This window comes from Halomonas bluephagenesis, from assembly GCF_054790765.1.
Genome location: NZ_CP133631.1, coordinates 2,478,757 through 2,536,427 on the forward strand (window position 1 = coordinate 2,478,757; position 57,671 = coordinate 2,536,427).

Consider the following 57,671-nt stretch of genomic DNA (forward strand, 5'->3'; position numbering starts at 1 on the left):
AAGATAATGCTCAAGCGTTGCTAGAAAATCGTCTATGGCGGGTGGCTCATCGCTTAGATTGATAAAGATGAAGCCGCCAGCCGTTTGGACGTTGACTGGCTTGAGGCCAAACTGGTTGAGGTCGAAGTCAGTGCCCATGTCGCTACCGGCAAACAGCAATCGGCCATCAAGCTCGTAAGTCCACTGATGATACGGGCAGACGAGTTTTGCCACCTTGCCCTTATCTTTTACGCATAGACGCGAACCGCGATGGCGGCACACATTGTGAAACGCATGAATAACGCCTTCACTACCGCGCACAATAACGATGGGGTTGTCGCCAATATCCAAGGTGATGAAGTTACCCTTGGTGGGGATCTCGCATGTCATACCTGCGAACAACCATTCTTTTTCGAAAACCTCCTGCATATCAAGAGCAAACAGGCGGGCATCGTTATAAAACGGTTGCGGAAGTGAAAAGGTGCGCGCCCTTTCCTGCAGCATTTGGGCCGTTGACTCACGAGCCGCAGCCAGTGGGTCATCCATCCTATTAGAAACACTTTTTTCCATACCAGTATCCTCGTAAACCTCCGCTTTCCCCTCAAGGACTGCGTGGCGGCCGTTAGTCAAGATTGCTTATCTTGTTGTTCTGTTGCGTAACCTGGCGTTTTATTCGAGCGGGCCTGATGTCAGTGTCCGATTGTGTTGCAGGCACATCCTTGCCAGTTATCTGCCCGCGACATCAGGTGGCGTAGCGGCGACTAAAGAAGAGGTTTCTAAGCAATAAAGAGTGGCACGAGGTAAGTGCGCGTCGTTGTCAGGTAAGTCAGTTAATAAGAGCGTCCCCAAAATGCACATCAACGGTGCTGGGCTGTATAGCGCATACGGTTCGGTGATGCATAGCGATGAAGGCTGGTCAGGCAGAGGCGATAATGACAACTAATTTCTTTAACCCGGTCACGACCCAAACCTGGACTAACGGCCGCCACCAGGTACGTTGCGTTAAGGTGATCCAAGAAACCCAAGATGTACGCACGTTCTGTTTTATGGCGGAGCAACCCGTACTGTTCTTCTTCAAGCCTGGCCAGTTTGTGACCCTTGAGCTTGAGATCGATAATCAGCCGATCATGCGCTCCTATACAATCTCAAGCTCACCCTCTATTCCTTACAGCTTTTCGATCACTGTTAAGCAGGTGCCGGGAGGCAAGGTGTCCAATTGGCTGCATGCCAATTTAAAAGTGGGCGATGAGCTGGTGGTGCATGGGCCGGTCGGTAACTTTAACTCGATCGACTTTCCCGCCGAGAAAGTGCTGTTTCTTTCTGGCGGTGTTGGTATTACCCCTTTAATGTCCATGACACGTTGGCTTTTTGATACTAACGCCGCTGTTGATGTTGAATTTATACATAGTGCTAGAGCTCCTCGCGATGTCATTTATCATCGTGAATTGGTGCATATGTTTTCGCGTATCCCCGAATTCAAACTGCATATTATCTGTGAGAGTAAAGAAGATATTGGAGAGGCGTGGGCTGGTTATCGGGGTTATCTCACGGAGCCGTTATTCGAATTAATGGTGCCGGACTTTATGGAGAGGGAGATCTTTTGTTGCGGCCCGACTCCCTATATGAACGCCATTAAGCGTATTTTGCAGCACCATAACTTTGATATGAGTCATTATCACGAAGAGTCGTTTGGTGCCACGCCTGTCGACGTTCGTGATGATGTGCGTGAGCTGGCCGAGCAAGCAGAAGTCGATGCTGAAAATATTGATAGCAATGACTTGCACAGCATTGAGTTCGCATCGACCGGCAAAAGTGTGCGAATTCAGCCTAGCGAAACGGTGCATGCAGCCGCGGCGAAGTTGGGTCTGCATATCCCCAAAGCATGTGGTATGGGGATATGCGGTACTTGCCGCGTAGAGCTCAAGTCGGGAGAGGTGGATATGGAGCATAACGGGGGCATTACGGATGAGGATGTCGCAGAGGGCTACATTCTATCTTGCTGTAGTCGTCCTAAAGGGGATCTCGTCGTCGATTTTTAGCACAGTCATTTTTTAATACTTCAGTAAAGCGCCCTTTATGGCTTTTGCCGTTTAGGGCGCTTTTTTATGAGTCATCATCAAGGGGCTATTTGCGAAGCCTGGCTAATTGATGTCGATGTCGCAAATACATCGAGTGGTGACGTCAACAAGTATCTTGGGCTAGGAAACCAACGATAGTATCGCGGTAAGAAAACGTTGATAGGAACCTTGGATTATCAGCGTTAAAGAGAATGCCCAGCACTTAATAAAAAAGTCACTCATCAGGAGGCGATAATGCTTCAAAATAATTTTTCCCCCAAAGCACGTTTGGCCAGTTACGACAGTTTGCTTGCAGAAGCAATTGCTGAAGAAACGGTACGCCAAGAAGCGCATATTGAACTGATCGCCTCCGAAAATTACACCAGTCAACTTGTTATGGAAGCGCAGGGTACCCAACTGACTAACAAGTATGCGGAAGGCTACCCAGGCCGTCGCTACTACGGTGGCTGTGAGTTCGTCGACAAGGTTGAAGCCTTAGCCATTGAGCGCGCTTGCAACTTATTTAGTGCCAATTATGCCAATGTGCAGCCGCATTCCGGTGCCCAGGCAAATGCCGCTGTGTTTATGGCACTGGTCAAACCTGGCGATACGATTCTAGGTATGAGCCTTGCCCACGGCGGCCATTTAACCCACGGCGCCGCTCCTAACTTCTCGGGCAAACACTACAATGCCGTTCAATACGGTCTCACGCCGGAAACCGGTGAGATCGATTACGAAGAAGTTGAGCGTTTGGCCCGCGAGCATCAGCCGAAAATGATCATCGCCGGTTTCTCTGCCTACTCTCGCGTGGTGGATTGGCGTCGTTTCCGCACTATTGCTGATGAAGTGGGTGCTTACTTAATGGTCGACATGGCCCACGTTGCAGGTTTGGTGGCAGCTAACCTTTATCCAAGCCCGCTGCCTCATGCCCACGTCGTCACCACCACCACCCATAAAACGCTGCGTGGCCCCCGCGGCGGCCTGATTCTGTCTGCGGATGGCGACGAGGCGCTCTACAAAAAGCTTAATGGTGCAGTCTTCCCAGGCCAGCAAGGTGGCCCATTGATGCATGTTATCGCGGCGAAAGCGGTGGCGTTCAAGGAAGCCATGAGCCAGGAGTTTGTGCGTTACCAGCAGCAGGTGATTGACAACGCCCAAGCCATGGCCAGCGTATTCATGGAGCGCGGCTATGATGTCGTGTCGGGTGGTACCGAAGATCATCTTTTCTTGGTCTCGCTTATCCAGCAGGGCGTCACGGGTAAGGATGCGGATGCCGCATTGGGCCGCGCGCATATCACCGTTAATAAGAATACGGTGCCCAACGACCCCCAGAGCCCCTTCGTGACATCGGGTCTACGTATTGGTACCCCCGCGGTTACCACGCGTGGCTTCAATGCCCAAGAGTGTGGCGAACTAGCTGGCTGGATTTGCGACATCCTAGACGTATTAGCTGCTGGGAGTGATACCGCTGCCATCGAGGCTGAGGTGCTGGCTAAAGTGAGTGACGTGTGTGCCCGGCACCCTGTCTATGCTGAAGCTGTCGCTGAAGCCGTCGAATCTATTGCTTGAATCGGCTTGCCGGCAAGGCCCGGCGCGGCTGAACTAAGGAGACCATTATGCAACGCTATTCCGGCTTCGGCCTGGTCAAGCACGCGCTGAGCCACCATGAAAACTGGGAGCGCCAATGGCGCAATCCCACGCCTAAGAAGCAGTACGATGTGATCATCGTCGGTGGTGGTGGCCACGGTTTGGCCACGGCTTATTACTTGGCCAAAGAGTTCGGTGTCAAGAATGTCGCGGTGATCGAGAAGGGCTGGTTGGGCGGTGGTAATACCGCCCGTAATACGACCATTGTGCGTTCGAACTACTTATGGGACGAATCGGCTGCCCTTTACGAACATGCCATGAAGCTGTGGGAAGGACTTTCTCAAGACCTTAACTACAACGTCATGTTCTCCCAGCGTGGGGTGCTCAACCTGGGGCATACCTTGCAGGATATGCGCGATATCCAGCGCCGTGTTAATGCGAATCGCCTAAACGGCATTGACGGCGAAGTGCTGGACACCAAGGGTGTGCAGGCACTGGTGCCGATCATGGACTGCTCCAAGAACGCTCGCTACCCGGTGATGGGCGCTTCCTGGCAGCCGCGTGCTGGGGTGGCGCGTCACGACGCTGTGGCCTGGGGCTATGCGCGCGGTGCTGATGCTCACGGGGTGGATATTCTCCAGCAGACCGAAGTTACTGGCTTCAAAATCCGTGACGGTAGGATCTACGGTGTGCACACCAACCGTGGCGATATCGAGGCTAAGACAGTGGGCTGTGTGGCTGCCGGTAATTCTGGCGTGTTGGCCAGCATGGGCGGCTTTCAGTTGCCCCTGGAATCCCACCCGCTACAAGCCCTGGTCTCCGAGCCGATTAAACCGATTCTCGATACCGTGGTGATGTCTAATCACGTGCATGGCTATATCAGTCAGTCTGATAAAGGCGACCTAGTCATCGGTGCTGGCATTGACGGCTATAACGGCTATGGCCAGCGGGGTAGCTATCCTACCGTGGAACACACCCTTCAGGCGATCGTCGAGATGTTCCCGATCTTCTCTCGGGTGCGTATGAACCGTCAGTGGGGCGGTATTGTAGATACCTGTCCGGATGCCTGTCCGATTATCTCTAAAACACCGGTGAAGGGGTTGTTCTTCAACTGTGGTTGGGGCACGGGTGGCTTCAAAGCTACCCCAGGATCGGGTCACGTGTTCGCCGCCAGCTTGGCTAAGGGTGAGATGCACCCCATCGCTGAGCCGTTCTCCATGTTCCGCTTCCATAGCGGTGCGCTGATTGATGAGCACGGCGCTGCCGGCGTGGCCCACTAGGGTAAATACGAGAGGAGTATCCGTCATGTTTTATATCTACTGCCCCTACTGCGGCGAGCACCGTGAGGAAGAGGAGTTTCACCCCAAGGGCCAAGCGCATATTGAGCGTCCCAAAGAGCCCGAGGCGTGTAGTGATGAAGAGTGGGGTAACTATCTTTTCTTCCGCAACAATCCCAGAGGTGTGCATCACGAAATGTGGGTGCATGCGGTGGGTTGCCGTAAGTTCTTCAACGTGACGCGCCACACGGTGAGCTACGAAATTCTCGAGACCTACAAAATAGGCGAGCAGCCGACGATTACCGCCGACAGCCAAAGGCAGCCTCGCGAGGCTGCAGCGGTAAGCCATCAAGAAGGAGTGCGGGCATGAGCCAGTCCAAGCAACAAGTGTTCCGCCTAAAGACAGGCGGCCGAATCGATCGCTCTCGCACGTTGAGCTTTACCTTTAACGGTCAGCGTTACCAAGGGCACTCTGGAGATACCCTGGCTTCGGCGCTGCTGGCTAACGGTGTGGATATCGTTAACCGCAGCTTTAAGTATTCCCGCCCCAGAGGCATCGTCGCCGCAGGCGCTGAAGAGCCCAATGCCATTGTTCAATTAGGCAGTACCGAAGCGGCACAGGTGCCCAATGTTCGCGCTACCCAGCAAGCGCTGTTTGACGGATTAGCCGCCTGTAGCACCAACGGTTGGCCTAATGTACAGCGTGACTTGATGGGCTTGATAGGCAAGTTAGGTGGGCAATTTATGCCGCCGGGCTTCTACTACAAGACGTTTATGGCACCGGCATCGATGTGGCTGACCTACGAAAAGTACATTCGTAAGGCGGCAGGTCTGGGCCGCAGCCCTATGGAAGCCGATCCAGACAGCTATGACCACCTTCATCAACACTGCGATGTGCTGGTCGTTGGCGCTGGCGCTGCTGGCTTGTCTGCAGCATTGGCTGCTGCCCGTGGCGGTGCGCGGGTGATCGTTGCCGATGAGCAAGAAGAGATGGGCGGCTCACTGTTGGGTAGCCGCGAAACTCTGGATGGCAAGTCGGCAGACCAGTGGGTTGCTCGAGTGCTTGAAGAGCTAGCCGGATGTGAGAACGTCACACTGCTGCCACGCACCACGGCTAACGGCTATCACGATCACAATTTTGTGACACTGCACGAGCGGCGTACTGAGCATCTGGGCGAAACGGCGCCTGTCGTCAATGGCCGCCGACCGGTACGTTCCCGTATGCATCGAGTTCGCGCTGGTCAGGTGATCCTAGCCACAGGCGCTCACGAGCGACCATTGGTGTATGCGGGAAATGACGTTCCAGGCAACCTATTGGCAAGCGCTGTTTCTACCTACATTCGACGCTATGGTGTCGTGCCAGGTCGCCAACTGGTGCTCTCCACCAGCAACGACGATGGCTATCGCGCCGCCTTAGACTGGAAGGAAGCAGGCTGCGAGGTGGTGGCGGTTGTTGATGCCCGCGAAGCGCCTGCAGGGGATTGGGTCGATGCCGCCCGCGCCCAAGGTATCAAGATCATCACCGGCAGTGCCGTTATCGAGGCGAAAGGCAGCAACCGAGTCACTGCCGCACGGGTGGCCAAGATCGATATTGGCGCTTACCGAGTGAGTGGCCCGATTCAGGAGTTGGCCTGCGACACTATTGCTAGCTCAGGTGGTTATAGCCCGGTCATTCACTTGGCTTCTCATACCGGCGCGCGGCCTACTTGGCGTGACGATATCCTCGGCTTTGTGCCAGGGCTAGTGAAGGGCGTTCATGCCTGCGGTGGCGCTAATGGTACCTATGCGTTGGGAGACGTACTTGCCGAGGGTGTTGAGGCTGGCATTAAAGCAGCCGCAGCCACAGGCCACGCGGCTCAGCCGGTTAACCTGCCTAGCGTCGAACGTCTCCAGCAGGGACCAGCGGTGGCACTTTTCCAGGTTCCCCATGAGAAGCCCACGCTGCGCGGGCCAAAGCAATTCGTCGACCTGCAGAACGACGTCACCGCAGCGGGCATCGAACTGGCTACCCGGGAAGGCTTTGAGTCCATCGAGCATATTAAGCGCTATACCGCGATGGGTTTCGGTACCGACCAAGGCAAGTTGGGCAATATTAATGGTATGGCCATTGCAGCTCGCTGCCTGAATCGCTCCATCCCCGAGGTGGGCACCACGGTGTTTCGGCCTAATTATACGCCGGTGACTTTTGGCGCCATCGTCGGTCGTCACTGCCGTGATCTGTTCGATCCTGAGCGCTATACCGCTCTTCATCAGTGGCACGTTGAGCGCGGCGCCGAGTTTGAGGATGTCGGCCAGTGGAAGCGTCCCTGGTACTACCCACAGAAGGTGAATGGCACGACCGAGACTATGCACGAGGCGGTAGCCCGCGAATGTTTAGCGGTGCGCGAGAAAGTGGGTATTCTCGATGCTTCGACGCTTGGCAAGATCGACATTCAAGGGCCGGATGCGCGTGAATTCTTGGCGCGTATCTATACCAATAAGTGGGAGAAGTTGGCAGTTGGTAAGTGCCGTTATGGCTTTATGTGCAAAGATGATGGCATGGTCACTGATGACGGTGTGACCAGCTGTCTTGCTGAAAATCACTTTTTGATGACCACCACCACCGGTGGCGCAGCAGCGATATTGGAATGGTTGGAGTTATGGCATCAGACCGAGTGGCCAGAACTGGATGTCTACTTCTCTTCAGTGACTGACCACTGGGCCACCATGACGATCACTGGCCCCGAAGCGCGCAAGCTGCTGGCTGAGATGACAGATATCGATCTCGACCGCGATAGCTTTAAGTTTATGGAGTGGCGTGCGGGGAAAGTGGCCGGGGTGCCTGCGCGAGTCTATCGAATCTCCTTTACAGGTGAGTTGACCTTTGAGATTAACGTTCAAGCCAACTACGCCATGCACGTGTGGCAGACCCTTTTCAAGCATGGCGAGAAGTATGGCTTAACGCCCTATGGCACAGAGACCATGCACGTCCTGCGTGCTGAAAAAGGCTTTATTATCGTTGGCCAGGAAACCGACGGCTCCGTGACGCCGGAAGACCTGGGCATGCAGTGGTGCGTAGGTTACGACAAGCCTTTCTCATGGATTGGCAAGCGAGCCCTGACGCGAACGGATACCAAGCGTGAAAACCGCAAGCAGCTGGTAGGTCTGAGGCCCAAAGATCCAACGGTGGTGCTGGAGGAGGGGGCCCAGATTGTGTTTGATCCTAAGCATGCGATCCCGATGCCCATGGTGGGGCATGTGACCTCAAGCTACTACAGCCCAATTCTGGACTCTGGATTTGCTTTAGCGGTGGTGAAAGGCGGCCTCAAGAAAATGGGCGAAACCGTCTATCTGCCCATGGCAGACGGCCAAGTTCACGAAGCGGAAATCGTCAGCACCATTTTTTATGATCCCAAGGGAGAGCGCCAAAATGTCTAATGCGGCCACTTTCGATACCCGTACTGATACCGCTATCCCGGTAGAGTCTCCGTTAGCCTTTAGCTACCGTCATAGTGGCGCTCCTCGTGCTGGTAGTTCAAGTCGGGTTCAGCTACGCGAGCGGGCAATGCTTGGGCATCTGATCTTACGAGGCGGTGCCATCGTTCTCGACGAAGCGGTGCGCGACGTGCTGGGGATTAACTTGCCTGGCAAGCCCCAGGCTCTTGTGCAAGATGCCAGCGGCGAACGTTCTATTCAGTGGCTTTCCCCTGACGAGTGGCTGGTGATTGTGCCTGGCGGTGAGGAGTTCCCGCTAGAGACGCAGCTGCGGGAGCGTTTGGGGGATTCCCATTACGCCATCAGCGATGTCAGCGGTGGGCAGACGGTGTTAGAGATTACCGGTGAGGCGGCCCGCGAGCTGTTAATGAAAGCGGTGATCTACGACGTGCATCCCCGCCACTTTCCCGTGGGCAAAGGCGTTACTACCGTTTTCGCCAAGGCCACGACCATCCTTCGTCGACCCAGTGAAGAGCGTTGGGAGTTAGTCGTGCGGCGCAGTTTTGCCGACTACTGCTACCGCTGGCTACTGGATGCAGCAGCAGAGTATGGCGTGAACGTAGAACAATAAGCAGGCAGGCCGAAACGCTGTTTTGGCCGCTATCTTCTGCCGCTAACAGAGATACATGCATTATGAGCCGAATGAGTGATACCTGGATACTTGCCGCCCAATGCCAAAGCCTTTTGGGAACGGTGGACGTCGTCACGCGCTTTTTAAAAGAGCAGCAGTGCTATATCACTGAACTTAACTCTTTCGATGATCGGCTTGGTGGGCGCTTTTTTATTCGCGCTGAGTTTCGACCAGAGCGAGATGAGTTCCATGAAGAGCGCTTTCACGCTGATTTTGCAGCGCGAGCAAGCGAATTCGACATGCAGTTTGAGCTGACGCCTCCCGGAAAGCGAACGGGAACGGTGATCCTCGTATCGAAAGCTGATCACTGCTTAAATGATCTTCTCTATCGTTATCGCACTGGGCAACTGCCCATTGATATTAAGGCAGTGATTTCAAACCACCCTGACTTGGAGTCGTTGGCGACATGGCACGGCTTGCCATATCACTACCTACCCATCAGCCCTGAGACTAAGTTGGAGCAGGAAGCGCAGGTGCGCAAAATCATTGCGGATACTGACGCTGAGCTGGTGGTGCTGGCAAGGTATATGCAGGTACTTTCCCCCTCAATGTGTGAACTATTAGCCGGAGGAGCCATCAACATTCATCACTCTCTCCTACCCGGTTTTAAAGGCGCTAAGCCTTACCATCAGGCGTACGAAAAAGGGGTCAAGCTGGTGGGTGCAACGGCGCATTATATTAATAATGACCTTGATGAAGGGCCAATTATTGCTCAAGGGGTCGAGCCCGTCGACCATGCTCATTACCCTGAGGATCTGGTTGCTAAAGGACGTGATATTGAGTGTCTCACCCTGGCTAGGGCGATTAGTTACCACTTAGAACGTCGTGTGTTCTTTTATTCAGGCCGCACGGTGGTTTTTGGTAACTAATGTTTTTTAACTGATTCTGCTGTTAATAAACGCAAATAGTTTGAGCGCGTTTTTATAGTTGGGTTGCTGTCGCTGCTAAGCTTTTGCCAGAGTGATATGTAACCCCTTGTTATGCGTGAAAAGTTATGCGTGAGAAGTCGTGATTAAAAGTATTGTTTATAAATATAAAAATATCTTCAATAAAAGATAGATTGGTTTTGTTTGTTATCACATAAATAACTTATTGAAATTTTCAGGCGTCGCCTGATTTTCCCCTGTTTATACGTCAAGAGGTGCTCCAATGCCTATCAGTGTTTTCGACCTTTTTAAGATTGGAGTAGGCCCCTCCAGTTCCCATACCGTCGGGCCCATGCAGGCCGCTTTTAAGTATGTTACATCACTACGCGAAGTCGACCTTCTTGATGAAGTGGCCCATCTAGACGTTCATCTTTATGGCTCACTTTCAGCGACGGGTGTAGGGCACGCAACGGATCACGCGATTATTATGGGGCTGATGGGCGAGCGCCCCGACACGATTGACCCTTTGATTATTGGGCCATCTATTGCGTCGCTTAAAGAGAGTCAGTTATTAGAACTTGGACGCCAAAAAACAATCATTTTTGATTGGAATCGCGATATTTATTTCCATGAAGAGAGTCTGCCTCACCATCCTAATGCCATGCGGCTTGCCGCTTTTACATCTCAAGGCCAATTACTGCATGAAAATACCTATTACTCGGTAGGGGGCGGTTTTGTTGTTGAACAAGCCCAGGTGGATTTGCCATTAGAGGATTTGGATGGGGCAACAATTCCCTACAACTTCGATACTGCCGAAGAACTGCTGGCATTATGTAAAAAAGAGCAGCTGAGTATCAGCCGCTTGATGCTGGAAAATGAGAAAGTATGGCGGACGGAGGATGAGGTTAGAAATGAGCTGTGGCGAATCTGGCAAGTCATGTGTGAATGCATCGACAATGGATTAACCCATGAAGGGATATTGCCGGGCGGATTGAAAGTAAAACGCAGAGCTAAGCTGCTTCACCAACGGCTTCAAGCGGCTGAGCAGAATGATTGCCTAATCGCATCGACGTTTTCAGCGATGGAGTGGGTGAATATTTTTGCCCTCGCGGTTAATGAAGAGAATGCCGCAGGAGGGCGGATGGTCACGGCGCCCACCAACGGTGCTGCGGGCATTATTCCTGCCGTCTTGCACTACTACATGAAATTTCAGCCCAACGCCTGCGAGAAAAACGTCGTGGATTTTCTGCTAGCGGCAGGTGCCATTGGCATCCTTTGCAAGAAGAATGCTTCTATATCAGGAGCAGAAGTGGGCTGCCAAGGGGAGGTAGGGTCGGCGTGCGCCATGGCGGCAGCTGGCTTAGCTGATGTAATGGGAGGAACGCCCGAACAAGTAGAGCATGCGGCAGAAATCGGCTTGGAGCACAACTTAGGATTAACCTGTGACCCTGTGGGTGGGCTGGTTCAGATCCCCTGTATTGAACGCAACGCCATTGCCACCGTAAAAGCCATTAATGCAGCGCAAATGGCGTTGCACGGTGATGGTACTCACTTTATATCGTTGGATAAGGTGATTCGTACCATGCGCGATACGGGGAGAGATATGCTTGATAAATATAAAGAAACATCTAAAGGGGGATTGGCCGTTAATGCTATTGAATGTTAATCGCTATTGTATCCGGCAGGGTAGTTAAACCATCAGTCGTTTGGGGACGTTGTTTTAACGCCACTGAATGCTTAAAAGCGAACTGCTTCGTTTAGGCACAACGAAGGCTGTTAGCGATGTTGTCTTGCATTGTTACGTCAAGGCTAGCTAACAGCCTCCTACTTCTAGCTAGTGACAAAGCGCCGCAGGTAGCTCTGCATCTTTCCAGCTATATTAAGTCCATAAAGTTATTTCTTTAGAGGATTTTGTTATGTCTGGAGTTGCAAGCTATTTTGCTGAGCTTCCGTACCGTAATTCTGCCCTTGCTGCCTTGATGACACTGAGCATGAGTGTCATCACCATCGCTCAAGCTGAAGACGTGCCCTCTTATCGAGAAACGCAGTTGGGCTTGTATGTGTCCGCTCGTGAAGCCTATGACCTGCTACAGCAAGAAGAAGATGCATTGTTGATTGATGTGCGTGATCCCGTCGAAATTAAATTCACCGGTTTTGCAGAACCCACTGATATCCATGTGCCATGGGTACTAACGGACACGACTCAGTTCGATGCTGATAGCAAAACATGGCCAACGGTTCGTAACGCCAATTTTGCCGAACAAATCCGTGCCGCGCTCGAGGCGCATCAAGCAAATGACGATACTCCGATCATCGTAATGTGCCGCTCTGGAGCAACCCGCAGCGCACCCGCTGCAGATCTGATCGCAGAGATGGGATTTTCGCAGGTGTATTCGGTTAGCGATGGCTTTGAAGGGGGCACGCTTGCTGAAGGTGACTCAAAAGGTGTGAGGGCGCGTGATGGGTGGCGTAATTCGGGATTGCCCTGGAGTTATGACGTTAATCCTGACACCGCTTGGTATGAGTCGAAGTAGCGCAGAAAGGCATTTAAAGCAACGAATCGCACAGATTGATAAGGAGATAACGATGCATAAAACATTAGTAATGGCCGGTGTGTTGGCTTTAGTACCGATGGGGGCTAACGCAGATAACCACGATGCCGAAAGCGATAAAGCGTTAATGATTCTGACCAGCGACGCAGTACAGACGCAATCAATGGCAATGATATTAGGCAATGCGATGCGTCAGCAGGGCACGGATCTACATATCTTGCTGTGTGACGCCGCGGGTGATCTTGCGGTAGATGGCTATGAAAGTGAAGCAGCGGTCAATACCCCGCCTAGTAACCCAGCAGGTCAGGTCAAACCTGAAGGTATGTTGAAAATGTTGATGGGTGAGGGCGTCAGTGTCGATGTGTGTGCCATCTACTTACCTAACACCGATTACACCCAAGAAGGTCTACTTGATGGCGTCGGTGTTGCGGCGCCAGGACCAATGGCAGAGATGATGCGCGACCCGGCCATTGCGGTATTCAGCTTCTAAAACGTTAGTGCCATGCTGGCAGTATGAAGCCGCTACTTTTTAGTAGCGGCTTTTCTGTGGATTGGAGCGCCGCATCATGAGCTTTTCTTCTTGCCGTTAGTAGGGTGTACTTACGGTTATCCACTTTTGGAGTGGTTGCTCCATGGAAACGTGACTGGTTCTAACGCTGGCAGCGCTGTTCTGCACTACATGACCTATTCCATGGAGTTTTGCTCACCTAAAGATTGCCAACCACTCGGTATGTCATAAAGCCATGAAATACACAGATTCCTCTATTACACGTAAGTTGAAATTTCATCAGCTAATGGTCTTTGAGCAGGTGGTTTTAAGCGGTTCAATGCTACGAGCTTCCCAGATGCTCAATTTGACACAGCCAGCCGTTAGCAAAGTGATACATGACTTAGAAGTATATTTTGACAGCCCGCTACTCGTCAGGGGGAACCGTGGGGTCGTTCCCACTGAGTTAGGTGAGCTTGTTTTGAAACGTGCAAAGCTGCTGATGGCAGAGCTGCGCAGCTTGACAGACGAAGTGAATGCTTTTCAGGAGGGGACCAGTGGTCATGTCGTCGTCGGCACGTTGATTTCGGCGTCAGTTTCCTTGCTTCCAAAAGCAATCCGATTGCTTAAGCAAAGAGCACCCAACGTCATGGTGTCTTTACGTGTCGGCCAGATGGATCAACTGTTTCCTGCAGTGGAAGTGGGCGACGTTGACTTGGTGGTTGGACGTGTTCCTGATGACTGGCGTTGGCGAGATGAGGCTAATAGTCTTACGGTGGAAACCCTCTACAGTGAAGAGTTATGCATTGTTGCCGGTGCGAAACATCCCCTACACGAAAGCCAATCGTTAACCCTTGAGAAGTTACATCACTTTCCATGGGTCCTGCCTACTCGAGAGTCATTACTAAGACGTACTGCCGATAAACTTTTTGCCGAAGAGGGTTTGACCGTTCCCTCCAATGTTGTCGAGTCTTTATCCATTCTGACGAATTTAACCTTGATGCAAGATCAAGAAACCGTTGCTTTGATGCCTTACGAGGCGGCTTCACCTTTCGCAGAGGCGGGGCTACTCAAGGTTTTTAAGCTCGGAAAGTCGCTGGCTTTTGGCGATATCGGTTGCTTTTCCGCTTCTGGTCGAGAGCTAGGCCCTGCCGCAAAGCTGTTTCGTGAATGCCTTAAGGAGGCGTGACTTCAGTGATTTTTGCGAACAGCATTCTACGGCTATGAATTTACAACGCTTATATAATCAGGTGCCTTTTTTGGATTAGCGGTTTGATGGGGAGTAGGGCGCTGATAGTGCCAGGTATTCCTTTTTTAAATATCTGATGGGTTTTTATTGATTATGAAATGATATCTGGCCTGCCTACACTCTTTCCGAAATGAATTAAAACAACGTTTCGGAGATAACCGTGTCGACCACAGCTCCCCAGCTTCTCAATTATGTCGGCGGTGAATTTCTTGCCACCGAACAGACTTTCCCCAATATCTCGCCTATTGATGGCCGTTTGCTGAGTCAGGTCTGCGAAGCCGACGAAGCTTTGGTGGGGCGCGCCGTTAGTGCCGCAAAAACCGCCCAATCTGGCCCTTGGGCCCGCACCAGTGCCAGTGAACGAGCCGATGTGCTGATGCGTATCGCCGCGGGTATCGAGCGCCGTTTTGAAGAATTTGTGGCCGCAGAGGTGGCCGACACCGGTCGCCCGGTGGAGCAGGCTCGCCGTCTGGATATCGCGCGTGGTGTGCACAACTTCCGCACCTTTGCCGAGCTTATCCGCCAGTCTGGCGGCGATTACTTCGAGATGCGTGCTCCCGATGGCAGTGATGTGTTCAGCTACTCGGTGCGTAAACCCCATGGTGTGGTCGCGATTATCTCCCCCTGGAACCTACCGATGCTGTTGCTTACCTGGAAGGTGGCACCCGCCCTGGCTTGCGGTAACTCGGTAGTGGTTAAGCCCTCTGAAGAATCTCCCTCCACCGCTACTCTTTTGGCCGAAGTGATTCATGACGCGGGTCTGCCTGAAGGCGTATTCAACCTGATCCACGGCTTCGGTCCAGGCTCTGCCGGTGAGTTTTTGACCAAACACCCCGACGTAGACGCTATCACCTTTACCGGTGAATCTCGCACCGGCAGTGAAATCATGAAGGTGGCCGCCGAGGGTGTTCGTGACGTTTCCTTCGAATTGGGCGGCAAGAACGCCGCCGTGGTCTTTGCTGACTGTGATTTTGAGGCGGCGGTGGCTGGCGTGGCCCGCTCCAGTTTCACCAATGCCGGTCAGGTGTGCCTCTGCTCCGAGCGAGTCTATGTAGAGCGTCCTATTTTTGAGCGTTTCGTGGCCGCCCTTAAGGAGAAAGCCGAAGGGCTCAAAATCGGCTATCCGGATGAGCCCGGCGTTGATATGGGGTCAATGATCTCTCGCCAGCATCGCGAGAAGGTGCTCAGCTATTTTGAATTAGCTCGGGAAGAGGGAGCCACGGTGGTGACTGGCGGCGAAGTGCCAACGTTTGGCGATGCTCGCGATCAGGGGGCTTATGTACGGCCAACTATCTGGACCGGCTTAGCCGACGATGCTCGCTGTGTCCAGGAGGAGGTCTTTGGGCCTGTCTGCCATATCGCCCCCTTCGACCGTGAGGATGAGGTGATCGAGCGGGTTAACAATACCGTTTATGGCCTGGCAACAGCGCTTTGGACCCAGGATCTGGGCCGTGCCCACCGAGTTTCCCGTCAGTTCCATGTGGGCATGGTATGGGTCAATACCTGGTTCCTGCGCGACTTACGCACGCCCTTCGGAGGAGCGCGGCTTTCTGGTCTTGGGCGCGAGGGCGGCCGCCACTCCCTCGATTTTTATTCCGAACTGACCACCATCTGCGTTAATCCGTGAGCGAGGAGATTGTTATGCATACCGCCCTGATCGAGGCCGCAGAGCGCCTCAGTCAAGCCCAGGCGACGGGACAGCCCTGTAAGCCGGTGCGTGAGCTGATTGTCCGTGCCCAGGTAGAGGAGAACGCCGCGGACCCGGTGGCCTTAGCCTACGCCGTCCAACAGCACAACACTCGCCTCGCCCGGGAGCAGGGGCGTCGCCAAGTGGGCTTTAAGGTAGGGCTTACTTCCCGCTCCGTGCAGCAGCAGTTAGGGGTTAATCAGCCTGATTTCGGAGTGCTTTTCGCCGATATGGCGGTGGGTGACGGTCAGCCTATCGCAGTAGGTGCCGTGCTTCAGCCCAAAGTGGAAGCGGAGATCGCTCTGGTGCTGGCGCATGACCTGGATCACGAGCGCCATACCTTAGCGGATCTGATTCGGGCTACCGCCTTCGCTTTACCTGCCATTGAGGTGGTGGGGAGTCGCATCGCTAACTGGGATATCCGCCTTGAGGACACCATCGCCGACAACGCCTCATCAGGCTGCTTTGTACTCGGCAGCCGTCCAGTGAAGCTGGAAGCCCTCGACTTAGTGCGTTGCGGTATGAAGATGACCTTGCGCGGTGAGCCAGTGTCAGTGGGTGCGGGTGCCGCCTGTCTCGACAATCCCTTGAATGCCGCCGTATGGCTGGCCGATACCATGGCCCGCTTCGGGGAGCCGTTGCGCGCTGGTGACATTCTGCTCACCGGTGCTCTTGGCCCCATGGTGCCCGCAGCAGCAGGCGATATCTTTCACGCCGAAATACAAGGCCTGGGTGGTGTGCCCGCTGCTTTCGCCAAGCCACAATGAGAGAAAAGATCATGAGCAAAAAAGTCAAAGTGGCCATCATTGGCTCCGGCAATATCGGCACCGATCTGATGATTAAAATTCTGCGGCACGGCCAGTACCTTGAAATGGGAGCCATGGTGGGAATTGATCCGGCCTCAGACGGTTTGGCGCGCGCCCAGCGCTTCGGCGTCCCTACGACTGCCGAGGGAATTGATGGTTTGCTGGCGATGGAGAATGTTGACGACATCAAAATCGTCTTTGACGCCACTTCTGCAGGCGCTCATAAGCGCCACAACAAGATGCTGCAAGATCGCGGTATCAACGTCATTGACCTGACCCCGGCGGCCATTGGTCCCTATGTGATCCCGTCGATCAATATGGATGAGCATCTGGACGCCCCGAATATCAATATGGTCACGTGTGGCGGTCAGGCCACCATCCCTATGGTAGCGGCAGTTGCTCAGGTTGCCAGGGTGCACTACGGCGAGATTGTCGCCTCTATTTCCAGCAAGTCTGCTGGCCCGGGTACCCGCGCCAATATTGATGAATTTACCGAGACCACCTCCCAGGCCATCGAATCCTGTGGCGGTGCTGCCAAGGGTAAGGCAATCATCGTACTCAATCCTGCCGAGCCTCCATTGATCATGCGCGATAGCGTTTTCGTACTCTCTGAGGAGGCAGACCGAAACGCCATTGAAGCCTCTATCAATGCAATGGTGGCTGCGGTGCAAGCCTATGTGCCGGGCTATCGCCTTAAACAGCAGGTGCAGTTCGAGTCAGTGCCCGTGGAGTGTCCGGTTAACTTACCCGGCCTTGGCCTGACTCACGGTCTCAAAACCTCGATCTTTCTGGAGGTCGAAGGGGCTGCCCACTATTTACCCGCCTATGCCGGCAACCTGGACATTATGACCTCCGCTGCGAAGAGCTGTGCTGAGCGCCTCGCTGAAACCCGCTTACTGGCCGTCACTGCCTGAGGAGCTTCAGTATGAACAAGAAACTTTATATCTCCGATGTGACCTTGCGTGATGGCAGTCATGCGGTACGTCACCAGTACAGCATTGAGGATGTCCAGCGCATTGCCCGAGCGCTCGACGCGGCTAAGGTGGACTCTATTGAAGTCGCCCATGGTGACGGCTTGCAGGGGTCCAGCTTCAACTATGGCTTTGGAGCCCACAGTGACCTGGAGTGGATTGCCGCAGCGGCCGAGGTGGTCGAGCATGCCATGATCACTACCCTGTTGTTGCCCGGTATTGGCACCGTGCATGACCTGGACGCCGCCTATGCTGCTGGTGCCCGGGGCGCACGGATCGCCACCCACTGCACTAAAGCCGATGTCTCCCGCCAGCACATCGAGCATGCCCGCAAGCTGGGTATGGACACCGTGGGCTTTTTAATGATGAGCCACATGCAGACCCCCGAGGGGCTGGCCGAGCAGGGGAGGCTGATGGAGTCCTTCGGTGCCCAGACCATTTACGTGGTGGATTCTGGCGGTGCCCTGACCATGGATGGTGTGCGCGATCGCGTAAGCGCTATGAAAACAGTACTCAATCCAGTTACTCAGCTAGGCATCCATGCCCATCATAACCTGAGCCTCGGCGTGGCTAACTCTATGGCTGCAGTGGAAGCAGGCTGTGACCGAGTCGACGCCAGCCTTGCAGGCATGGGGGCCGGCGCTGGCAATGCTCCCTTGGAAGTCTTCATTGCCGCTGCCGAGCGCATGGGCTGGAATCACGGCACTGACCTCTACACCTTGATAGACGCCGCCGACGATATAGTGCGACCGCTGCAGGACCGTCCAGTGCGGGTAGATCGCGAGACTCTGGCGTTAGGTTATGCAGGCGTTTATTCAAGTTTTCTGCGCCACGCAGAGGCTGCCGCCGAGCGTTATGGTTTGAAAACGATTGATATTTTGGTGGAGCTGGGCCGCCGCAAGATGGTGGGCGGCCAGGAGGATATGATCGTCGACGTGGCGCTGGATCTTCTGGCCAAACAGGGAGAGTCCGCATGAGCATCAATATTTCCACCATCGCCACGGCACTGGATCAGGCTGCTCGCCACGCCGAGCCGCTGGCTCAGTTCAGCACCCATTCGCCTTTTTCCCTGGCGCAGGCCTACGAGATCCAGCGCGTCTCTATGCAGCGCCGCTATGCAGACGGCGAGCGCAGCATTGGTATCAAGCTGGGCTTCACTAGCCGCGCCAAAATGCAGCAAATGGGCGTAGACAGCCTGATTTGGGGCTGGCTTACCGACGCCATGCTGGAAGAGGAGGGTGGCGAAGTGGCGCTGTCACGCTATATCCATCCCCGCGCCGAACCAGAAGTGTGCTTCTTGGTGGGGCGCACTATCGACCGCCCGCTGACCCTGTTGGAGGCTGCCGAGTATATCGAGGCAGTTGCCCCGGCCATCGAGATTATCGACTCCCGCTATGAGGCGTTCAAATTTAGTCTTGAAGACGTGGTGGCAGACAACTGCTCCTCCTCTGGCTTGGTGGTGGGGCCCTGGTCCCGGAACCTCTCGGGCCTGGACAACGCCGGAGTGCTGATGCGCCTGGATGGTCAACTGGCGCAGGTCGGCTCCACCGCCGCGATTCTCGGTAATCCGCTGCGCAGCGTGGCTGAGGCCTCCAAGTTGGTTAGCGAGGCGGGACTCAGCCTGCCCGCTGGCAGCCTGATCATGGCCGGAGCCGCCACCGCTGCTGAAGCGTTGCGCCCAGGCGTCCACGTCAGTGTAGAAGTTGCCGGTTTCGGTGAATCCGCGTTCACCTGCCGCTAATCCAATAGCAAGGAGCATGTCATGCATACCAGCCGTGCCACCCTGGTTCAGGGCAAGGCCAAACCCCGGGGCGCTTTTCCTCATATCAAACGCGCCGGAGACTTTTTGTTTGTCTCTGGTACCAGCTCGCGTCGCCCAGATAACAGTTTCGAAGGCGTCGACGTCGATGAGATGGGGACTACTCAGCTTGATATTCGCGCTCAGACGCGGGCAGTGATTGAGAATATTCGCGACATCCTTGCTAGCGAAGGAGCGAGCTTGGCTAACGTGGTGGAGATCAGCACCTTCCTGGTCGATATGAACGATTTTGGCAGCTACAACGCCGTTTATGCCGAATATTTTGACGAGCAGGGCCCGACCCGGACGACGGTGGCAGTGCATCAGCTCCCCCACCCCCACCTGCGTATCGAGATCAAAGCGATCGCTTACGCACCAACTCAGTGAGGTGACTTCCATGGATAAGCATCACTACAGCGCACCGCTCAATTTCAATCGCTGGATTGAGGAACATGCCCATCTGCTCAACCCGCCTGTAGGCAACCAGCAGGTCTGGAAAGACAGCGATTACATGATCACCGTGGTGGGCGGCCCCAACCAGCGAACCGACTTCCACGATGACCCGGTGGAAGAGTTCTTCTACCAGTTCAAGGGCAATGCCTACCTGAACATTTGGAACGGTGGTCGCTATGAGCGAATTGATCTCAAGGAGGGGGATATCTACCTGATGGCCCCTCATGTGATTCATTCTCCCCAGCGTCCAGAGCCCGGCAGTCTCTGCATGGTTATCGAAAAGACTCGGCCCCAGGGGCTGCATGACGCGCTGCAATGGTCCTGCGCGCGCTGTGGCAACCTCATCAAGCGCTACGAAATGCAGCTGGAGAGCATCGTCACGGACTTGCCGCCGGTTTACGAGCGATTCTATGCCACGAGCGAAGAGGAGCGTCGTTGCAGCAATTGTGGCGAAATTCATCCCGGACGTGACTGGGAAACCTGGCATCGCATGCTCAGCGAGGTGCACGGTCAATGAAAATTGATATTCACTCTCATTTCATGCCGCGGATCAGTAAGGCCGAAGCGGCACAGCTTGATCCCGAGCGAGCGCCTTGGCTGAAAACCGAGGGGCGTAGTGGCCAGATCATGGTCGGTGATAAGCCTTTCCGGCCGGTCAACGATCTCCTCTGGGATGCTGAGCAGCGTCTGGCCTATCTGGACGAACAGGGCCTCGACGTGCAGGTCATGTGTGCCACGCCGGTGATGTTCGGCTACGACCAACCGGTGAGTCGAGCGATGCCCTGGGCTCGGCTAATGAATGATAAAGCCCTTGAGATGACAGCCACGGCACCGGATCGCCTCAAGGTTCTCGCCCAGGTTCCGTTGCAGGACATTGATGCTGCCTGCCGGGAAGCGAGCCGCGCCAAGAAGGATGGCCACTTAGGTGTGCAGATTGGCAACCATGTCGGCCCTAAAGATCTGGACGAGGAGGGCTTGGTTACCTTTCTGCAGCACTGTGCCGCGGAGGATATACCGCTGCTCGTGCATCCTTGGGACATGATGACCGATGGGCGCATGAAGAAGTGGATGCTGCCCTGGCTGGTGGCAATGCCGGCGGAGACCCAGCTGGGGATTCTGTCACTGATCCTGTCCGGCGCCTTCGAGCGTATCCCTACATCGCTAAAACTCTGCTTTGCCCATGGGGGTGGAGGCTTTGCTTATTTGCTGGGACGGGCCGACAACGCCTGGCGCCATCGCGACATCGTACGCGAAGACTGCCCTAATCTGCCTTCCAGCTATGTAAAGCGTTTCTATGTGGATTCGGCGGTTTTCGACGATGGCGCGCTGAGTTTGCTAGTCGACGTGATGGGCAGTGATCGGGTGATGCTCGGTTCGGATGCTCCTTTCCCACTGGGAGAGCAGTTTATTGGAGCAGGCGTGAGTGAACACCCAACGCTAGCGGCAGAGGATAAGTCGCGAATCCTGGCCGGTAATGCTCGCGAGTTTTTTGGAATTTAGCGCCGATACATAAAGCGCATACGCCGCCAGGTATTCCATAAAGAAATATCTGAGGCGACATGATTTATTTATAAATAATAGCTGCCCCAGCTAGACTTTTTAAGCATCCATCTGCCACGTTTGGGATAGATCCAGGCGTCATTTTAATAACATAAAAAAGCTGAGATATCCTCATGAATAACATCAAAAAACTCGCTTCTACTACCTTAGCTATTGGCCTAGTCATGGCTTCCTGGAACGCACAGGCACGGGATTTTCGCCTGGGCATGATTACGCCGCCTTCCCATCTTTGGACGCAAGCAGCCGAAGCCTTTGGCGATGACCTGGCCGCTGCTAGTGACGGTGAGCATAGTGTTAGCGTCTTTCCTTCTCAGCAGTTGGGAAACGAGGCACAAATGGTGCAGCAGCTGCAAGCGGGATCGCTGGATATGGCCTTTCTAACCATTGCCGAAATGTCTAACCGAGCGCCTGACTTTGGCGCTCTCTATGCACCCTACCTGGTAGAGGATGTGGCACATGCCGCGCGCCTGCTTCGCTCCGATACCGCAACCGACCTGCTTGAACTACTGCCAGCCCAGACGGGATTAGTCGGCATTGGCTATGGCATGTCCGGCATGCGTCAAATCCTCAGCCGTAATAGCATCGAGTCGCCTGAGAATCTCGAGGGACTGCGACTGCGCATCACCCCCTTCGAGCCGATTCGTGACTTCTACTTAGCGGCCGGAACAGCGCCAACACCGCTGCCCTTACCGGATGTTTACGACGCTTTGGCAAACGGTCAAGTGGATGCCATCGATATGGATTTCGAGGCTATCGAGGCACTTAAATTCTATGATCAGGCGGAGTATCTGCTGATCTCCAACCACATGATGTTCCCGATGGTAGGAGTGGTGTCTGGGCGCGTCTGGCGCGAGCTTGAAGAAGCCGATCGGGAACTGATCAGAACCACCATGCAAGAGCACCTGAGCGGCGTCATTGACAGCGTGTTAGAGCGTGAGCCAGCACAGGAAGCCTCGCTACGCGAGCAAGACATCCGCGTGGTCGAGGTTGACCAAAGCTTCTTCCAGGAGGCTGTTGAGCGCTGGGAGGGTATCTGGGCTGATAAGGCTCCGGTCCTATTGGAGCTGCGTGAAACGGCTGCTCAGCTGAAGGCTGAGTAATTCCTCTTGACGTGTTAGAAAGTTCCCCGGGGCTGCCCGGGGGTGGAGCCATCTATGCTCAAGCAAATCTCCCATGGACTGGCTCGGCTCGAGGTCGCTGTCGCGGCGCTGCTAGCGGCAGCTGTCACCGGATTGATTCTGCTCAATATCGTGACCCGGGCGCTAGGTAGCCCGCTCTACTGGGTCGATGAACTGGCCATTCATGCCATGGTATGGATGACTTTTTTGACCACCTCGGTAGTGCTCAAGCGCCGCGAAGGCATCGCGGTGACGCTGTTCACCGATTCGCTTCCGCCCCGGTTCCAGGTGTTTTCCCGGTTCATGGTAGATGCACTGGTGCTGTTTTTTGCAGGGCTGATGCTATGGCTGTGCTGGTGCTGGTATGACCCACTAACGTTATGGGCGGTAGGGGTCGATGTCAGTGCCTTCCAAGCGGAAAGCTTCAATTTTATCTACTCCGAGCGAACCAGCACCCTTGGGCTGCCTAAATATCTGTCCTGGCTCTGTCTGCCGATTTTCTCGGTCTCGTTGGGGCTGCACGGGCTGGTTAATGTGGTCGACAGTCTGAAGGGGCTGTTGACTGGAAATAGGAGGCTGGCATGACGCTTGCCGTATTTACCTTACTGCTACTGGGAGCGGTGCCGATTGCCCTGGTGTTGGCGTTAACCGCTGCCTGGTATATCGTCGCTTCCGGCAATACCCTGCTGTTCGCTTCTTATCCACAACAGTTATTTGGTGCCATCGAACACTATGGCCTGCTAGCGATTCCGCTCTTTATGCTGGCAGGCGAGCTGATGAACGAAGGGGGGCTGACTAGGCGGCTGATCGATTTAGCGCGAATCCTTGTCGGTGGCTTCCGTGGTGGGCTGGTGTACATCAACCTGGTGGCCAACATGATGATGGCGGCCATTGTTGGCTCGGCGGCTTCACAGATCGCTATCATGTCCCGGGCCATGGTGCCCGCCATGGAGCAGGAGGGTTACGACAAGCCCTTTAGCGCTGCGATTACCGCCGCGGGTGGGCTAATGTCGCCAATTATTCCGCCATCAATGCTCTTCGTGCTATATGGGGTGATCGCCCAGGTGCCCATCGCCGATATGTTCGTCGCTGGCATTTTGCCTGGTTTGTTGATGGGGCTGTTGTTCTTTATCGCTATCACTGTCATCGGCTTAGTGAAGCAGTATCCCAAAGGTGACTGGCCAAGTCGTGCCCAGGCGCGCCACTACCTGCTGATGGGAGTGCCAGCGATGTTGATTCCGCTGATCATCATCGGCGGTATTCTCAGTGGGCTAGCCACACCTACCGAGTCGGCGGCTCTCGCTTCCCTGGCCGCGCTGTTAATCGGCCGCTTTGTCTACCGCGACCTAACTTTCGCGCGCTTGCCCGATATTCTCCAACGCACGGCTTTTAACGCTGGCTTGGTGATCATGCTGATCGCTGCCGCAGGTGTCTTCGGCTGGGTGATCATCTATGAGCAACTACCGCAGATGGCCGCTGCCTGGATCGCCTCGCTGACCGCTGATCCCTTTATTTTCATGCTGCTGGTAATCGGTGTGTTGCTATTAGTGGGAATGATCATCGACGGTATCGCTGCGCTCATACTGGTAGTGCCGATTCTGTTACCTATCGCCACCCAGCAGTTTGGTATCACCCCCTACCAGTTCGGCGTGGTGGTTTCCTTGACCCTGGTGCTGGGGCTGTTGACGCCGCCGGTAGGCGCGGGGCTGTTTATCAGTTCCTCCATGACCGGCGTGCCACCGATGCAGATTTTTCGTGCGCTGTTACCGTTCTTGGCGATGAGCTTAATCGCGCTGGTACTCCTGGCCTGGCAACCCTGGCTGACCCTCGCTCTGCTCTGAAATCCGCTAGCACTCATTGCCAACGCCTACTAAAAACACAACGGCTTCTTCAGGGGAGAACTTTGAGGGGGCCGTTGACCTTAAGGGTATTCATGGCCACCTGAGTGGCAATGTCACGTATCCCGGGCAGACTGGTTACTGCGGTGGAGAGAAAGCGCGATAGCTCGCTCAAATCTTCCACCATGACTTTGAGAATAAAGTCGTGGTTGCCGGTAATCGCGTGGCAGTCGATAACTTCATCCCTTGTTAATAACTCTGCCACAGCGTCGCTAGGTGAAGCCATGCGCGCTTTATCCATCGAGAGAAAAATAAACGCGGTGACTTTAAGTCCTAGTGCTTCAGGAACGAGGCGCAAATCACGCCCCTGAATGACGCCGCTCTCTTCCAAACGCGTTACCCGTCGTGAGCACTGGCTGGGAGAGAGGTTTACCGTCTCGGCCAGAGCGGTCAGGGTCAGGCGTGCATCACGCTGTAGAGCGTGAAGAATTCGTCGATCAAAGCGATCTAGGCTTTCCAATGTGCTTTTCCCTTTTTTAATGCAAAATTTTTGCACATGTTGACGCTTTTGCGATGAATTACGCAAGCCTTTCCCCATCTATTCCTTTTAGAATTTTGAACAGGTATCCAACTCAATGACCTGGAGCACACGATGACACCAACCCTTGATAACGTGCGTGAAATGGATCGCCATGACCCTTTGGCTGGTTTCAAGGCCCGCTTTGCACTTCCTGAGAGCATGATCTACCTGGACGGTAATTCTCTAGGTGCCCAACCCGTCGTTGCCAGAGATGCGTTGGCGGCCACTTTGGACCAGTGGCGTGATGAGCTGATTAAAGGCTGGAACCAAGGCTGGTTTGATGCGCCGGAGCGCTTAGGGGATCTACTAGGGCCGCTGATAGGTGCTCAGGCTGGAGAGGTAATCGTCAATGACAACATCTCGATTAATATATTTAAGTTATTAGGCTATATCACTGATTCTCAAAAACGTTCACGGCCAGTGATTTTAAGCGAGGGTGGCAACTTCCCGACGGATGGCTATATCGCACAGGGGTTATGCCGTCTGGCCGGTTTCGAGCATCGGGTTCTTCCCGAGGGTGCAGCGCTGTCGGACTATGTGGATGAGCAGGTGGCCGCCGTGGTGCTGAGCCAAGTCAATTACCGCACCGGGCGTCAGCGCGATATGGCTGCGATTACCGCTGAAGTGCATAAGCAGGGCGCCGAAGTCATCTGGGATCTGGCTCACTCCGCTGGAGCCATGCCAGTTGATCTGAACGGTTGTGGCGTCCGCTACGCAGTTGGTTGCACCTACAAATACCTCAACGGAGGGCCTGGAGCGCCTGCCTTTATCTATGTGCACCGGGATCATCAGGATGGCGGTTGGCAGCCACTCTCTGGCTGGCATGGCCACGCTGCTCCGTTCGCCTTCGATGGTGACTATGTGCCGGCTCAGGGCATTACTCGATTTCGCAGTGGCACCCACTCAGCACTTATTTATGCCCCTCTAGAAGCCTCACTGCGGCTTTGGCAGGAGGTCGATATGAACGCCCTGCGGCAAAAAAGCTTAGCCATGGGGGATTTGTTCCGCGACTGTCTAGCCGACCTCATTAAGGTCGAGGGTATCGAAGACATTACTCCGCCTCATGCTGAGCGCGGTAGTCAGGTGGCGTTGATTCACCCTGAGCATGGTTATGCCATCGTCCAGGCGCTAATTGCTCGGGGGGTGGTCGGTGACTACCGAGAACCTGGGTTAATGCGCTTTGGCTTTACTCCTCTCTATCTCAGCTATGAAGACGTTTGGCAGGCAGCACGCCATTTCCGTGAGGTGGTGGAGCAGCGCGAATATTTAGAACCCCGCTTTCAAGTGCGCTCAGAGGTCACCTGAGATGAGTTCCTACGAAGATCGTGCTGCACGAGGACGGGCCTATTCGCCGAGCCTTTGGGCACGGGACTTCGAGGCGACTCTGGCTCGCCAAGCTGAGCGTGGGGCTTGTCTAAGGGCGTGCCATCCGCCGAGGCGTTTGGCTTATGGAGCCCGCGCATTGGAGGGGCTTAATCTTTTCCTCCCAGAAAAACAGGGCCCCTGGCCGTTGATGGTCTTTTTGCATGGTGGCTATTGGCAGCAGTTGGACGCGATGGCGACTGATTTCATGGCTGCGCCATGGCTGTCGCGTGGATGGGCTTTCGCCTCACTGGATTACCCTCTGGCCCCAGAGGTCAATATCGAGACTATGGTGGCGGCTTGTCAGCAGGGGGTGAGGCATTTGCAACGCGAAGCTAGTGCCCTTGGATTAAATGGCCGTATCTGCCTGGGAGGCCATAGCGCCGGCGCCCAACTGGTCATCATGAGCTGCTTGGGAGATGGGCGTCTGACGGAGGTTGATGCTCTTTGGTTGATCAGCGGTATTTATGATCTCCGCCCATTGGCAGGCACCTATATCGATGAGCCTCTTCAGCTGGATGGCGCGCAGGCTGAACGGCTTAGCCCTCTTTGCCATGACTTGCATGGCCTGCCGCCGCTGACGCTTGTGCATGGTGAGTTTGATCCACCTCGCTTTCGTAGCCAGGGAGAGACGTTATATGAGCATGCTTTAGCAACGGGTGTGGCGGCAGAACTATGTCTGCTGCCCAATTGTGATCATTTCGACATTCTCGAACGGCTCGAGGCGCTACCTTTTTGAGCTGATTTCTTAACGTGATGAGATAATTCCAATGACAAAATCTCAAACTGAAAATGCAGATAATAAAGCTGCTCCTAGTGGTCGTGCCCAGTTCAAAAGCCGTTTCGGCTTTTTAATGGCTGCTGCGGGTGCGGCGGTGGGCCTTGGCAATGTATGGAGCTTTCCCTCAATGGCCGCCAATAACGGTGGTGGCGCTTTTCTATTGATCTATGTCGGGATGGCTTTTGTCCTCGCTTACCCCGCGTTGATGGCGGAGCTGACTCTAGGGCGTTATGCCCAAAGTGGCGTTATAAATGCCATGGGGCAGCTGGGAGGAACGGGAGCGCCGCGACGAGCGGGGCAACTGATTGGTCTGGGAGCCATCTGTGTGGCTACGCTAGGCCTGACCTTCTATGCCATTGTGACGGGATGGTTAATTAGCCAAGCATTAGGGCCTGTGGCACATGTGCTTGGGATGAACACGGTGGAGAGCTGGTTGGCTGAGAGTAGCGTCGGACGCGATTGGTGGTTGGCATTAGTGGCCATGGCAATAACGGTCTTTGTAGTGCTGCTGGGGGTTAATCGCGGTATCGAACGTTGGACCAAACGTCTGATGCCTCTACTAATCGTTACCATGCTGGTGTTGATTTTAACCATTCTCACCTTCGACGGGGCGATGGAAGGGCTAGTTGTTTATCTGTTGCCTGACTTTTCACAGGTGAATACCGAGCTGTTACTTGATGCCATGGGGCAGGCTTTCTTCTCACTTTCCATCGGTATTGGTGCCATGGTGGTTTATGGTTCTTATCTGAGTCGCAAGGCGAACTTACCCCGAGTAGGTGCCCAGGTGATGTTTATCGATATGGGCGTGGCGTTCATAGCCGGTCTTTTGATTATTCCGTCGCTCTATGTGGCCAAGGCTGTTGGTGTTGAGATCATGAATGAGCAGGGTGAGTTGACCAGCTCAGCGACGTTACTGTTCGATGTGATGCCCGCGATGTTTGCTCGGCTGGGCGTCATGGGAGGGGTGATGGAAGTGCTGTTTTTTGGTCTGTTAGCGGTTGCAGCACTGACGTCAATGTTTCCTGCGCTAGAAGTTCCTGTATCGACGCTGGAGGAAACCGGCAGTCTGTCACGCCGTTTTTCAACATTTCTGATTGGCGGAACTGCGTTTATAGGGTCGACGCTCATTCTGCTTAATTTTGACCAGCTGTTTGGTTTGGTGATCGGCCTCACCATTAATAGCATGCCGGTGATTGGCGCTTTAGTCTGTCTCTATGTTGGCTGGCTAATGTCTCGAAACGCCAAGCTACAGGAGTTGCGTCAGGGCGCTCCAGAGATCGAGCGCACTCTATTTTGGCGTCTGTGGCCATGGTATATCCGTGTGGTCTGCCCGTTAATGATCCTGGTGGTTATGGTGCGAAGCCTCACCTGATATCCATTGTGGTCTCAATAAAACGGCCGCTTTTCTGACTACCTGGGGTGGTGAGGAACTGAGTCGATGTTTTTGTGAGCTTTCTTCAAAAAATTCAGCCACAAAAAAGCCGTTACCTTTCGGTAACGGCTTTCTCTATGTTGGGTAGCGGGGACCGCCGATGTTAAAACAAAAGCGAACCGATGACCTTCCTAGGGTGGTGAAGAACTGAGTCGATGTTTTTTGTGAGCTTTCTTCACAAAATTTAGACACAAAAAACCGCTACCTTTCGGTAACGGCTTTTTCTATGTTTGGTAGCGGGGACCGCCGATGTTAAAACAAAAGCGAACCGATGACCTTGCTAGGGGGGTGAAGAACTGAGTCGATGTTTTTTGTGAGCTTTCTTCACAAAATTCAGACACAAAAAAACCGCTACCTTTCGGTAACGGCTTTCTCTATGTTTGGTAGCGGGGACCGGCGATGTTAAAACAAAAGCGAACCGATGACCTTGCTAGGGGGGTGAAGAACTGAGTCGATGTTTTTTGTGAGCTTTCTTCACAAAATTCAGACACAAAAAAACCGCTACCTTTCGGTAACGGCTTTCTCTATGTTTGGTAGCGGGGACCGCCGATGTTAAAACAAAAGCGAACCGATGACCTTGCTAGGGGGGTGAAGAACTGAGTCGATATTTTTTTGTGAGCTTTCTTCACAAAATTCAGACACAAAAAAACCGCTACCTTTCGGTAACGGCTTTCTCTATGTTTGGTAGCGGGGACCGGATTTGAACCGATGACCTTCGGGTTATGAGCCCGACGAGCTACCAGACTGCTCCACCCCGCATCAACGTGTGGCGTATTCTACGCATTTTTTACGCTATGTCAACCCTGTCTAGAAAACGTTTTAAAGGTAAGTTGCGACTTTCATCTTGCTGCAACATTGGAAGAGTAAAGCTATGCTTCCAATAGGCATAACAAAAAGCTTACTGTCAGTACGTCGTTCAACTAACAATACGACGTGCTGTGAATGCTAAAGCGCTACGGCGCTTATTTAGAATGGCTTTCGACATCATAATAGTGCTTAGCGTCCAAGCCATTTGTCATATCAGGGAGGTAGTCAATGGCCAATCAAGCCCCCGTCGCCTGGGTAACTGGTGGAACTGGTGGAATCGGAACGTCAATTTGTCATTCATTGGCGGATGCGGGGTATTTGGTAGTCGCGGGGTATCATAATCCTGAGAAAGCCAAAACCTGGCTGGAAACTCAGCAAGCCGCCGGTTATGACAACATCGCGTTATCGGGTGTTGATCTTTCCGACCACAATGCCTGCCTAGAAGGTGCTCGCGAAATCCAAGAAAAATATGGGCCTGTCAGCGTGTTGGTTAACTGCGCTGGCATCACTCGTGATGGCACTATGAAGAAGATGTCCTATGAGCAGTGGCATCAAGTGATCGATACCAACCTTAATAGCGTCTTCAACCCCTGCCGCAGTGTAATTGAAATGATGCTGGAGCAGGGTTACGGTCGCATCATCAATATTTCTTCTATCAACGGTCGCAAAGGCCAGTTTGGGCAGGTGAACTATGCGGCTGCCAAAGCAGGTATGCATGGGTTGACCATGTCGCTGGCGCAAGAAACGGCAACCAAAGGCATTACGGTGAATACCGTATCGCCAGGCTACATTGCCACCGATATGATCATGAAAATTCCCGAACAGGTGCGTGAAGCCATTCGTGAAACCATTCCAGTGAAGCGTTACGGTACACCGGAGGAGATTGGTCGTCTGGTCACGTTCTTAGCAGATAAAGAGTCAGGTTTTATTACTGGCGCCAATATTGATATTAACGGCGGTCAGTTTATGGGCTAATCGCCCAAAACGATAAGTTGCTTTATTCATTAAGGTAAAGCGTTAACGGGAGGCTAATCGCCTCCCGTTGCCATTGGTGGGGTGTGAAGTGCTTAAGGATGCGGTACTCGCGCCAGACGACTAAAGAGATTGTCAAACTCTTCCGCTTCCTTGCGCCACAGCTGGTTAGGCATGGGGCCAAGCGCCATGAGCGCTGCTAATATGTCGATAATTTCATCTGGTCGGCTGCGTTCGTTGTTTATCCCTTCATTCAGCCGTTCTACCTGAATCGCCAGCCGGAGAGGTTCATCACGCTGTTTGACGCTACCTAGCGCTAGCAAAGACAGGTGCACTCTTAGGCGAGCCAGCCCATCTTCCAGCTCTGTAAGTTTTTCGGCTGGGAGAGGTATCGAGGCGGTTAGCCGCGCATGATTACGCTGCTGATGAGCCTCTGTAAAAATAGCAGGAAGCCTTTCACTCAGTATCTCTTTCGCATCAACCGCGTGTGGCTCTTCGCCCGCCAGCGCCTGTTGATCTGCAGCGATGTGCGCGTTTACCAGCGGTAACGCGGTATGCCATTGTTGCACTGTATGGGCAATTTCCAGGCGGCTTAAACGCTCGCGTTTGGCTCTTACTATGCCGCTTAGGCGTCGCTGCATGCCGTCACTTCGTCGATTACGAGGCAAAGGCTCAAGTTGGCTAATGCTTTCTAGGTAGGACTCAAGGGTGGCAGACTCGTTGGCATGGGTCGGTTGCCAGCTATCCATTTCGTCAATCAATGTTTGCAGTTGATCGAGTGTTTGTTGCTGGCGTGTTGCCTGCTCATGCTTGTGAGCGTCACGCTGAGCAAAGAGCTGATCGCAGGTATGGCGGAAGGCTTTCCATAGTGCCTGTTCTTCGCCTTTTGGGGCGCGGCCCAGTGCTCGCCACTGCTGCTGTAGCTGCTTTGTACGTGTGATGCGCGCGGCTAAGGGTTGCTCGGCGTCATCCTGTAAGCTTTTTGCTTGTTCGATAAGCATGCGCTTTTGGCTAGCGATCTGTTCTGCGCGCTGGTCTATGAGCGCTTGAAGGCGATGACGGATAGCTCCAAAGCGACGGCCAACGGTTTCTGACTGATCCCGAGGAACCGGAGAGTAGTGGCGCCATTGGTGGCGAGCCTTATCGCGAATCTCGCGCAGCACATCGGGGTCGGAGTCCTCGGCGGGCTGATCAAGCAATGTTTCAAGCTGTTCGCAGAGTGCTTCACGGCCCTTGAGGTTGGCATCACGCTCTTGATTGAGCTGTTCTCGCCAGGGGGCCAAACGCTCGTGAATACGATCAGAGGCTGCGCGAAAGCGTGCCGACTGTTCGCGGTTCGCAGCAGCATCGCCCAGCGATTTCCACTCTTTGACTAGCTGGCGATGATGGCGGTCTAACGCAACGTCTGCCATGTGTTGATCGTCAGCCAGCGCTTCGATGCTAGCGCACAGTTGCTCGCGTTTAGGGCCGGCCACAAAGCCGCGCCAATCGCGTAGTTCCGCTAATCGTGCGCCTAGCTGTTTGACGCGCGCTTTTAGTGGCTTAGCTCCTTCGCCTGACAGCTCGTCGACGGACGGCCTAAGCCGTTGATAGAGACGGCTGGCGCTTTTAAAAGCACCACGCTCTAGCAGGTGCTCAAAGTTATCCACGTCGGCGCTAAGCGCGTTAAGAGACGCAGTAGGGGTGGGCTTAGCAGAGACGTCAGCTTCTCTTAACGCCATTGCTTGTTTGAGTAGTTCTGGAGGCGTTATATGCCTGGGCCAAGCGCACTGCTTAACGTACTTGGCAATGGCCGCGCTATCCTGGTTGGTAATGGCCGTTTCTATATCTGGGCTGACGGCTTGCCAGCGCTGCCAGGCTTCCATGCATGCTTCATAACGTTTCAGTGCTTGGCTATAGCGTTGTTGGGTGCTGTCGCCAGGTGGGTGTTGATCTGACAGAGATTGCCAGCGCTGGCCTAGCAGTTGGCGCTGTGCCCGCAGGCTGTCGATATCCTGAACTGTCAGCTGCTCTGCATGTGTCAGACCTTCTAACGTTTCTTCAAGGCCTTCAAGTAGTTGGTCACGAGTACGTTCAATCTCTTCACGCTGAGCAATGCTCTGCAGGCGCGCTTGTTCTTGAGTCTCATGATGATGCAGTGTTTTTCGGCAGCTAAGCGCCGCTTGGTGGAAGCGCTGCTCTTGCGTCACGCTGGGGGGGTGAGAAAGGCTTTGCCACTCTCGTTCCAAATGACGGAAGCGTCCGCCGTAAAGCGGCTCCCAAGGAGCTTTGGCGTGCTGTTCTAGCTGTTTGAGTAAGTGCTCTCGCTGTGCTTGCTGTTCTGCTAGCCACTCAGCATCATTTCGCAGCTGGGTGAGCTTTTCTCGCGCCTGACGGATGACCTGGCGATCACGCCGCGCTTCTTTTAACAGTTTTTTGAGACTCTCTTCGCTTTCAATCCGCTGAGCTGCTTGATGGCGCACTGCCGCCACACCGTTATGGCAGGCTTGGTGAACGAGGTCGCTTTCATCGGTTAACTGCTCTAACGCGGTGAGTCGCAGGTTTAGATTGTCGCCCTGAAGCGCAATGGCGTTGAGCAGCCGAGGCTCCGCTAGCTCCGCGACAATAGCCTGTCGCTGCTGCAGGGCGGTGTGTCCCTGTGTGCCACATAAACGCTGACAAACCGCGTTAAACCAAGCCTCGTTTTGACGATGCTCTGGAAGCGCGTTGACAAGCCCCGTTAAATCATCAAGGGCCTGCAAGGCAGCAAGCTGGATGTTACTTTCGTTATCCTGTGCTAATTGCTTTAGCGCTTGTTGCTGTTCTGGTTGTTGAGGGTCAAGCTGGTCGAGTGCCTTGAGACGCACCTCGGGATCAGGGTGCTGCCACCGAGGAGCGAACAGGCGTCTTAACAGTCCGTGCATGGATCATCCTGCAGAGAGGTGCGTAGCGTGAAAAAAATCAACTACCGACGACAGATAGTTGCAGTCATCGGCGCTGTCGCTTAGCTTTGCTGTAGGTACTGTGATGATTAATACTTCTTCACAACACCCGGCGCGAGATTGCGTTACCTTTATCTTACCTGAACATGACATGGAGTTCGGCCATGAGCCTCAACGCCAATAGTGCCGACATTGCCTTCACCTTCAAAGGTGGCATGCTGCCAATGACCGTCATGGAATTGAGCAGCGCTGACCCGGAACATATACGAAGTCAGCTAGCTGGCAAGTTGTCGCAATCCCCCGCGTTCTTTCAGCATACACCGGTTGTGCTGAGCGTGGAAAAACTCGATGAACCTCACTTGGCGCTTGAGCGCATTTGCGCGGTCTGTCGCGATCATAAATTATTCCCGGTAGCCGTACGTGGCGGAGCTGAACCTGTACGCCAATCTGCCTGGGCATTAGGGCTAGGCTGGGTTGCGCCTGTTGAAGAAGGGCGGACTAGGCTGTTAGAGAGCGTTGGTCCTGCCGCGATCTCTGATGACGCCATAGAGGAGGTGGAACCTGCCGAGCAGGAAGTGGTGGCGGTGGCAACACGCTTATTTCGCGGTACGGTTCGCTCTGGCCAACAGGTGAGCGCATCAGAAGGCGATCTAGTGGTGATTGGGGCAGTAAATGCGGGCGCTGAAGTGTTGGCGGCCGGTAGTATCCATGTATACGGAGCACTCCGTGGACGAGCGTTAGCGGGTATTCATGGAAATACTCAGGCGGGTATTTACTGTCGGGAATTAGAAGCAGAGCTTCTCTCCGTGGCAGGGAATTACAAACGCTTAGAAGATATTGATTCTCAGTTGCTTGGTCGCGCTACAGAGGTGCATTTCGCTCAAGAGCAGCTGGAAATTAAGCCGCTGGGATAATTCAAACGCATGAGCGTGTATTGGTGTTTAATGCCTAGCGACGTCGCAAGCGCTATACGTTACAGTGTGTCATGTTGTTGACATTGATGTTCCCGTTATGCGCGGTGCGACCCTGTAAACGCGCTCGCGATGAACGACTTCAAGAAGGAAGTAACTCTTGGCCAAAATTATTGTAGTGACCTCCGGTAAAGGGGGGGTTGGTAAGACCACTAGCGCTGCCGCCATTTCAACAGGCCTCGCCCTGCGTGGTAAAAAAACAGTCGTCATTGATTTCGATGTTGGTCTACGTAACCTCGACTTGATCATGGGCTGTGAGCGCCGCGTTGTTTATGACTTGGTAAACGTTATCCAAGGGGAAGCAGGGCTTAATCAGGCGCTGATTCGCGATAAACGCGTTGAAACCCTATTTATTCTCCCAGCCTCTCAAACGCGTGATAAAGATGCACTAACGCAGGAAGGCGTAGAGCGAATACTCGAGCAGCTCAAACAAGATTTTGATTTTATCTTGTGTGACTCCCCCGCAGGCATTGAGCGAGGTGCCCAGCTCGCTATGTACTTCGCTGATGAGGCGATTGTTGTCACGAATCCTGAAGTTTCCTCAGTGCGTGACTCTGACCGCATTTTGGGGCTACTTGGTTCCAAGACGCGGCGCGCTGAACAAAGCCTGGATCCGGTTAAAGAGCATTTGCTGATTACGCGCTATAACCCTTCTCGCGTAACGTCTGGGGATATGCTGACCCTGGATGACATTCGTGAAATCTTGTCTATTGATCTGCTTGGCCTCATCCCTGAATCCGAAGCGGTGCTACGTGCATCTAACCAAGGCGTTCCTGTTACTCACGATGCAGCGAGCGATGCAGGTCAGGCGTATTCAGATACTGTATCGCGCCTGTTAGGTGAAGATATGCCTCTGCGCTTCCATGAAGTACAGCGTAAGGGATTGTTGAACCGTATGTTCGGGGGTGGTCGGCGATGAAATTGCTGGAGTTCTTGAAGCGTGAGCGCAAGAAATCCGCCTCGGTGGCTAAGGAGCGTTTGCAAATTATCGTGGCGCATCAGCGCGGCCAACGCGGTCAGCCAGATTATATGCCGTTGCTCGAGCGCGAACTGTTGGAAGTCATTCGTCGTTATGTACAGGTCGATGATGATGCCATTCAAATTTCGCTTGATAGCGAAGACAATTGCTCAGTGTTGGAGCTAAACGTTACGCTGCCGAAAAGCTGACGTCTCCACACTGAAGCAGCATGGCCATTCGTTAAGCATGGCTATTCGCTGAGAGGGGCGGCGAGAGGCGTTGCGGTTATGCTAGGCTTGGGCTTTTGTAACCACCTCGGCAAGTGAATTGTTAGCTTGTGGGTGGGAAGCTACGCTCAAGGAGATTTCATCAATGGCGCCACCTAATGCTGCCCCTGTCAGTTTTCTCTGGCATGACTATGAGACATTTGGTGCTGATCCGCGTCGCGATCGGCCCGCTCAGTTTGCCGCATTACGCACTGACGCCGAGCTTAATGAAATCGGTGAGCCGATAGAGCTTTACTGCAAACCTGCCGATGATTACCTGCCGCACCCAGCTGCCTGCTTGATTACGGGTATTACACCGCAAAAAGCGCAGCGGAAAGGCTTGCCTGAGGGGGAGTTTGCCCGCCAAGTTCAAGGCTTTATGAGTGAGCCAGGTACCTGCGTGGTGGGCTATAACAGCCTTCGCTTTGATGATGAAATCTCTCGCCACTTGTTTTACCGCAACCTGCTTGACCCCTATTCCCGTGAATGGCAAAACGGCAATTCCCGTTGGGACTTGATTGATGTTGTGCGCGCGTTTTACGCCTTGCGCCCCGACGGTATTGAGTGGCCGCAACGAGAAGATGGTGCGCCTAGCTTCAAACTTGAACACTTAACGGCGGGCAATGGCATTGCCCATGAAGGCGCTCATGATGCAGTGGCTGATGTACGTGCCACCATTGCGCTGGCTCGGTTGTTAAAAGCCCGAAACCCAAAATTATTCGACTATTTACTGGGCATGCGTGGCAAGCGTGCAGTGGCCAAGCAGTTAGACTTGCCCAGCGCTAAACCGCTTTTGCATATCTCTCGTCGTTACCCTGCCAGCCGTGGCTGTAGTGCATTAGTAATGCCACTGGCTGAGCATCCGACGAATCCTAATGGCGTTATTGTCTACGATTTAAGCGTTGATCCTAGTGATCTGCTGGCCATGAGCGCTGAGCAAATCCGAGAGCGTGTCTTCGTCAGTCAGCAGGATCTTTCTGAGGGAGAAGTGCGTATACCGCTGAAAGTGATCCATATTAATCGCTGCCCGGTAATCTTTCCGGCGACGGCATTAAAAGATGTGGATGGCCCGCGTAAAGGCGAATATGGCACGATTGTTGAGCGGTTAACGATTGATATTGATGCCTGTCGCGGCCATTGGAAAACGTTGCGAGAGGCTAACGGCGTGGCGCAAAAAGTAGCCGAGGGGTTTAACGCTGCCTACGAAGACGTGCCTCAAGACCCTGACTTAATGCTCTATTCTGGCAGCTTTTTCTCTGCGGCTGATCGCCAGCAAATGGAGCGTGCATTGGCAATGGATCCCTGGGATTTAGTCGGTCAGCGCTTTGCCTTCCAAGACCCCCGCTTGGAGGAAATGTTGTTTCGCTACCGTGCGCGCAGTTACCCAGACACGCTTGAGGGAGAGGAGCGGGAGCAGTGGGAAGCGTTTCGTTGGATGCGCATTAATGATCCGGCCTTGTCAGGCTTTACGCTGAAGGCATTTGCGCGAGAAATAGAGCGTTATAATCAGCAGATCCTGTCGGATCGCGAGCGCCAAGTGTTAGAAGAGTTGGTGATGTATGTCGAGGCGATGATGCCAGCCCAGGCATTTGATGCCTGAGCTGGTGGGTTTAGCTAAATCAGTACTTAGTTAAGCTAATTCGTTTCGCAAATTAGCACTTAGCGTGCGTCGGTAAACGGCACGCGTGCTTCTCGGTAGGGGGCGATATCACTTTGTGAGTCGCCAGGGTTGTAGCGAATATCTAACTGGTGTGATTGAAGAGTAGGCCACAGTGCCTGCAGTTCTTGTACGCTAACATCCAGCGCTAGTTTGGCGAGTTGTTCGCGGCGATCAAAGTGCACGTCCTCCAGCGCTGTGGCTTGCCAGTAGCGGTTTACCATGCCCTGTAGGCTTGTGTCTCGTTGGGTCAAACGAGAATGAACGGCTTGACGATGCGGCGCTAGCTCCTCCTCGGTTAACGTATTCAGGCGCTCGCCTGCTGTCGCCATAAAAGCGTCCATGCGCTCGGCTATCATACCGCTTTCAACATCCGGCGATTGAACCACCAAGGCAATTCCCGGCGCTTCTAGCAGCGGTGAGTAACCCGCATTAACGATGTAACCAAGCTGCTCCTCGGTACGTAGTTGCTGATAAAAGGGCGTATCCAACCATTGAGCCAATACGCTGAGGCGCGCCTGCTCTTCAGTGGATTTGTCGCGACCCTGTAAATAACGCAGCACAAGAGACTCTTCGCGGGTACTGTGCGGGTGAAGCACCTCAGGCTGATTGCTCACCTGTAGCGGTTCAAGCGCTGGAATATCCTCACGTGTGAGGCGCGGCGATAACGCTCCGCGTATTAAACTGGCCTGCTCACGAGCCAGTTCTTGATCCAAATTACCAACGGCCATCGCGTCGATGTAAAGCGCATCTAAAAACCGTTTGCGGAAGTTTTCCAAGTGGTGGCGCTCTAACCGCTGACTGGCGTCAAGTAATTCAGTGGTTGACCACTGGGGCGTCAACAGCGCTTCGCCTAGTGCGCGGCTTGCTTGGCCATAAAGCGACGCTTGAGGGGCATTGCGCCACTCGCGCTGGAATTGATAGCGCACACGCTCAAAGGCGCTGGGGGAAATGTCGGCGTACTTAAGCTGCTCAATCGCCTGCTCTATCAGTGGCGTTTGTCCATCACGCCAGCCTGAAAACGACAGCGTTATGCCACGCCCATGAGCATAGGCGCTGAACGATTGGCCAGCCAACCAGGCTGGATATAACGACTCGTTTAGACTGTCATTTAGCCATCCCGCTAAGAGGCGTGTGAGTACCGCTTCTTCAGGCGAATAGCTGGCGCTGGGGTGCTGGAGGCTTACCCGCCACTCAACGCTTGGCGTATTAAAACGGCTGTCTTGCATGTGCCATGCGGTAAACGAAGGCGCATCAATCAACGTCTCAGGGCGCTCGTCTTGCCCCGCTTTGAGAGTAAGGTCACTGGCGATAAAGGGGTTGGGCTCAGGTAGCGCTAGGCCGCCTAGTGCTTGACCTGGCTGAGCGGGTGGTTGCTCTTTCCACTGGGTGTTGAACCAGGGTGAGACGGTGTCGCTTTCTACGTCCGGTGCAGAGTAGAAGCGCAGCATGTTATCTGGGGTTAGTGCGTCGAGATACAGTTGCTGACGCTCGCTATCCATACCATCCATCCGGTAAGGCGCATACTGCACATCATCCACCGGATAACGAGAAAGGCTCATGGCTAAGTGGGTAGCTTCCTGCTGCGGTGCGCCATGTTGCTGAAAACGGAACGCCTGTTCATTCAGGTTTTTTTGTTCCTCGTAGCGCCACTCAGCTAACCCTTCCTCGCGCATCTGCTCAATGGCAGCAAATAGAGTGGCCTCAATATCGTCCAGCCGCTCTGCTCCGGCTGGCGTTAAGCTAATCGAGATGGTAAACAGCGCCTCATTGCCGTCTCCTCGGCCTACGCCGGCTGAAAGTGCATCCGCAAGACCCGCTTTGCGTAGCGCTGCCAGCAAGCTGCCGTCGCCTTCATCGCCAATCAGGTGAGAAATCAATTGGGTCGGCTTCGTACGGTATTCATCGGTGGGGTCGGGAATCGGAAAGTAGAAACGTAGTTGACGGCGATCCTGTAATGACTGGCGCTCAATGTAGCGGGGCAGCGTGTCTGGATCGATCAGTGGCGCGTCTATGGTCGGAACGCTTAGGCCATTATCTGGAAGGGGGGCAAAGCGTTCTACTACCAGTGCTTCAAGGGTATCAAGCGGCTGGGGGGCAACAATGGCCAAGTTCATAACGTTGGCATCATAGTAGCGATGATAAAAATCAATCACTCGATCGCGGAGAGTAGCTTCACCCTCGGGTGGGTTTGCGAGGGTGTCACGGCTGCCTACGGCAAAGCCCGTGGTGGCATTGTCAGGGTTTAGTAGCTGATTCAACACATCGTTTTCACGGCGGGATTCATCACGAATGCGCGCCATGTACTCAGAGTGAACAATATTCCGCTCGCTTTCTAAATGATCGGCGTTAAACAGCGGTGAAAGAAAGAATTCGCTAAAGCGATCCAGCGCGCCCGGCAAAGCCGAAGGCTCAATATCAAAAAAATAGTTAGTATCTTGCTGGGCGGTAAAGGCGTTGTGGGAGCCTGCATTATCAGAAATATAGCGCTGATAGGCATCGGACTGAGGGTACGGCTCGGTGCCTAAAAACAGCATATGTTCTAAAAAATGGGCTAACCCCTGCAGGTCGTCAGGGTCTTGGGCGCTGCCTACGCGGACGTTCATTGAGGCGGCGGCTTTATCGGCCTCTGGGTCGCTAACAAGCAGCGCTTGAAGGCCGTTTTCCAGCGTCAGTACGCGGTAATCGCGATCGTCAAATGGGCTGACGATAGGCGTGATGGTGTCCTTTACAGGGGTGTCTTGAGCGAAGGCGAAAAAAGGAGTGCACCAAGCGACGCCAATCACGACGCCGATGACGGCCTTTCGTGCAGCGTAGCGGTTAGGCAGAGGTTCATTAGATCGCAACATTACGGTTCCTATGGCACAGCCCAACGCAGCATCGGCCCCACCGGGTGGGCGCAGGACGATGACTGATAGGCAGGATTATTAACATGTTTTGATACCGGAAAAGCGCCCAACAGTTCCAATGGCGCAGGCATTAATAGCGCATTGAGTGCTTCAAGATCGGTCGTCGGGTCCAGCCAGCGCGTTAGCGCCTCAGGGGGGATGACAACGGGTAAACGATCAGTAAGTGAAGAAAGGCAGGCGTTGGCTGACACGCTGATCAGCGCCGTCGAGTCAGTGAACGCCGTGAGCGTTGTGTGGTAACGGCACCATAGCGCGCCCAGTAGTAGTGGCCCTCGGTTAACGTGGGTAACTAAATAGGGTTGCTTACTGTGTGCTTGTACTTTCCAGATATAAAATCCGCTGACTGGAATGACGCAGCGGCGAGCACTAAACGCCTCGTTAAACATGGCGCGTTGGTTAAGCGTTTCTGCTCTGGCGCAATGGGGTGCGTGGTCGAGTATTTTCAGCCAAGGAGGCGTTAGTCCCCAAAATAATGGCTGAAGCCGCAAGCGTCCCTGTTCAAGGCGTATTGCCGATACAGGCTGTCTGGGCGCTAAGTTAGGCGATTCGATAAGAGGTTCAGAATCAGTCAGCGAGGGCACAAGGCGTGATAGCGTGAGGCGCTGCACGTGAAGGCGTCCCGTCATGCCTGTCTCCTTATGCTAAATGGGGGGTGGTGAGCGTGCAAAATGGCGGGGGAACGCAACAATAGGTTAAATGTCGTGTTTTAGTGTCGAAAACAGTGTTCGATGTAAGGTATCCTAGCGTATCCCTTGCTCACGCTAAAGCGCGATGAGGCATTCTTCCTGTTTGCCGTTGACCTTAAGAGATCGCCATGGCCCGTCCTAGACAGCATGCGCCCGATGCCCTCCATGCGCAGGTCATGCACGCTTGTGATGAGTGGTTGGCTAAGCAGCCAGTCCATGGTTTGTCACTGCGTGCCCTGGCCAGAGAAGTGGGCTGCGCGCCAAGTACGCTGCTTAAATTATATGGCAGGTTTAATAACTTATTACAGCACGTCAACGTCGAAACGCTGGCACGCTTACAGCATACCATTACTAGCCTGGCAGAAGATGATCCTGAACCATGGCTGCGCTCGCTAGCGCTTGCTTATTGGCGTTTCGCCGAGCAAGGCTGCTACCGCTGGCAGTTGCTGTTTGACTACCCCCTGGCTCAAGAAGGTGAGTTGGATCAGCGCCAGAGTGACCTTATTGAAGCACTGTTTACTCAGGTGGAAACGTCGTTGAAACAGTATCAGCCAGCATTGGATGATCTTGAGGCGCGACGTCTTGGGCGTACCCTCTGGGGGAGTGTCCACGGTTTGGTACAGCTTGGATTAAACGAGCGCCTAGGCTATTGGCAAGGTCAGCAGTTAAAGGTAGATGAACTGCTGGATCAGCTAATGAGCACTGTGCTGGCTGGGTTGCGCCACCGGGAGGCGGCGACGTGACGTGGGGGTTAAAAATGGTTCGCTGCTCACTGCGTCGTGTTATCTATGTCGTTATGCGCGTGTGTTATCGGTTCTCTGTGCATGGCCAAGAGAACGTACCCAAGCGCGGTGCTGCACTGGTAGTCTGTAATCACGTCAGCTTTATGGATGCATTGGTGTTGGGCGGCGGTAGCCCCAGGCCACTGCGGTTTGTAATGGATCAGCCCATCTTTGAATCTCGCTGGCTAAAGTGGTGGTTCCAGCTAGTGGGCGCGATTCCGATTGAGTCTGAACGACATAGCCCGGGGGCGTTGCGTCGAACGCTGGATGAGGTGAGTCACGCGCTTCGCGAAGGTGATGTCGTGATGGTGTTTCCTGAAGGGCGTATCACCCCAGATGGCGATATCCATGCGTTTAGGCGCGGGCTCGAAACTATTCTTGCCCGCGATAACGTGCCGGTAATCCCGGCTGGCTTAGCAGGGCTTTGGGGGTCTTGGACATCGCACTACGGCGGCAAGGCACTCAAAAAGTGGCCATCGCGTTTTCGTGCGCCGGTCAGCTTGCACTTCGGGCCGCCGGTATTGGTTCATGAGGTGGAAGATGTTGCGCTGCGTCGCTATTTAGAGGCCCGTGTGAGGGCGCTCAAGGCGGCGGGCGATAGCGAGATCACCCACCGTTAGATCGTCTACGTTAGCGGCGTGTAATGCGCGGCTTTTGCCAGCAGCGTGCAGAGGTAATTAAGTTGTCGCGGATTTCTAAAATCTCCATCCGCGTATTGCCTATCTGCAAAGAGGCAGGGCCTTCCGGGAACGCTTCTAAATGCTCGAGAATTAAGCCATTTAGGGTTTTAGGGCCGTCAGTGGGCAATTGCCAGCCAAGCATTTTGTTGATCTCACGAATGTTGGCCGTGCCCTCAATTACATGGCTGCCATCATCTTGTCGATGAATTTCTTCATCCTCTGAAACGTCGGTGGTGAACTCTCCGACAATTTCCTCAAGGATATCCTCTAGCGTTACCAAGCCTTCTACATCGCCGTACTCATCAACCACAATGCCAATGCGGCGCTTCTGTTTTTGGAAGTTCAGCAGTTGTGTATGTAGCGGTGTGGATTCTGGAATGAAATACGGTTCCCGCGCTTCTTGGACAATTGCTGCTTTAGTGACTTCGCTACGCGATAAAAAGCGCGCCGCGTTGCGTAGGTGCAGCATGCCTATAATATTGTTGATATCGCCTTTATACACCGGTAGGCGAGTATGTTGGCTGGGGCGAATCTGGGTCAGAATGTCTTCTAGCGTGTCGTCAAGATCGATGCCAAGAACTTCGTGTCGAGGCACCATGATGTCGTTAACCGTGACATTCTCCAGGTCAAGAATCGACAGCAGCATGGCGCGGTGCCGATAGGGAATCAGAGTGCCTGCTTCGTGAACGACAGTGCGTAGCTCATCGCGGGTTAAGCTGTCGCCGCCGTTCTCAACACTTTTAACCCCCATCAGTCGCAACAAGCCATTTGAGATAACGTTGACTAGCCATACCAATGGGTAAAGTAGTTTGAGCAGTGGCTCGAGCCCCAAAGAAGTAGGGTAAGCGATCCGCTCAGGCTTGATAGCCGCGTAGGTTTTAGGTGTGACTTCGGCAAAAATAAGAATCGTAATCGTCAGTAGCGCAGTAGAAATAGCCGGGCCTGAGACGTCACCAAAGAAGTGAATGGCGATGATGGTAGCAATCGAGGCGGCTAAATTATTTACGAAATTATTGCCAATTAGGATGACGCCAATCAATCGATCAGGGCGCGTTAAGAGGCGCATGACACGCTTGGCGCGGCGATCACCGCTGTTCGCTTGATGGCTTAGTCGATAGCGGTTTATCGACATCATGCCTGTTTCAGAACTGGAGAAAAAGGCAGACAGCAATATCAGAATGGCTAGCAGGCCGAACAGTAACCCCAGAGGGAAGTCGTCGCTCAAGTCGAAAGTTCCTTTATGGCGTATTAGGCTCGATTTGTAGAAGTATGGGAGTGGTCTGTCAAGACCACTGATATCAAAGCCAAGTAGGTCAGTGCTGATAACGCTTTGTGCATGTGCTTAGCGATTTAGCAAAATTTCCAGTACAAACTTGCTGCCGAAATAAGCAAGCAGTAGCAGGGCGCATCCGCCTAGCGTCCAGCGTACAGCGCGCATGCCGCGCCAGCCAAAGCGATATCTACCCACTAAGAGCGTGGTAAAAATAATCCACGCCCCCAGCGAGAGTACCGTTTTATGGACCAAATGCTGAGCGAACATATTGTCGAGGAAGATTAGTCCGCTGATGATTGATAGTGTCAGCAACAGGATGCCCGACCATACCAGTTCAAACAGCACTCTTTCCATGGTGGTCAGCGGTGGTAGCGATTGCACAATGCCACGAATATGGTGATGACGCAGTGCTTGGTTCTGCAGGCCAACAAGAACCGCTTGAATTGCTGCAATCGCCAAGACGGCAAAGGCCAACGCAGAACTGACGGCATGCAGTAGAATGCCGGGGGTTAAGCCGCTTTGACTGCCCTGGCTCGGTAACCAGGTAGCAAAAATAAGCGCGATACCTGCGAGAGGGAATAGCACGATGCCAGCGTTGAGCACCGGCTTAAACAGACTGGCGACGAGCACAACGTTGACGGCAACTGCCATCAGAAGCGTTGCGCTGGTAGTGAAGCCAGGTAGCAGCCCTGGTGCTGAGCTAACAAGCTCCACAACCACTGGGATATGCAATAAAAGCCCAAGCGCACCTAGCAAACGCACCATGCCCTGGCGTGGTGGTACGCGACGAAATAAAGTCATGCCCTGCCAGATGGCAGCGGCGACATAAAGTATAAAAGCGATCGTGGCGAAAGGGAGCGCCTGCATGATGCTATCCGTGCGCCTTGCAGCGCGTTGTTGAATCCAGTGTCATCGAATCAACGCTGTGAAAGTCAGCGGTGCTAAATCGTTCAAGCTAGAACAGTTCGCCTACTATAACCAATCATGGCGGCGTCGCACAGCCATCGATAACCAACGTTGACGACCATGGAGACTCGCGCGGCGAGCGCGTATAATCGATTAAACATTCGTCCGGTGTGACCGCCTGGCGACAACGACGGAGGCAGAGGCCCCATGTTTCAGAATCTGAGTGAGCGTCTTTCCCAGACGTTGAAGTCGATCAAAGGCCAAGCGCGGCTAACTGACGACAACATTAAAGACACCCTACGCGAAGTGCGTAAAGCACTACTAGAGGCCGATGTTGCCTTGCCGGTGGTGAAGGCATTTATTGAACGTGTTCGTGAACGCGCTGTTGGCCAGGAAGTCTCGAAGAGCCTTTCGCCAGGCCAGCAATTCGTTAAAATCGTCCAGCAAGAGCTGGAAGCGATTATGGGCGAAGCCAATGAAGGCTTATCCCTAAAAGGCTCGCCTGCTGTCGTGTTGATGGCTGGCCTTCAGGGGGCGGGTAAAACCACTTCTGTTGCCAAACTAGCGCGCTACCTGCGCGAGCGCGAAAAGAAAAAAGTGCTGGTGGTCTCTGCCGACGTTTATCGTCCGGCGGCGATTGATCAGCTAGAGACGTTGGCAAAAGAAGTTCAGGTTGATTTCTTTCCGTCCCGTTCCGATCAGAAACCGGTGGATATTGCCACAGCGGCAATCAAACACGCCAAAATTCAGTTCCATGATGTCGTATTAGTCGATACCGCTGGGCGGCTGGCCATCGATGAAGCGATGATGGCCGAAATTCAGGCACTGCATAAGGCTATTTCACCGGAAGAAACGCTGTTTGTGGTCGATGCCATGACCGGCCAGGATGCGGTGAACACGGCGAAGGCATTTCACGATGCACTACCGCTGACCGGGGTGATTCTCACCAAGGCTGACGGTGATGCCCGTGGTGGTGCGGCACTTTCGGTACGCCATATCACTGGTAAGCCCATTAAGTTCATGGGGGTTGGTGAGAAAGTCGATGCCCTTGAGCCGTTCCACCCGGACCGTGTGGCATCACGGATTCTGGGTATGGGCGACATGCTGTCGCTGATCGAAGAAGCCGAACGCACGGTGGATAAAGAAAAAGCCGCTAAGCTGGCCAGTAAGGTCAAGAAGGGCGATGGCTTTGATCTGGAAGATTTTCGTGATCAGTTACAGCAGCTCAAGAAAATGGGTGGCATGGGTGGCCTGCTTGGCAAGCTACCAGGCATGGGGCAAATGGCTGAAATGGCACAAGGCCCTGGTCCGGAAAAAGAGCTTGGCAAGCTGGAAGCGTTGATTAACTCAATGACACCCAAAGAGCGCCGCAAGCCCGATATTATCAATGGCTCGCGCAAGCGCCGTATTGCAGCGGGTGCTGGCCTGCAAGTACCTGACCTGAATCGCCTGCTAAAACAGCATAAGCAGATGCAGAAAATGATGAAAAAAGCAGGCAAAAAAGGCGGGATGCAGAAAATGATGCGCGGCATGTCGGGCATGATGGGCGGCGGCGGGCCGGGTGGTCCTGGCGGGGCGGGGGGCATGGGCGGTATGGGTGGCCCGGGCGGTCTTCCCTGGCGTTAAGCCATTGTTGGTAACGTTGTAACGTGCTTGGCAAGGTTGACGGCTTAAGAGTTTTCTGGCTGTCAGGCTTTCCAAGCAGAGCGCATTTGCGTAGAATGCGGCCTCTTCATGCGTGGGTGTTGGCAAAAATGCGCGAGCATCGCCTTACCATCTGCCAGTGAAGAACCTGATGGTACGCAGCAAATCACTGATTTTAGTCTGCAGTGCCGAGAAAATAGTATGACGAGTGTTCTGTTAGCGATCTGCGCTATTCCACACTCTCGTAACCTCAACCGAAGGATAGTTATCGTATGGTTACCATTCGTTTGGCACGTGGTGGCGCCAAAAAGCGTCCCTTTTATCACCTGACTGTTACTGATTCGCGCAACGCCCGTGACGGCCGTTTCATCGAGCGTATCGGCTTCTTCAACCCGGTTGCCCGTGGTCAAGAAGAGCGTCTGCGCGTTGATCTTGAGCGTGTTACTCACTGGCAGAGCCAAGGCGCCCAGTTGTCTGGTCGTGTTGCTGAGCTGGTTAAAGAAGCGCGTAAACAGGCTTAAGTCTGTTAATGCGTGACTGTTAGTAAGTGATAGTAGGTGATGTTGTCGTTGTAATTTGTTGGAGCGGTCGTCGATGACGCGTTTTGAAACTAGCCATACAGACGACGCACATGTGGTGCTTGGTAAGCTAACTAGCCCTCACGGGATTAAAGGTTGGCTTAAGGTCTACTCCTACACCAATCCCATAGACAGCATCATGGAATACCCAGAATGGTGGGTGCGCCGAGGGGAATCCCTTACGCGCATGACCGTGATTCAGGGGCGTCGGCAAGGCAAGGGTCTTGTGGTGCAGCTAAAAGGTGTTGATGACCGAACGGCAGCCGAAGCGCTGGCGCAAACGGACATTCTGATGCCGAAAGAAGCACTGCCTACGCTTTCCGATGATGAGTATTACTGGCATGAGCTTGAAGGTTTAACTGTCTTCACTCAGTCAGGCGAGCGGTTAGGGCAGGTCAGTTACCTGTTTGAAACCGGCGCAAACGATGTCATGGTGGTGCGCGGTGATAACGACGCAATCGATAAGCGTGAGCGGCTGTTACCTTTCTTACCCGATGATGTAATTGTTGAAATCAGCCTCGAAGATGGCCGCATGGTCGTGAATTGGGATCCTGAGTTTTGAAAAAAGGTTTGAGTAAGCAGTTGTCGAGCGAGCTCACAGTAACTGATTCAACCGTTACTGCAGCCAACGGTGAAGAAAGTAGCTTAACGGATGCTCCCGCTATGTGGATTGGCGTGGTATCGCTGTTTCCAGAGATGTTCGATGCGATTACCCAACAAGGAGTGGTCGGTCGAGCGGTAGAGAAACAGCGCATTGCCCTGGAGTTTTGGAATCCGCGCGATTACGCCACAGACCGCCACCGCAGCGTGGACGATCGCCCTTACGGCGGCGGCCCCGGCATGCTGATGAAGGTAGACACCCTGCGTGCTGCTATCTTTGATGCTCGGCAGCGAGCAGAGCAAGCGACGGGACAATCGCCAACAGTGATCTATCTCTCGCCCCAGGGGCGTAAGCTGGATCAGCAGGGCGTTCAAGCGCTCGCCTCAGCAGGCCCTCTCGTAGTGGTCGCTGGGCGCTATGAAGGCATTGATGAGCGCGTGGTGGAAAGTGACATTGATGAAGAATGGTCAATTGGTGACTATGTGCTGAGCGGCGGTGAGTTGCCGGCGATGGTACTAATTGACGCGGCGGCACGGCTGGTACCCGGTGTGTTGGGCCACCAGGATTCCGCTATCGAAGACTCGTTCAATGATGGCTTGTTAGACTGCCCGCACTATACCCGTCCTGAGACGATCGACGGGCGAAAAGTGCCTGATGTGTTGCTAAGTGGTAATCATGCGGCCATCAAGCGCTGGCGGTTAAAGCAGTCGTTAGGCCGTACATGGCAGCGCCGTCCTGATCTATTGGCAGGGCGCACGCTTGATGCCGAGCAGCAGCGGCTTCTAGACGAGTTTGTCGAGGAACACGCTCTGTCAACTAAGTGATTGTTTTCAATTGCATAGAACAGAGCGGCGGTGCAGGGCGAGTTAGGCAGGTAGTCCATGAGATAGTTAGTCTATGACTACGCACCTGCGTCACCCATAACGACTCCCGCGTAGCTCGCTTCGAGCGCCGGGATCACGGTTTGCCCCTTCCACAACTGCGTGGCAAGCCATTACGTTATTTAGGAGTATGAAAATGAGCAGCAAGAACAAGGTGATCCAGGCGATCGAATCCGAGCAAATGGGTAAAGAGATCCCGGCCTTTGCACCGGGCGACACCATCGTCGTTCAGGTTAAAGTAAAGGAAGGTACTCGTGAGCGCCTGCAGGCGTTTGAAGGTGTGGTTATCGGTAAGCGTAACCGTGGTCTGAACTCCGCTTTCACCGTGCGTAAAATTTCTCACGGTGTTGGTGTTGAGCGTACTTTCCAGACCTACAGCCCGCTGGTTGACTCTATTGAAGTCAAGCGTCGCGGTGACGTTCGTCAAGCCAAGCTGTACTACCTGCGCGAGCGCAGCGGTAAGTCAGCGCGTATCAAGGAAAAGCTGGCTTAACTGCCACTTTTTCACGGGCGCACGCTGTTTTTGACATGCGTAGTTTTTGACATGCGTAGTGCTCGGATACCAAGACCCCGTCACCGCTTTGCGGGGCGGGGTTTTTGTTTGTGTGGTACCACCGTCAAGAGACCGTTAACCTATGAGCGTGATAGATGCCTATCTAGATGCCTTATGGTTGGAGCAAGGGGCAAGCGACCATACGTTAGCGGCCTACTGGCACGACTTAACCGCTTGGCAGCAGCAGCTCGTAAGTGCAGGGGAAACACTGTTAACCCCCTCGCCAGAGCGTTTTAGCGAGTGGTTGGAATTACGCCGAGAACAAGGCTATCAACTGCGTAGCAATGCACGGCTATTATCATCACTACGCAGCTTTTATCGTTGGGCGCGGCTTTATGGGCATATCGCCAGCGACCCATTGGCCAATGTGGCGCTGCCGCAGGTACGCCCTAGCTTGCCGAATACCCTGGAAGAGGAAGAGGTCGAGCGTCTCTTGCTCGCTCCTGATATTAGCACCTCGCTGGGAGTTCGCGACCGCACCATGCTTGAGCTGCTGTACGCCTGCGGGCTACGCGTGTCGGAGCTGGTTGGATTGAGTGGCGATGCGGTCAATCTTCGTCAAGGGGTTGTTCGTGTTAGGGGTAAGGGCGATAAAGATCGGCTGGGGCCAATGGGTGAAGAGGCTGCCGAGTGGATAGAGCGTTACCTAAAAACGGCGCGGCCCGCGTTGATGCAAGACCCTACTCGGCCTGCACTGTTTCCTGGGCGAGCAGATAAAGCCATGACCCGGCAAACATTTTGGCACCGTATTAAAGTCCACGCTATCACTGCGGGAATTACTCGTCCCTTGTCACCTCATACGTTGCGTCACGCATTTGCGACTCATTTATTGAATCATGGTGCTAATTTGCGGGTCGTACAGCTGTTGTTAGGCCATAGCGACCTATCTACAACGCAAATTTATACGCATGTTGCCCAGGCGCGCCTGGAGCAACTGCATGCCGAACACCATCCGCGAGGTTGAAGATACAATGCATCAACGTATGTCTTTAGTTGCTAGATCCTGTGTTCCCTGGCTGGCGTTGGCGGGCTGTTTGCTGCCTGTAGTTGCCAGTGCTGATGCCGTGCCCGAACATCTGACGGAGAATTTACAAGTTAATGGCCAGTCAATGCCGGTGGAGCAGGTAAATGCAACGCCAATAGACGGGGTGTATCACGTTATCTTGGAAAGCGGAGAGTCTTTTTACTCCAATGCCGATGGCAGTTACTTTTTGGTAGGGGACCTCTATCAAAACGCGGATAATGGTCTGATTAACTTAACTGAACAGGCGCGTAACCAGGAAAGGGCAGCGGCACTTGCTTCCATGCCAATAAGCGAGCGAGTGGTTTTTCAGGGGGTTGATGAGCCTAAAGCCACAGTAATCGTATTTACCGACCCAACCTGCCCTTACTGTGAACGTTTGCATGAAGTGGTGCCTGAGCTTAACGAACGGGGCATTGCGGTGCACTATATGGCATTTCCACGCGCAGGCATGGGAAGTGGAGCTGCGACGACACTGGAGCAAGTATGGTGTTCGGATAACCGCAGCGAGGCCATGACGCAAGCTAAGCAAGGCCAAACGCTTGAGGCTTCGGCAAACTGCGATAACCCCGTTGCCGATCAGTACGAATTAGGTAAAGTTGTGGGTGTGCAGGGTACGCCCGCGATTGTGTTACCCAGCGGGCAAATGGTGCCGGGGTTTGTACCCCCCGACCGGCTCGTTAGCATGTTAGGCTTGGAAGACGAATAACGTCACGAGAAGTGACGAACGTTAGCGCTGAGACACTGATTTAAGAGGCGGCACCTATGGGTGCCCATCACGAAAGGGGAAGTATTTTGAAACCGGTAAGAGTAGGCATTTGTGGGTTAGGTACGGTCGGTGGCGGTACATTTAACGTATTAACACGTAACGCTGATGACATTAGCCGTCGTGCAGGCCGCCCGATTGTGATTGAGCAGGTTGCCCACCGCAGTATTCATCCTGACTGCGATATTACCGGCATTAATGCAACCTCTGACGTGTTTGAGGTGGCTAACAACCCCAATGTGGATGTGTTGGTAGAATTGATCGGTGGCTACGATATCGCCCGTGAATTGGTACTGACGGCCATTGAGAACGGCAAACACGTTGTGACTGCCAACAAGGCATTGATTGCTGTTCACGGTAATGAAATTTTCCGCGCTGCTCATGAGAAAGGCGTCATTGTTGCCTTTGAAGCGGCTGTAGCCGGTGGTATTCCGGTCATCAAATCGCTGCGCGAAGGCCTTGGCGCCAATCGTATCGAGTGGGTTGCGGGCATCATTAATGGCACCGGCAACTACATCCTCACTCATATGCGTGATGAAGGCCGCGCTTTTGAAGACGTATTGGCCGAAGCCCAGGCGCTAGGCTATGCAGAGTCTGACCCTACCTTCGATGTGGAAGGGATCGATGCCGCTCATAAATTGACTATTCTGGCATCAATTGCCTATGGCGTGCCGCTGCAGTTTGATAAAGCCTTCACCGAAGGTATTTCTCGCATTACCGCTGAAGACGTCGAGCAGGCTGATAACCTGGGCTACGTGATTAAACACCTGGGCCTTTCGAAACGTACCGATCAAGGCTTGGAGCTACGGGTTCACCCGACGCTGATCCCTAAAGAGCGTCTGCTGGCCAATGTACACGGTGTTAAAAATGCCATCGCCGTGATGGGCGATGCGGTTGGCCCGACGCTCTACTACGGCGCGGGCGCGGGTGCTGAGCCGACGGCTTCCGCTGTTGTCGCTGACCTGCTTGATGTTGCCCGTGATATCGCCACCGACCACCGCTATCGCGTTCCTTACCTAGCGTTTAGCGGTATCGACGACGATGCAAGTCAACTGCCGATTATGCCAATGGAAGACATCATCACGGCGTACTATTTACGCTTGCTGGCCGTTGACCGCCCGGGCGTGCTGGCGCGTGTTGCCACCATTCTGGCTGAGCAAGGCATCTCTATTGAAGCGCTAATACAGAAAGAAGCCACCGAAGGCGAACTGGTGCCGATCATTTTGCTGACGCATCGCACAAAAGAGAAACAAATGAACGATGCTATCCGTGAAATCGAGTCCATGGCGGATATTGCTGGGCCTGTTACCCGTATTCGCGTTGAAAGTCTGAGCGAAGGGGAGTAACTCATGCGTTATATCAGCACGCGCGGCCAAGCGCCCGCGCTCTCCTTCGAAGAGGTCGTGTTAACCGGGATGGCCAGCGACGGCGGACTTTATGTGCCGGAAACGCTGCCCGAATTCTCTAAGGAAGAGCTAGCCAGCATGGCTGGCCTTTCCTATGCCGAGATTGCTTTTCGGGTCATGAAGCCGTTTGTAAATGGTGAGATTGACGACGATACCTTCCGTCGCCTGGTGACAGAAGCCTACGCCACGTTCAATCATGACGCCGTTGTGCCGTTAAAGCAGCTGGATGCCAACCACTTTCTGCTAGAGCAGTTCCACGGCCCAACGTTGGCGTTTAAAGATGTCGCGCTGCAGCTGTTAGGGCGCCTGCTGGATCACTTCCTGAAAAAGCGTGGCGAGCGTGCCGTGATTATGGGGGCGACGTCTGGGGATACCGGATCGGCGGCCATTGAAGGCTGTCGCCACTGCGATAACCTCGATATTTTTATTCTCCACCCGCACAATCGCGTTTCAGAAGTCCAGCGCCGCCAAATGACCTCGGTGCTGGCCAACAACGTTTTTAATATTGCTATCGAAGGTAACTTCGATGATGCTCAAGCAATGGTCAAGGCGAGCTTTGCTAATCAGGATTTCTTGAATGGCACGCGGCTAGTGGCAGTGAATTCGATCAACTGGGCGCGCATCATGGCGCAGATCGTTTACTACATTGCCGCTGGCGTTGCATTGGGTGCGCCTCAGCGGGAAGTGAGTTTCTGCGTCCCGTCGGCTAACTTTGGTAACGTCTTCGCAGGCTATATGGCCTATAAGATGGGGCTGCCGGTGAAGCAGTTTATTATTGCCACCAATGCCAACGACATTTTGCATCGTACGCTTGCCGCCAACGATTTTTCCAAGAAAGAGTTGGCAGCGACCCTCGCGCCTTCAATGGATATCGTTGTCTCGTCAAACTTTGAGCGTTTGCTGTTTGATGCTTATGACCGCGATGGGGGCGCTGTGGCAGCGCTGCTAGAACGCTTCCAGCAAGAGCCTACGGCGCTTGCCGATGCACCATTGGCCAAGTTGCGCGAAAAATTCGCCAGCCACAGCGTTGATGATGCGACCATTCTGGAAGTCATTCGTGAAGCCCATCACCGTACAGGGGAGATTCTTGACCCCCATACGGCCACTGGCTATCGCGCTGCCGAGCGCGCACGAGTGGATACCACAACGCCAGTGATTACGCTGGCTACCGCGCATCCAGCGAAATTTGCTGAAGCCGTGGTTAAGGCGGGCTTCCAAGGCGTGCCGTTACCCACTCATATGGATGACCTGCTGGAGCGCGAAGAGCGTTACACGGTGCTGCCAGCTGAGCTGAGTGCCGTGCAGCGGTTCGTCGCTGACAATCGGCGCTGAGGCGTCATGGCCGACGAACTAACACTCACGCAAAATGCCAACCAACCACGCTTAGAGCCTCGTCCACTGGACGAGGCTGTCTACGCACGTGCCCAAGCGGAAGGTTTAAGCGAGCTACAAGCGCGGCTATTGGCTTCACGCCTGCCGGGCTACACGGGCGAGCTCGTTCCGCTGATTGCGCCGAGCCTGCGTTACTTGGCGCATCCAGAAAAGTTAGCCGACGGCCGCCGTGCCGCTGAACGTATTGCTCAGGCAGTGGCAGAAGGGGAATCTATCGGCATTCTCACCGATTACGACGTGGACGGTATTACCTCCCACGTGGTGATTCGGCGCACGTTGGTGGAGCTGTTTGGCGTACCCGAACACAAGTTACATAGTTTGATTGGCCACCGTATCCACGATGGCTATGGCATTAGTCTGCCGCTAGTGGAGCGCGCACTTGGTTTAAAACCGCTGCCCTCGCTGGTGATTACCGCTGACTGTGGTAGTTCAGATGAGCCGCGTATTGCACGGTTGAAAGCCGCTGGTATTGATGTAGTCGTCAGCGACCACCACGCGCTGCCGCTGGAAGGCCCACCGTCTTCTGCCTATGCCTGCGTTAACCCGACACGCAGTGATTGTGACTATCCCGATAAAACGATCGCTGGGTGCATGGTGGCATGGCTTTTGATGTCGCTTGCCCGTGGCGTGTTGATTGAATGGGGGGCATTGCCTGACGCAACTCCTAAGCTGTCGCCATGGCTTTCTTACGTCGCGCTGGGCACCGTAGCGGACTGTGTTTCGCTGGGCGGTAGTCCGGCTAACCGCGCAGTAGTTAACTACGGATTAACGCTGATCAACCGTATGGATGCTGCCTGTTGGCGCGCCATGGCGGCGCGGCTTGGGGCAGATAGTGTGCCATTTAACGCTGAAACGCTGGCGTTCCAAATGGGGCCACGAATTAACGCTCGCTCACGGCTGGATGACCCCTATGCGGCGTTACACTTTATGCTCGCGGAAAGCGATAGTGTCGCCAATCGTCAGCTAGAAGTGCTTGACCAAGACAACCAGTCCCGCAAGGCGATTGAGGCGGACATGGCGGAAGAAGCGCGTGCACTTGCTGTGTCTACGCTGGAAGCTAATGAGCCGGCGGTGGTGGTACTGCTGGAAGATGGCCACCCTGGTGTGCAGGGGATTGTCGCTTCGCGGCTAGTCCAGGCCTATGGTCGCCCCGCGTTGGTGCTGACCCGCGCGGCGGCGCCCAATATGTTGACCGGTTCTGGCCGCTCGATTGATGGCCTGCACCTGAGAGATGCGTTGCAACGCACCTTTGAGCTAGCACCCGAGGCGCTACCGCGCTTTGGCGGCCATAGTGGGGCGGCGGGTGTCGGCGTACCAAGAGAACAGTTAGCGGCCTTTAAAACTGCTTTTTTACAGGCCGTTGGTGAGCAACTGGGCGATACACCGCTTTATCCGCGGCTATGGACAGATGGCGAGCTCTCTACGTCGCAGCTATCTCTGTTAACGCTAAGCGAAGTTGAAGCGCTTGGCCCTTACGGGCGTGAGTTTGACCCGCCACTATTTGAAGGGCGCTTTATTGTTGAAGCACTACGCCCAGTAGGTGCTGAAGGTTCTCACCTGATGATGGAACTTTCCATGGGCGCGGTGACTAGCAAAGCGATTTGGTTCCGGGCGTTAACGCCAGGGGAGCTCCCCTCATTTAGCGTGGGCGACACGCTGCACTGCGCCTATAAGCTCAATCGCAACCGCTGGCGAGGACGAGAGTCATTGCAGTTGATGGTAGAACACGCCAGCCCTGTCTAATCCTCTTTGCTATTCGCGGATTTTAGTCAGTGGACAACATCGTTTGATGGTTGAATAAGACAGGAAACTTGGTATGTCAGACTCGCTTAGTGGTAGCCATGTGGCTGCCAGACCGTCACGTATCCTGTTTTTCCCTCTGGGGTGGGTGCTTGCGCATACAGTGCGTTGTATCGAGATAGCCAACGTACTTCGCCAACGTGGGCACGAGGTGATTTTCGCGGGTGATGATCCTAACCATCCCAGCTCTCGCTTGAGCCTTGTTCAGGAAGCAGGGTTCCCTCTTATCTATGCTCGAGAGCCGAATCTTCCCGATATATGGATACGCTTCCAACGTCTTGGCTGGGAAGCCTCCTTTTGGGATATGGTGCACCTACGCTATTGGGCGCCTCTAACCAAGATTATTGAGTCCCAGTTGCAGGCTATCGAACAGGTCAAACCTGATTTAGTGGTGGGGGATGCCACGGTAAGTGCCAGCACCGCTGCGTATATTGCCGGCGTCCCGTGTGCTGGCATCATGAATGGCTATGCCGCAAGACTGTTAACGCCGCCAACACCTACTTACTACGCTGCTAAAGGCTTAGACCGCTATTTACTGTCTGGTATCAGACGGCGACTTTATCAGAAGTATCAGCGGCCAGACCGAAATGCCTTTGACATGCTCTATCACATGCCAATGATTTCGCCTGATTTACCAGGGCTCTACAGCTTGCCTAAACGGTTTCGCGATTACCATATGGTAGGGCCGATCTCCCCAGATCTAACGGCCCCGTTACCTGAATGGTTTGATGAGCTCCAAGATGGCACGCCCAATATTTATATCACCATGGGGTCAACAGGGTTGCTAGAGCACTTCCTGCGCAGCACGTATCCCACGTTGGGAGCGCTGCCTTACCGTTTTATGGTGACCACCGGTGGTCAGGTAAGCGAAGAGGTGATGGATGCTGCCCCGAGTAATTTCCGTTTTACGCGCTATGCGCCTGGCTCGCAGCTCTTGGCTCATGCACGAGCAATGCTATATCACGGTGGCAATGGCAGTATGTATCAGTCATTAGCGGCGGGTGTGCCAATGCTGGCGCTGCCTGCCCACTATGAGCAGCGTCTCAATGCTCAAATTGGCGTGCGCCAAAAATTCGGCTTGCAGATGTCAGTGCGTAGAATTAATCCCAATAAATTGGTGCGACAGCTAGAGCGACTAATGCATGAGCCTGTATTTCGTCAATCTGCCCAGCGTTTTTCAAGCGCCGTGCAGAAAGCAAATGGGGCAGCCAATGCCGCCAATATACTAGAGAGTGCTTTGGGTCGCTGATGAAATAAGATCCATTGAGCGTCGGAAATACGTTCTCCCTTCCCGGTGATTCTCTGTAAAGACACTGACGTTGCAGAGTCTCTTGGAAGAAGTGCTCGAATAACTCTACAAAAGGACATCCTCATGCGGGACGATCTGCCTAAAGATCCGCATAAATACTATGAAGATATGATGGCCATGGTACTTGGCACGCTGTTTGTTGCTTTAGGTGTGGCATTTTATACCCACTCGGTATTGATCACTGGCAGCACTGCTGGGATGGCGCTGCTATTTAATTACATCACCGGGTGGGGGTTTGGCATTTGGTTTTTCGCGATTAACCTGCCTTTTTACTATTTAGCGGTGAAGCGGATGGGTTGGAGTTTTACGCTGCGCACGTTTGTCGCTATTGGTCTTGTGTCGCTATTTTCCGAACTAACCCAAGGCTGGGTGCAGTTTGCCAGCGTGCCATCGCTATACGCCGCGTTGATGGGCGGCGCGCTGATGGGTATTGGTATGCTAATGCTATTTCGTCACCGTACCAGCCTGGGTGGTATCAATATTCTGGCGCTATACCTGCAAGAAAAGCACGGCCTGCGGGCAGGCTATGTGCAGTTGGGTATCGATGGGCTAATTTTGCTGGTGGCACTGACTCAACTTCCGTTAGACCGTGTGGGCTATTCGGTCATCGGCGCCGTTACCCTCAATCTGATTATCGCCCTGAATCACAAACCTGGGCGCTATATTGGGGTTAGTTAAACGAACCTAACGGCATAGGCAATCCCAGAACAACCAAAAAATGCACATGCCGCTGCATCAAGTGCCTGAATATGCAGCGGCATTAGGCTGCTTGTTGCAGTAGATTTATGTTAAAAAGAATTTCCGACGCAGTGTCTCCGGTCGCGAAAAATACATACTTCGTTAGGGTTCCCGCGTATAAAAGCGTCTTCCAATATACATATAGTAGGGCTGTAGATAATGCATCACGTTAGTACGTCACGCAAAACGACAACAATAACAACAAGCGGAGATGACTATCAGCAGCTTGCTGAGGCGCTAAAGCGGGCGGAACGCCTGGAGCCTCCGGTCAGTGTAACGCCTGTTTCAGCTAGTAAAGGCATCATGCATCGCATGCGGCGGGCTCAGAATAATTTACTTTCTGTCTGGCGGGAAGAAGACTACTCAATACGCACTTCGCGTATTTCATTGATGAATCAGGACTATGTTCTGTGTAATAGCCCTGATACGGTTCGACGCATTTTCCTTGAACAACATGACAACTATGACCGCAAAAGTCCTCAAATGCGGCGCGCACTGGAACCTCTACTTGATGATGGGTTGTTTGTCAGCGATGGCGATTTGTGGCGCCAGCGCCGACGCCAGTGCGCGCCATCGCTAACTAACGCTCTGTTACCTGGTTTCTGTACCACCATGCCCGCCTCTGCGGAGGAGACTGCCAAGCGATGGG

The 57,671-nt window shown here is 53.8% G+C and carries 52 protein-coding genes and 1 tRNA gene (2 of these 53 only partly in view); 45 read left to right on the forward strand and 8 right to left on the reverse strand.

What is annotated here, in order from left to right; genetic code table 11:
• Window positions 1-549: the beginning of a glycine betaine monooxygenase oxygenase subunit gene (gbca, locus tag REH51_RS11125; protein WP_498935747.1), read on the reverse strand. Its footprint begins 738 nt before the window's first position; only the first 549 of its 1,287 coding nucleotides appear in the window; it begins with the start codon at window positions 547-549; the stop codon falls past the left edge of the window.
• A gap of 362 nt (window positions 550-911) precedes the next feature.
• Here gbca and gbcB point away from each other — a divergent pair, with 362 nt between their 5' ends.
• From gbcB to REH51_RS11235, 22 genes are all read left to right on the forward strand, one after another.
• A complete protein-coding gene (gbcB, locus tag REH51_RS11130) occupies window positions 912-2,018 on the forward strand; it encodes a glycine betaine monooxygenase reductase subunit (RefSeq protein WP_009724041.1) in 1,107 nt (368 codons plus the stop codon).
• A 273-nt stretch (window positions 2,019-2,291) separates the two neighbouring features.
• The gene (glyA, locus tag REH51_RS11135) at window positions 2,292-3,605 is read left to right on the forward strand and encodes a serine hydroxymethyltransferase (RefSeq protein ID WP_009724042.1); all 1,314 of its coding nucleotides are present in this window, start codon (window positions 2,292-2,294) and stop codon (window positions 3,603-3,605) included.
• A 47-nt stretch (window positions 3,606-3,652) separates the two neighbouring features.
• Window positions 3,653-4,903, forward strand: coding sequence for a sarcosine oxidase subunit beta family protein (locus REH51_RS11140; protein WP_009724043.1), 1,251 nt, complete (start codon window positions 3,653-3,655; stop codon window positions 4,901-4,903).
• Window positions 4,904-4,928: 25 nt separating this feature from the next.
• Window positions 4,929-5,270, forward strand: a complete 342-nt coding sequence (locus REH51_RS11145) for a sarcosine oxidase subunit delta (protein WP_009724044.1) — start codon at window positions 4,929-4,931, stop codon at window positions 5,268-5,270.
• On the forward strand, window positions 5,267-8,317 hold the full coding sequence (locus tag REH51_RS11150) for a sarcosine oxidase subunit alpha family protein (protein ID WP_498935749.1): 3,051 nt from the start codon (window positions 5,267-5,269) through the stop codon (window positions 8,315-8,317). The genes REH51_RS11145 and REH51_RS11150 overlap by 4 nt, the downstream gene beginning before the upstream one ends.
• Complete coding sequence (locus REH51_RS11155) at window positions 8,310-8,945, forward strand: sarcosine oxidase subunit gamma (protein ID WP_009724046.1); 636 nt, start codon at window positions 8,310-8,312, stop codon at window positions 8,943-8,945. The genes REH51_RS11150 and REH51_RS11155 overlap by 8 nt, the downstream gene beginning before the upstream one ends.
• A gap of 62 nt (window positions 8,946-9,007) precedes the next feature.
• Window positions 9,008-9,874: a formyltetrahydrofolate deformylase gene (purU, locus tag REH51_RS11160; protein WP_498935751.1), complete on the forward strand. Its 867-nt coding sequence runs from the start codon at window positions 9,008-9,010 to the stop codon at window positions 9,872-9,874.
• 280 nt (window positions 9,875-10,154) lie between these two features.
• Complete coding sequence (locus REH51_RS11165) at window positions 10,155-11,537, forward strand: L-serine ammonia-lyase (RefSeq protein ID WP_009724048.1); 1,383 nt, start codon at window positions 10,155-10,157, stop codon at window positions 11,535-11,537.
• 250 nt (window positions 11,538-11,787) lie between these two features.
• Window positions 11,788-12,405 carry a rhodanese-like domain-containing protein gene (locus tag REH51_RS11170; protein ID WP_009724049.1) on the forward strand — a complete coding sequence of 206 codons (618 nt, stop codon included), beginning with the start codon at window positions 11,788-11,790 and terminating at the stop codon, window positions 12,403-12,405.
• A gap of 52 nt (window positions 12,406-12,457) precedes the next feature.
• Window positions 12,458-12,913 (forward strand): DsrE family protein, encoded by a 456-nt coding sequence (locus REH51_RS11175; RefSeq protein WP_498935753.1) that lies wholly within the window; start codon window positions 12,458-12,460, stop codon window positions 12,911-12,913.
• 253 nt (window positions 12,914-13,166) lie between these two features.
• On the forward strand, window positions 13,167-14,099 hold the full coding sequence (locus REH51_RS11180) for a LysR family transcriptional regulator (protein ID WP_009724051.1): 933 nt from the start codon (window positions 13,167-13,169) through the stop codon (window positions 14,097-14,099).
• A gap of 220 nt (window positions 14,100-14,319) precedes the next feature.
• Complete coding sequence (locus REH51_RS11185; RefSeq protein WP_009724052.1) at window positions 14,320-15,786, forward strand: 2-hydroxymuconic semialdehyde dehydrogenase; 1,467 nt, start codon at window positions 14,320-14,322, stop codon at window positions 15,784-15,786.
• 14 nt (window positions 15,787-15,800) lie between these two features.
• Window positions 15,801-16,613 carry a 2-keto-4-pentenoate hydratase gene (locus REH51_RS11190; RefSeq protein ID WP_498935755.1) on the forward strand — a complete coding sequence of 271 codons (813 nt, stop codon included), beginning with the start codon at window positions 15,801-15,803 and terminating at the stop codon, window positions 16,611-16,613.
• Between the two features lie 11 nt (window positions 16,614-16,624).
• Window positions 16,625-17,566: an acetaldehyde dehydrogenase (acetylating) gene (locus REH51_RS11195; RefSeq protein WP_009724054.1), complete on the forward strand. Its 942-nt coding sequence runs from the start codon at window positions 16,625-16,627 to the stop codon at window positions 17,564-17,566.
• A gap of 11 nt (window positions 17,567-17,577) precedes the next feature.
• On the forward strand, window positions 17,578-18,600 hold the full coding sequence (dmpG, locus tag REH51_RS11200; RefSeq protein ID WP_498935757.1) for a 4-hydroxy-2-oxovalerate aldolase: 1,023 nt from the start codon (window positions 17,578-17,580) through the stop codon (window positions 18,598-18,600).
• Window positions 18,597-19,364 carry a 2-keto-4-pentenoate hydratase gene (locus REH51_RS11205; protein ID WP_009724056.1) on the forward strand — a complete coding sequence of 256 codons (768 nt, stop codon included), beginning with the start codon at window positions 18,597-18,599 and terminating at the stop codon, window positions 19,362-19,364. Before dmpG ends, REH51_RS11205 begins: the two co-directional genes overlap by 4 nt.
• Before the next feature lie 21 nt (window positions 19,365-19,385).
• A complete protein-coding gene (locus tag REH51_RS11210; protein WP_009724057.1) occupies window positions 19,386-19,808 on the forward strand; it encodes a RidA family protein in 423 nt (140 codons plus the stop codon).
• A 10-nt stretch (window positions 19,809-19,818) separates the two neighbouring features.
• Complete coding sequence (locus REH51_RS11215) at window positions 19,819-20,391, forward strand: 3-hydroxyanthranilate 3,4-dioxygenase (RefSeq protein ID WP_498935759.1); 573 nt, start codon at window positions 19,819-19,821, stop codon at window positions 20,389-20,391.
• Complete coding sequence (locus REH51_RS11220) at window positions 20,388-21,374, forward strand: amidohydrolase family protein (protein ID WP_009724059.1); 987 nt, start codon at window positions 20,388-20,390, stop codon at window positions 21,372-21,374. Before REH51_RS11215 ends, REH51_RS11220 begins: the two co-directional genes overlap by 4 nt.
• A gap of 173 nt (window positions 21,375-21,547) precedes the next feature.
• Entirely contained in the window at window positions 21,548-22,534 is a 987-nt protein-coding gene (locus tag REH51_RS11225) for a TRAP transporter substrate-binding protein (protein ID WP_009724060.1), read from the forward strand.
• Window positions 22,535-22,588: 54 nt separating this feature from the next.
• Window positions 22,589-23,137, forward strand: a complete 549-nt coding sequence (locus REH51_RS11230; RefSeq protein ID WP_498935761.1) for a TRAP transporter small permease — start codon at window positions 22,589-22,591, stop codon at window positions 23,135-23,137.
• A complete protein-coding gene (locus REH51_RS11235; RefSeq protein ID WP_009724062.1) occupies window positions 23,134-24,393 on the forward strand; it encodes a TRAP transporter large permease in 1,260 nt (419 codons plus the stop codon). Before REH51_RS11230 ends, REH51_RS11235 begins: the two co-directional genes overlap by 4 nt.
• A 49-nt stretch (window positions 24,394-24,442) precedes the next feature.
• On the opposite strand, the gene REH51_RS11240 is transcribed toward REH51_RS11235, so the two are convergent.
• On the reverse strand, window positions 24,443-24,910 hold the full coding sequence (locus REH51_RS11240; protein ID WP_039869502.1) for an Lrp/AsnC family transcriptional regulator: 468 nt from the start codon (window positions 24,908-24,910) through the stop codon (window positions 24,443-24,445).
• Between the two features lie 132 nt (window positions 24,911-25,042).
• Here REH51_RS11240 and kynU point away from each other — a divergent pair, with 132 nt between their 5' ends.
• From kynU to REH51_RS11255, 3 genes are read left to right on the forward strand one after another with little or no spacing between them, the layout of a single operon-like run.
• Window positions 25,043-26,275, forward strand: coding sequence for a kynureninase (gene kynU / locus REH51_RS11245; protein WP_009724064.1), 1,233 nt, complete (start codon window positions 25,043-25,045; stop codon window positions 26,273-26,275).
• 1 nt (window position 26,276) lies between these two features.
• Window positions 26,277-27,071: an alpha/beta hydrolase gene (locus tag REH51_RS11250; RefSeq protein WP_039869426.1), complete on the forward strand. Its 795-nt coding sequence runs from the start codon at window positions 26,277-26,279 to the stop codon at window positions 27,069-27,071.
• 31 nt (window positions 27,072-27,102) lie between these two features.
• Entirely contained in the window at window positions 27,103-28,485 is a 1,383-nt protein-coding gene (locus REH51_RS11255; RefSeq protein ID WP_009724066.1) for a sodium-dependent transporter, read from the forward strand.
• Between the two features lie 742 nt (window positions 28,486-29,227).
• Here the strand turns inward: REH51_RS11255 and REH51_RS11260 are convergent.
• Window positions 29,228-29,304 (reverse strand) — tRNA-Met (locus tag REH51_RS11260).
• A 276-nt stretch (window positions 29,305-29,580) separates the two neighbouring features.
• Between REH51_RS11260 and phbB the strand changes: the two genes are divergently transcribed.
• A complete protein-coding gene (gene phbB / locus REH51_RS11265; protein WP_498935763.1) occupies window positions 29,581-30,327 on the forward strand; it encodes an acetoacetyl-CoA reductase in 747 nt (248 codons plus the stop codon).
• 92 nt (window positions 30,328-30,419) lie between these two features.
• On the opposite strand, the gene REH51_RS11270 is transcribed toward phbB, so the two are convergent.
• The gene (locus tag REH51_RS11270; RefSeq protein WP_498935765.1) at window positions 30,420-33,227 is read right to left on the reverse strand and encodes a DUF349 domain-containing protein; all 2,808 of its coding nucleotides are present in this window, start codon (window positions 33,225-33,227) and stop codon (window positions 30,420-30,422) included.
• Between the two features lie 182 nt (window positions 33,228-33,409).
• On the opposite strand from REH51_RS11270, the gene minC reads away from it, so the two are divergent.
• The 4 genes from minC to sbcB all read left to right on the forward strand — a co-directional run bounded on the left by minC (window position 33,410) and on the right by sbcB (window position 37,040).
• Window positions 33,410-34,159 carry a septum site-determining protein MinC gene (gene minC, locus REH51_RS11275; protein ID WP_498935766.1) on the forward strand — a complete coding sequence of 250 codons (750 nt, stop codon included), beginning with the start codon at window positions 33,410-33,412 and terminating at the stop codon, window positions 34,157-34,159.
• Between the two features lie 157 nt (window positions 34,160-34,316).
• Entirely contained in the window at window positions 34,317-35,135 is an 819-nt protein-coding gene (gene minD / locus REH51_RS11280; RefSeq protein ID WP_498935768.1) for a septum site-determining protein MinD, read from the forward strand.
• Window positions 35,132-35,383: a cell division topological specificity factor MinE gene (gene minE, locus REH51_RS11285; protein ID WP_009724071.1), complete on the forward strand. Its 252-nt coding sequence runs from the start codon at window positions 35,132-35,134 to the stop codon at window positions 35,381-35,383. The genes minD and minE overlap by 4 nt, the downstream gene beginning before the upstream one ends.
• 163 nt (window positions 35,384-35,546) lie before the next feature.
• On the forward strand, window positions 35,547-37,040 hold the full coding sequence (sbcB, locus tag REH51_RS11290) for an exodeoxyribonuclease I (RefSeq protein WP_498935770.1): 1,494 nt from the start codon (window positions 35,547-35,549) through the stop codon (window positions 37,038-37,040).
• 59 nt (window positions 37,041-37,099) lie between these two features.
• Here sbcB and REH51_RS11295 read toward each other — a convergent pair whose 3' ends face one another.
• Window positions 37,100-39,946 carry an insulinase family protein gene (locus REH51_RS11295; protein WP_009724073.1) on the reverse strand — a complete coding sequence of 949 codons (2,847 nt, stop codon included), beginning with the start codon at window positions 39,944-39,946 and terminating at the stop codon, window positions 37,100-37,102.
• Window positions 39,947-39,954: 8 nt separating this feature from the next.
• A complete protein-coding gene (locus tag REH51_RS11300; protein WP_009724074.1) occupies window positions 39,955-40,632 on the reverse strand; it encodes an SOS response-associated peptidase in 678 nt (225 codons plus the stop codon).
• A gap of 188 nt (window positions 40,633-40,820) precedes the next feature.
• Between REH51_RS11300 and REH51_RS11305 the strand changes: the two genes are divergently transcribed.
• Entirely contained in the window at window positions 40,821-41,435 is a 615-nt protein-coding gene (locus tag REH51_RS11305) for a TetR/AcrR family transcriptional regulator (RefSeq protein WP_498935772.1), read from the forward strand.
• Window positions 41,432-42,094, forward strand: a complete 663-nt coding sequence (locus tag REH51_RS11310; RefSeq protein WP_498935773.1) for a 1-acyl-sn-glycerol-3-phosphate acyltransferase — start codon at window positions 41,432-41,434, stop codon at window positions 42,092-42,094. The genes REH51_RS11305 and REH51_RS11310 overlap by 4 nt, the downstream gene beginning before the upstream one ends.
• 10 nt (window positions 42,095-42,104) lie before the next feature.
• Here REH51_RS11310 and REH51_RS11315 read toward each other — a convergent pair whose 3' ends face one another.
• Entirely contained in the window at window positions 42,105-43,379 is a 1,275-nt protein-coding gene (locus tag REH51_RS11315) for an HlyC/CorC family transporter (RefSeq protein WP_498935775.1), read from the reverse strand.
• A gap of 117 nt (window positions 43,380-43,496) precedes the next feature.
• A complete protein-coding gene (locus REH51_RS11320) occupies window positions 43,497-44,294 on the reverse strand; it encodes a cytochrome C assembly family protein (protein WP_009724079.1) in 798 nt (265 codons plus the stop codon).
• 246 nt (window positions 44,295-44,540) lie between these two features.
• On the opposite strand from REH51_RS11320, the gene ffh reads away from it, so the two are divergent.
• The 13 genes from ffh to REH51_RS11385 all read left to right on the forward strand — a co-directional run.
• Window positions 44,541-45,959 (forward strand): signal recognition particle protein, encoded by a 1,419-nt coding sequence (ffh, locus tag REH51_RS11325; protein WP_498935777.1) that lies wholly within the window; start codon window positions 44,541-44,543, stop codon window positions 45,957-45,959.
• A gap of 290 nt (window positions 45,960-46,249) precedes the next feature.
• Entirely contained in the window at window positions 46,250-46,498 is a 249-nt protein-coding gene (rpsP, locus tag REH51_RS11330; RefSeq protein ID WP_009724081.1) for a 30S ribosomal protein S16, read from the forward strand.
• A 73-nt stretch (window positions 46,499-46,571) separates the two neighbouring features.
• A complete protein-coding gene (gene rimM / locus REH51_RS11335; protein ID WP_009724082.1) occupies window positions 46,572-47,117 on the forward strand; it encodes a ribosome maturation factor RimM in 546 nt (181 codons plus the stop codon).
• A 101-nt stretch (window positions 47,118-47,218) separates the two neighbouring features.
• Window positions 47,219-47,980 carry a tRNA (guanosine(37)-N1)-methyltransferase TrmD gene (gene trmD / locus REH51_RS11340; RefSeq protein WP_009724083.1) on the forward strand — a complete coding sequence of 254 codons (762 nt, stop codon included), beginning with the start codon at window positions 47,219-47,221 and terminating at the stop codon, window positions 47,978-47,980.
• A 193-nt stretch (window positions 47,981-48,173) separates the two neighbouring features.
• On the forward strand, window positions 48,174-48,530 hold the full coding sequence (gene rplS, locus REH51_RS11345; RefSeq protein WP_009724084.1) for a 50S ribosomal protein L19: 357 nt from the start codon (window positions 48,174-48,176) through the stop codon (window positions 48,528-48,530).
• A 142-nt stretch (window positions 48,531-48,672) separates the two neighbouring features.
• Window positions 48,673-49,554 (forward strand): site-specific tyrosine recombinase XerD, encoded by an 882-nt coding sequence (xerD, locus tag REH51_RS11350; protein ID WP_498935779.1) that lies wholly within the window; start codon window positions 48,673-48,675, stop codon window positions 49,552-49,554.
• Window positions 49,529-50,320 carry a DsbC family protein gene (locus tag REH51_RS11355; RefSeq protein ID WP_009724086.1) on the forward strand — a complete coding sequence of 264 codons (792 nt, stop codon included), beginning with the start codon at window positions 49,529-49,531 and terminating at the stop codon, window positions 50,318-50,320. The genes xerD and REH51_RS11355 overlap by 26 nt, the downstream gene beginning before the upstream one ends.
• An 86-nt stretch (window positions 50,321-50,406) precedes the next feature.
• The gene (locus REH51_RS11360; RefSeq protein WP_009724087.1) at window positions 50,407-51,723 is read left to right on the forward strand and encodes a homoserine dehydrogenase; all 1,317 of its coding nucleotides are present in this window, start codon (window positions 50,407-50,409) and stop codon (window positions 51,721-51,723) included.
• A gap of 3 nt (window positions 51,724-51,726) precedes the next feature.
• Window positions 51,727-53,115, forward strand: a complete 1,389-nt coding sequence (thrC, locus tag REH51_RS11365; protein ID WP_009724088.1) for a threonine synthase — start codon at window positions 51,727-51,729, stop codon at window positions 53,113-53,115.
• Window positions 53,116-53,121: 6 nt separating this feature from the next.
• On the forward strand, window positions 53,122-54,918 hold the full coding sequence (locus tag REH51_RS11370) for a single-stranded-DNA-specific exonuclease RecJ (RefSeq protein WP_009724089.1): 1,797 nt from the start codon (window positions 53,122-53,124) through the stop codon (window positions 54,916-54,918).
• 73 nt (window positions 54,919-54,991) lie between these two features.
• Complete coding sequence (locus REH51_RS11375) at window positions 54,992-56,224, forward strand: glycosyltransferase (RefSeq protein WP_498935780.1); 1,233 nt, start codon at window positions 54,992-54,994, stop codon at window positions 56,222-56,224.
• 123 nt (window positions 56,225-56,347) lie between these two features.
• Entirely contained in the window at window positions 56,348-56,962 is a 615-nt protein-coding gene (locus REH51_RS11380; protein WP_009724091.1) for a YitT family protein, read from the forward strand.
• A gap of 219 nt (window positions 56,963-57,181) precedes the next feature.
• On the forward strand, window positions 57,182-57,671 hold the beginning of the coding sequence (locus REH51_RS11385) for a cytochrome P450 (protein ID WP_498935782.1). It continues 980 nt past the right edge of the window; the window shows 490 of its 1,470 coding nt (coding positions 1-490); the start codon lies at window positions 57,182-57,184; the stop codon falls past the right edge of the window.

What these genes read in the sequence shown, in the direction of transcription:
- gbcB (WP_009724041.1), top strand. Translation starts at nt 912, where the DNA reads ATGACAACTAATTTCTTTAACCCGGTCACGACCCAAACCTGGACTAAC.
- glyA (WP_009724042.1), top strand. Translation starts at nt 2,292, where the DNA reads ATGCTTCAAAATAATTTTTCCCCCAAAGCACGTTTGGCCAGTTACGAC.
- REH51_RS11140 (WP_009724043.1), top strand. Translation starts at nt 3,653, where the DNA reads ATGCAACGCTATTCCGGCTTCGGCCTGGTCAAGCACGCGCTGAGCCAC.
- REH51_RS11145 (WP_009724044.1), top strand. Translation starts at nt 4,929, where the DNA reads ATGTTTTATATCTACTGCCCCTACTGCGGCGAGCACCGTGAGGAAGAG.
- REH51_RS11150 (WP_498935749.1), top strand. Translation starts at nt 5,267, where the DNA reads ATGAGCCAGTCCAAGCAACAAGTGTTCCGCCTAAAGACAGGCGGCCGA.
- REH51_RS11155 (WP_009724046.1), top strand. Translation starts at nt 8,310, where the DNA reads ATGTCTAATGCGGCCACTTTCGATACCCGTACTGATACCGCTATCCCG.
- purU (WP_498935751.1), top strand. Translation starts at nt 9,008, where the DNA reads ATGAGCCGAATGAGTGATACCTGGATACTTGCCGCCCAATGCCAAAGC.
- REH51_RS11165 (WP_009724048.1), top strand. Translation starts at nt 10,155, where the DNA reads ATGCCTATCAGTGTTTTCGACCTTTTTAAGATTGGAGTAGGCCCCTCC.
- REH51_RS11170 (WP_009724049.1), top strand. Translation starts at nt 11,788, where the DNA reads ATGTCTGGAGTTGCAAGCTATTTTGCTGAGCTTCCGTACCGTAATTCT.
- REH51_RS11175 (WP_498935753.1), top strand. Translation starts at nt 12,458, where the DNA reads ATGCATAAAACATTAGTAATGGCCGGTGTGTTGGCTTTAGTACCGATG.
- REH51_RS11180 (WP_009724051.1), top strand. Translation starts at nt 13,167, where the DNA reads ATGAAATACACAGATTCCTCTATTACACGTAAGTTGAAATTTCATCAG.
- REH51_RS11190 (WP_498935755.1), top strand. Translation starts at nt 15,801, where the DNA reads ATGCATACCGCCCTGATCGAGGCCGCAGAGCGCCTCAGTCAAGCCCAG.
- REH51_RS11195 (WP_009724054.1), top strand. Translation starts at nt 16,625, where the DNA reads ATGAGCAAAAAAGTCAAAGTGGCCATCATTGGCTCCGGCAATATCGGC.
- dmpG (WP_498935757.1), top strand. Translation starts at nt 17,578, where the DNA reads ATGAACAAGAAACTTTATATCTCCGATGTGACCTTGCGTGATGGCAGT.
- REH51_RS11205 (WP_009724056.1), top strand. Translation starts at nt 18,597, where the DNA reads ATGAGCATCAATATTTCCACCATCGCCACGGCACTGGATCAGGCTGCT.
- REH51_RS11210 (WP_009724057.1), top strand. Translation starts at nt 19,386, where the DNA reads ATGCATACCAGCCGTGCCACCCTGGTTCAGGGCAAGGCCAAACCCCGG.
- REH51_RS11215 (WP_498935759.1), top strand. Translation starts at nt 19,819, where the DNA reads ATGGATAAGCATCACTACAGCGCACCGCTCAATTTCAATCGCTGGATT.
- REH51_RS11220 (WP_009724059.1), top strand. Translation starts at nt 20,388, where the DNA reads ATGAAAATTGATATTCACTCTCATTTCATGCCGCGGATCAGTAAGGCC.
- REH51_RS11225 (WP_009724060.1), top strand. Translation starts at nt 21,548, where the DNA reads ATGAATAACATCAAAAAACTCGCTTCTACTACCTTAGCTATTGGCCTA.
- REH51_RS11230 (WP_498935761.1), top strand. Translation starts at nt 22,589, where the DNA reads ATGCTCAAGCAAATCTCCCATGGACTGGCTCGGCTCGAGGTCGCTGTC.
- REH51_RS11235 (WP_009724062.1), top strand. Translation starts at nt 23,134, where the DNA reads ATGACGCTTGCCGTATTTACCTTACTGCTACTGGGAGCGGTGCCGATT.
- kynU (WP_009724064.1), top strand. Translation starts at nt 25,043, where the DNA reads ATGACACCAACCCTTGATAACGTGCGTGAAATGGATCGCCATGACCCT.
- REH51_RS11250 (WP_039869426.1), top strand. Translation starts at nt 26,277, where the DNA reads ATGAGTTCCTACGAAGATCGTGCTGCACGAGGACGGGCCTATTCGCCG.
- REH51_RS11255 (WP_009724066.1), top strand. Translation starts at nt 27,103, where the DNA reads ATGACAAAATCTCAAACTGAAAATGCAGATAATAAAGCTGCTCCTAGT.
- phbB (WP_498935763.1), top strand. Translation starts at nt 29,581, where the DNA reads ATGGCCAATCAAGCCCCCGTCGCCTGGGTAACTGGTGGAACTGGTGGA.
- REH51_RS11270 (WP_498935765.1), bottom strand. Translation starts at nt 33,227, where the DNA reads ATGCACGGACTGTTAAGACGCCTGTTCGCTCCTCGGTGGCAGCACCCT.
- minC (WP_498935766.1), top strand. Translation starts at nt 33,410, where the DNA reads ATGAGCCTCAACGCCAATAGTGCCGACATTGCCTTCACCTTCAAAGGT.
- minE (WP_009724071.1), top strand. Translation starts at nt 35,132, where the DNA reads ATGAAATTGCTGGAGTTCTTGAAGCGTGAGCGCAAGAAATCCGCCTCG.
- sbcB (WP_498935770.1), top strand. Translation starts at nt 35,547, where the DNA reads ATGGCGCCACCTAATGCTGCCCCTGTCAGTTTTCTCTGGCATGACTAT.
- REH51_RS11295 (WP_009724073.1), bottom strand. Translation starts at nt 39,946, where the DNA reads ATGTTGCGATCTAATGAACCTCTGCCTAACCGCTACGCTGCACGAAAG.
- REH51_RS11300 (WP_009724074.1), bottom strand. Translation starts at nt 40,632, where the DNA reads ATGACGGGACGCCTTCACGTGCAGCGCCTCACGCTATCACGCCTTGTG.
- REH51_RS11305 (WP_498935772.1), top strand. Translation starts at nt 40,821, where the DNA reads ATGGCCCGTCCTAGACAGCATGCGCCCGATGCCCTCCATGCGCAGGTC.
- REH51_RS11320 (WP_009724079.1), bottom strand. Translation starts at nt 44,294, where the DNA reads ATGCAGGCGCTCCCTTTCGCCACGATCGCTTTTATACTTTATGTCGCC.
- ffh (WP_498935777.1), top strand. Translation starts at nt 44,541, where the DNA reads ATGTTTCAGAATCTGAGTGAGCGTCTTTCCCAGACGTTGAAGTCGATC.
- rpsP (WP_009724081.1), top strand. Translation starts at nt 46,250, where the DNA reads ATGGTTACCATTCGTTTGGCACGTGGTGGCGCCAAAAAGCGTCCCTTT.
- rimM (WP_009724082.1), top strand. Translation starts at nt 46,572, where the DNA reads ATGACGCGTTTTGAAACTAGCCATACAGACGACGCACATGTGGTGCTT.
- trmD (WP_009724083.1), top strand. Translation starts at nt 47,219, where the DNA reads ATGTGGATTGGCGTGGTATCGCTGTTTCCAGAGATGTTCGATGCGATT.
- rplS (WP_009724084.1), top strand. Translation starts at nt 48,174, where the DNA reads ATGAGCAGCAAGAACAAGGTGATCCAGGCGATCGAATCCGAGCAAATG.
- xerD (WP_498935779.1), top strand. Translation starts at nt 48,673, where the DNA reads ATGAGCGTGATAGATGCCTATCTAGATGCCTTATGGTTGGAGCAAGGG.
- REH51_RS11355 (WP_009724086.1), top strand. Translation starts at nt 49,529, where the DNA reads ATGCCGAACACCATCCGCGAGGTTGAAGATACAATGCATCAACGTATG.
- thrC (WP_009724088.1), top strand. Translation starts at nt 51,727, where the DNA reads ATGCGTTATATCAGCACGCGCGGCCAAGCGCCCGCGCTCTCCTTCGAA.
- REH51_RS11370 (WP_009724089.1), top strand. Translation starts at nt 53,122, where the DNA reads ATGGCCGACGAACTAACACTCACGCAAAATGCCAACCAACCACGCTTA.
- REH51_RS11375 (WP_498935780.1), top strand. Translation starts at nt 54,992, where the DNA reads ATGTCAGACTCGCTTAGTGGTAGCCATGTGGCTGCCAGACCGTCACGT.
- REH51_RS11380 (WP_009724091.1), top strand. Translation starts at nt 56,348, where the DNA reads ATGCGGGACGATCTGCCTAAAGATCCGCATAAATACTATGAAGATATG.